The organism is Flavobacterium frigoris (assembly GCF_900111075.1).
Classification (GTDB): domain Bacteria; phylum Bacteroidota; class Bacteroidia; order Flavobacteriales; family Flavobacteriaceae; genus Flavobacterium; species Flavobacterium frigoris.
Window position 1 is genome coordinate 230,686 of sequence record NZ_FOFZ01000004.1, and the last position, 57,671, is coordinate 288,356.

47 protein-coding genes (2 of these 47 only partly in view) are annotated in these 57,671 nt (G+C 34.0%); 23 read left to right on the forward strand and 24 right to left on the reverse strand.

What is annotated here, in order from left to right; genetic code table 11:
* The 11 genes from BMW63_RS08175 to BMW63_RS08225 all read right to left on the reverse strand — a co-directional run.
* Positions 1–409, reverse strand: partial view of a GNAT family N-acetyltransferase gene (locus BMW63_RS08175; RefSeq protein WP_074722969.1) — the 5' portion only. 200 nt of this gene lie to the left of the window's left edge; the window shows 409 of its 609 coding nt (coding positions 1–409); the start codon lies at positions 407–409; the stop codon falls past the left edge of the window.
* Between the two features lie 77 nt (positions 410–486).
* Positions 487–849, reverse strand: a complete 363-nt coding sequence (locus BMW63_RS08180; RefSeq protein WP_074722970.1) for a hypothetical protein — start codon at positions 847–849, stop codon at positions 487–489.
* Between the two features lie 106 nt (positions 850–955).
* Positions 956–2,134 carry an AIR synthase related protein gene (locus BMW63_RS08185; protein ID WP_074722971.1) on the reverse strand — a complete coding sequence of 393 codons (1,179 nt, stop codon included), beginning with the start codon at positions 2,132–2,134 and terminating at the stop codon, positions 956–958.
* A 189-nt stretch (positions 2,135–2,323) separates the two neighbouring features.
* Positions 2,324–3,808, reverse strand: coding sequence for a carboxypeptidase regulatory-like domain-containing protein (locus BMW63_RS08190; protein WP_074722972.1), 1,485 nt, complete (start codon positions 3,806–3,808; stop codon positions 2,324–2,326).
* A gap of 95 nt (positions 3,809–3,903) precedes the next feature.
* Positions 3,904–5,280, reverse strand: a complete 1,377-nt coding sequence (locus BMW63_RS08195) for a CsgG/HfaB family protein (protein WP_074722973.1) — start codon at positions 5,278–5,280, stop codon at positions 3,904–3,906.
* Positions 5,281–5,406: 126 nt separating this feature from the next.
* Entirely contained in the window at positions 5,407–5,811 is a 405-nt protein-coding gene (locus BMW63_RS08200; protein WP_074722974.1) for a curli assembly protein CsgF, read from the reverse strand.
* Positions 5,812–5,898: 87 nt separating this feature from the next.
* A complete protein-coding gene (locus tag BMW63_RS08205; RefSeq protein WP_139174217.1) occupies positions 5,899–6,237 on the reverse strand; it encodes a CsgE family curli-type amyloid fiber assembly protein in 339 nt (112 codons plus the stop codon).
* The gene (locus BMW63_RS08210) at positions 6,234–6,644 is read right to left on the reverse strand and encodes a hypothetical protein (protein ID WP_074722976.1); all 411 of its coding nucleotides are present in this window, start codon (positions 6,642–6,644) and stop codon (positions 6,234–6,236) included. Before BMW63_RS08210 ends, BMW63_RS08205 begins: the two co-directional genes overlap by 4 nt.
* A gap of 3 nt (positions 6,645–6,647) precedes the next feature.
* Positions 6,648–7,166 carry a hypothetical protein gene (locus BMW63_RS08215; RefSeq protein ID WP_074722977.1) on the reverse strand — a complete coding sequence of 173 codons (519 nt, stop codon included), beginning with the start codon at positions 7,164–7,166 and terminating at the stop codon, positions 6,648–6,650.
* Positions 7,167–7,361: 195 nt separating this feature from the next.
* Complete coding sequence (locus BMW63_RS08220) at positions 7,362–8,207, reverse strand: hypothetical protein (protein WP_074722978.1); 846 nt, start codon at positions 8,205–8,207, stop codon at positions 7,362–7,364.
* 662 nt (positions 8,208–8,869) lie between these two features.
* On the reverse strand, positions 8,870–11,059 hold the full coding sequence (locus BMW63_RS08225) for a glutamine synthetase III family protein (protein ID WP_074722979.1): 2,190 nt from the start codon (positions 11,057–11,059) through the stop codon (positions 8,870–8,872).
* 292 nt (positions 11,060–11,351) lie between these two features.
* Between BMW63_RS08225 and BMW63_RS08230 the strand changes: the two genes are divergently transcribed.
* A complete protein-coding gene (locus tag BMW63_RS08230; protein ID WP_074722980.1) occupies positions 11,352–12,311 on the forward strand; it encodes a TerC family protein in 960 nt (319 codons plus the stop codon).
* A 96-nt stretch (positions 12,312–12,407) separates the two neighbouring features.
* Here BMW63_RS08230 and BMW63_RS08235 read toward each other — a convergent pair whose 3' ends face one another.
* Together BMW63_RS08235 and BMW63_RS08240 are read right to left on the reverse strand one after the other, a co-directional pair.
* Complete coding sequence (locus tag BMW63_RS08235; protein ID WP_074722981.1) at positions 12,408–12,947, reverse strand: hypothetical protein; 540 nt, start codon at positions 12,945–12,947, stop codon at positions 12,408–12,410.
* 210 nt (positions 12,948–13,157) lie between these two features.
* A complete protein-coding gene (locus BMW63_RS08240) occupies positions 13,158–13,664 on the reverse strand; it encodes a hypothetical protein (RefSeq protein WP_074722982.1) in 507 nt (168 codons plus the stop codon).
* 86 nt (positions 13,665–13,750) lie between these two features.
* On the opposite strand from BMW63_RS08240, the gene BMW63_RS08245 reads away from it, so the two are divergent.
* Both BMW63_RS08245 and BMW63_RS08250 read left to right on the forward strand, forming a co-directional pair.
* Complete coding sequence (locus BMW63_RS08245; RefSeq protein ID WP_074722983.1) at positions 13,751–14,323, forward strand: DUF1543 domain-containing protein; 573 nt, start codon at positions 13,751–13,753, stop codon at positions 14,321–14,323.
* A gap of 133 nt (positions 14,324–14,456) precedes the next feature.
* Positions 14,457–15,002: a type 1 glutamine amidotransferase domain-containing protein gene (locus BMW63_RS08250; protein WP_074722984.1), complete on the forward strand. Its 546-nt coding sequence runs from the start codon at positions 14,457–14,459 to the stop codon at positions 15,000–15,002.
* Between the two features lie 213 nt (positions 15,003–15,215).
* Here BMW63_RS08250 and BMW63_RS08255 read toward each other — a convergent pair whose 3' ends face one another.
* On the reverse strand, positions 15,216–18,656 hold the full coding sequence (locus BMW63_RS08255; protein WP_074722985.1) for a methylmalonyl-CoA mutase family protein: 3,441 nt from the start codon (positions 18,654–18,656) through the stop codon (positions 15,216–15,218).
* Between the two features lie 300 nt (positions 18,657–18,956).
* Here BMW63_RS08255 and BMW63_RS08260 point away from each other — a divergent pair, with 300 nt between their 5' ends.
* The 4 genes from BMW63_RS08260 to BMW63_RS08275 all read left to right on the forward strand — a co-directional run bounded on the left by BMW63_RS08260 (position 18,957) and on the right by BMW63_RS08275 (position 23,059).
* Positions 18,957–20,213: a hypothetical protein gene (locus BMW63_RS08260; protein ID WP_074722986.1), complete on the forward strand. Its 1,257-nt coding sequence runs from the start codon at positions 18,957–18,959 to the stop codon at positions 20,211–20,213.
* A gap of 268 nt (positions 20,214–20,481) precedes the next feature.
* Complete coding sequence (locus BMW63_RS08265; RefSeq protein ID WP_074723034.1) at positions 20,482–21,192, forward strand: DUF4197 domain-containing protein; 711 nt, start codon at positions 20,482–20,484, stop codon at positions 21,190–21,192.
* A gap of 206 nt (positions 21,193–21,398) precedes the next feature.
* Entirely contained in the window at positions 21,399–22,253 is an 855-nt protein-coding gene (purU, locus tag BMW63_RS08270) for a formyltetrahydrofolate deformylase (RefSeq protein WP_074723035.1), read from the forward strand.
* 83 nt (positions 22,254–22,336) lie between these two features.
* Positions 22,337–23,059 (forward strand): DUF4197 domain-containing protein, encoded by a 723-nt coding sequence (locus tag BMW63_RS08275; RefSeq protein WP_074722987.1) that lies wholly within the window; start codon positions 22,337–22,339, stop codon positions 23,057–23,059.
* A 374-nt stretch (positions 23,060–23,433) separates the two neighbouring features.
* On the opposite strand, the gene BMW63_RS08280 is transcribed toward BMW63_RS08275, so the two are convergent.
* Complete coding sequence (locus tag BMW63_RS08280; protein WP_074722988.1) at positions 23,434–24,219, reverse strand: alpha/beta fold hydrolase; 786 nt, start codon at positions 24,217–24,219, stop codon at positions 23,434–23,436.
* 105 nt (positions 24,220–24,324) lie between these two features.
* Between BMW63_RS08280 and BMW63_RS18115 the strand changes: the two genes are divergently transcribed.
* A complete protein-coding gene (locus BMW63_RS18115) occupies positions 24,325–24,477 on the forward strand; it encodes a hypothetical protein (protein WP_175460271.1) in 153 nt (50 codons plus the stop codon).
* A 94-nt stretch (positions 24,478–24,571) separates the two neighbouring features.
* On the opposite strand, the gene BMW63_RS08285 is transcribed toward BMW63_RS18115, so the two are convergent.
* Positions 24,572–25,972, reverse strand: a complete 1,401-nt coding sequence (locus BMW63_RS08285; protein ID WP_074722989.1) for a di-heme oxidoreductase family protein — start codon at positions 25,970–25,972, stop codon at positions 24,572–24,574.
* A gap of 65 nt (positions 25,973–26,037) precedes the next feature.
* The gene (locus BMW63_RS08290; RefSeq protein WP_074722990.1) at positions 26,038–27,207 is read right to left on the reverse strand and encodes an imelysin family protein; all 1,170 of its coding nucleotides are present in this window, start codon (positions 27,205–27,207) and stop codon (positions 26,038–26,040) included.
* A 322-nt stretch (positions 27,208–27,529) separates the two neighbouring features.
* On the opposite strand from BMW63_RS08290, the gene BMW63_RS08295 reads away from it, so the two are divergent.
* The 4 genes from BMW63_RS08295 (at position 27,530) to BMW63_RS08310 (ending at position 33,758) form a co-directional block, all read left to right on the forward strand.
* A complete protein-coding gene (locus tag BMW63_RS08295; protein ID WP_074722991.1) occupies positions 27,530–28,735 on the forward strand; it encodes a DUF4856 domain-containing protein in 1,206 nt (401 codons plus the stop codon).
* Between the two features lie 59 nt (positions 28,736–28,794).
* Positions 28,795–29,913 (forward strand): imelysin family protein, encoded by a 1,119-nt coding sequence (locus BMW63_RS08300; RefSeq protein WP_074722992.1) that lies wholly within the window; start codon positions 28,795–28,797, stop codon positions 29,911–29,913.
* An 82-nt stretch (positions 29,914–29,995) separates the two neighbouring features.
* Complete coding sequence (locus BMW63_RS08305) at positions 29,996–31,354, forward strand: HTTM domain-containing protein (protein ID WP_074722993.1); 1,359 nt, start codon at positions 29,996–29,998, stop codon at positions 31,352–31,354.
* Complete coding sequence (locus tag BMW63_RS08310; protein WP_245744921.1) at positions 31,293–33,758, forward strand: TonB-dependent receptor domain-containing protein; 2,466 nt, start codon at positions 31,293–31,295, stop codon at positions 33,756–33,758. The genes BMW63_RS08305 and BMW63_RS08310 overlap by 62 nt, the downstream gene beginning before the upstream one ends.
* A 117-nt stretch (positions 33,759–33,875) precedes the next feature.
* On the opposite strand, the gene BMW63_RS08315 is transcribed toward BMW63_RS08310, so the two are convergent.
* From BMW63_RS08315 to prfA, 3 genes are all read right to left on the reverse strand, one after another.
* Positions 33,876–34,676, reverse strand: a complete 801-nt coding sequence (locus BMW63_RS08315; protein ID WP_074722994.1) for an ABC transporter substrate-binding protein — start codon at positions 34,674–34,676, stop codon at positions 33,876–33,878.
* A gap of 618 nt (positions 34,677–35,294) precedes the next feature.
* On the reverse strand, positions 35,295–36,119 hold the full coding sequence (gene pyrF, locus BMW63_RS08320; RefSeq protein ID WP_074722995.1) for an orotidine-5'-phosphate decarboxylase: 825 nt from the start codon (positions 36,117–36,119) through the stop codon (positions 35,295–35,297).
* A 197-nt stretch (positions 36,120–36,316) separates the two neighbouring features.
* A complete protein-coding gene (gene prfA / locus BMW63_RS08325; protein WP_074722996.1) occupies positions 36,317–37,393 on the reverse strand; it encodes a peptide chain release factor 1 in 1,077 nt (358 codons plus the stop codon).
* Positions 37,394–37,622: 229 nt separating this feature from the next.
* Here prfA and BMW63_RS08330 point away from each other — a divergent pair, with 229 nt between their 5' ends.
* From BMW63_RS08330 to cysK, 5 genes are all read left to right on the forward strand, one after another.
* Positions 37,623–38,117 (forward strand): DUF6265 family protein, encoded by a 495-nt coding sequence (locus BMW63_RS08330; RefSeq protein ID WP_074722997.1) that lies wholly within the window; start codon positions 37,623–37,625, stop codon positions 38,115–38,117.
* 256 nt (positions 38,118–38,373) lie between these two features.
* Complete coding sequence (locus BMW63_RS08335) at positions 38,374–39,447, forward strand: serine hydrolase domain-containing protein (RefSeq protein WP_074722998.1); 1,074 nt, start codon at positions 38,374–38,376, stop codon at positions 39,445–39,447.
* 334 nt (positions 39,448–39,781) lie between these two features.
* Entirely contained in the window at positions 39,782–40,735 is a 954-nt protein-coding gene (locus tag BMW63_RS08340) for a hypothetical protein (RefSeq protein ID WP_139174218.1), read from the forward strand.
* Positions 40,736–40,845: 110 nt separating this feature from the next.
* Positions 40,846–41,298: a DUF1569 domain-containing protein gene (locus tag BMW63_RS08345; protein WP_074723000.1), complete on the forward strand. Its 453-nt coding sequence runs from the start codon at positions 40,846–40,848 to the stop codon at positions 41,296–41,298.
* A 616-nt stretch (positions 41,299–41,914) separates the two neighbouring features.
* Positions 41,915–42,829 carry a cysteine synthase A gene (cysK, locus tag BMW63_RS08350; protein ID WP_074723001.1) on the forward strand — a complete coding sequence of 305 codons (915 nt, stop codon included), beginning with the start codon at positions 41,915–41,917 and terminating at the stop codon, positions 42,827–42,829.
* Positions 42,830–43,127: 298 nt separating this feature from the next.
* Here cysK and BMW63_RS08355 read toward each other — a convergent pair whose 3' ends face one another.
* Positions 43,128–43,766 carry a MarR family winged helix-turn-helix transcriptional regulator gene (locus BMW63_RS08355; RefSeq protein WP_083380399.1) on the reverse strand — a complete coding sequence of 213 codons (639 nt, stop codon included), beginning with the start codon at positions 43,764–43,766 and terminating at the stop codon, positions 43,128–43,130.
* A gap of 105 nt (positions 43,767–43,871) precedes the next feature.
* Here BMW63_RS08355 and BMW63_RS08360 point away from each other — a divergent pair, with 105 nt between their 5' ends.
* The 5 genes from BMW63_RS08360 (at position 43,872) to BMW63_RS08380 (ending at position 52,628) form a co-directional block, all read left to right on the forward strand.
* Complete coding sequence (locus tag BMW63_RS08360; RefSeq protein ID WP_074723003.1) at positions 43,872–46,355, forward strand: TonB-dependent receptor; 2,484 nt, start codon at positions 43,872–43,874, stop codon at positions 46,353–46,355.
* A gap of 68 nt (positions 46,356–46,423) precedes the next feature.
* Positions 46,424–46,633: a hypothetical protein gene (locus BMW63_RS08365; protein WP_074723004.1), complete on the forward strand. Its 210-nt coding sequence runs from the start codon at positions 46,424–46,426 to the stop codon at positions 46,631–46,633.
* A gap of 243 nt (positions 46,634–46,876) precedes the next feature.
* Positions 46,877–49,204, forward strand: coding sequence for a type IA DNA topoisomerase (locus BMW63_RS08370; RefSeq protein WP_074723005.1), 2,328 nt, complete (start codon positions 46,877–46,879; stop codon positions 49,202–49,204).
* Positions 49,205–49,627: 423 nt separating this feature from the next.
* Positions 49,628–52,030: a TonB-dependent siderophore receptor gene (locus tag BMW63_RS08375; protein ID WP_074723006.1), complete on the forward strand. Its 2,403-nt coding sequence runs from the start codon at positions 49,628–49,630 to the stop codon at positions 52,028–52,030.
* 49 nt (positions 52,031–52,079) lie between these two features.
* Entirely contained in the window at positions 52,080–52,628 is a 549-nt protein-coding gene (locus BMW63_RS08380; protein ID WP_074723007.1) for a PepSY-associated TM helix domain-containing protein, read from the forward strand.
* An 83-nt stretch (positions 52,629–52,711) separates the two neighbouring features.
* On the opposite strand, the gene BMW63_RS08385 is transcribed toward BMW63_RS08380, so the two are convergent.
* A complete protein-coding gene (locus tag BMW63_RS08385; RefSeq protein ID WP_139174219.1) occupies positions 52,712–53,098 on the reverse strand; it encodes a hypothetical protein in 387 nt (128 codons plus the stop codon).
* A gap of 218 nt (positions 53,099–53,316) precedes the next feature.
* Positions 53,317–55,950, reverse strand: coding sequence for a valine--tRNA ligase (locus tag BMW63_RS08390; protein WP_074723009.1), 2,634 nt, complete (start codon positions 55,948–55,950; stop codon positions 53,317–53,319).
* Between the two features lie 160 nt (positions 55,951–56,110).
* Between BMW63_RS08390 and BMW63_RS08395 the strand changes: the two genes are divergently transcribed.
* Positions 56,111–56,500 carry a DUF1573 domain-containing protein gene (locus BMW63_RS08395; protein WP_074723010.1) on the forward strand — a complete coding sequence of 130 codons (390 nt, stop codon included), beginning with the start codon at positions 56,111–56,113 and terminating at the stop codon, positions 56,498–56,500.
* Between the two features lie 65 nt (positions 56,501–56,565).
* On the opposite strand, the gene BMW63_RS08400 is transcribed toward BMW63_RS08395, so the two are convergent.
* A protein-coding gene (locus tag BMW63_RS08400; RefSeq protein ID WP_074723011.1) for a PDZ domain-containing protein crosses the window boundary here: on the reverse strand, positions 56,566–57,671 show its 3' portion. Its footprint extends 223 nt past the window's final position; 1,106 of the gene's 1,329 nt are visible here — the last part of the coding sequence; the start codon falls outside the window, past its right edge; it ends in the stop codon at positions 56,566–56,568.

A 57,671-nucleotide genomic window follows, 5' to 3' on the forward strand; every position in this document is an offset into this window, starting at 1 on the left:
ACTCGACACGTTCCATTCCAAGTGTTTCAAAAGCAAATTGTAATAATAAAAGTTTACAGTGCTTGTTTAATCCTGTTCCTCGAAAAGCTGCACCGTACCAAGTATACCCTAATTGCAGTGTTTTATGAGCAAAATTAATATCATAAAAACGAGTGCTACCAGCATACTTACCAGATTTTTTATCGAAAACAATAAACGGAAACTCTGTTTTTCTTTCTTTTGCAGCTAATGCTATCTGAATGTACTTCTCTAAATTCTCTTTTCCGTTTGCACGTACTAAAGAATAACACCAAGTATCAGGCTCGTTAATTGAAAAATCTAATAAATTATTAAAATCACTTTCTAGAAGTGGACGAAGTAAAACCGCTTCATTTTCAAGAATTAAGTCAGGGAAAGGATCCAAATTCATTTGCTAAGTATCAGAAATTAGTATTTTGGTAGTTTTTACTTCAATTCTATATTATGCGTTGTATTTATAAAATAGAACTACTCTGGCGCATACATTTCATCGTAGCGCATAGGAACTTGTGGGTCATACAATGGACATTTATATTCTTCCATAATATTCACTAATTGATCCATTGTTTTCCCTTCGGTACCATAGCAATCAATCTGTATACTTTGTGGCGTTGTTAGTACTTGAAAAGCTCCTGGTCCACTATTGTTTTTCCAACTATTCTCATCTACCTTTTCCCATTTTGAAAATACAGAAGCAATTCTATTCAAAATTACCTGAACAGGAAGTTCTTCTAGGCCTTCAATTGCAGTTTCTTCATCGAGTGCTTCATACACTTCTTGATGGTTTAAGTAAACCTCCTCTAAATATTTCCAAAAAATTAATTCGTACATATCATTGTGTTTTTTAGCCCCGATGGAAACGGCATCCTGTTGTGGTCTCGTCTATTTACGAGACCACAACAGATATAGTGAACAGCGGGATTAGCTCCTAATTATATTAATATTCGAAAGTTCCGTATTCGCTGCTGATTGTCAATTTTTTAGTATCTGCTGCTTCTACCCTTCCTACGATTTGTGCATCGACATTGAATGATTTTGAAATAGCGATAATATCCTGGGCAACTGCTTCAGGAACATATATTTCCATACGGTGGCCACAGTTAAAAACTTGGTACATTTCTTTCCAATCTGTTTTAGACTGTTCTTGTATCAATTTAAATAAAGGAGGAACCGGGAATAAATTATCTTTAATGATGTGCAGGTTATCTACGAAATGGAGAATTTTTGTCTGCGCTCCTCCACTGCAATGTACCATACCATGAATGGCAGCAGCGTCGTATTTATCTAAAATATTCTTGATAATAGGTGCATAAGTTCGCGTTGGTGAAAGTACTAACTGTCCTGCATCGATAGGAGAATTCTCCACGGAATCAGTCAATTTCACTTGTCCTGAATAAATTAAGTCTTCGGGTACCGCCGCATCAAAACTTTCTGGGTATTTGGTAGCCAAATATTTCCCAAATACATCATGACGAGCAGAAGTTAATCCATTACTTCCCATTCCGCCATTATAGCTTTTTTCGTAAGATGCCTGACCAAAAGAAGCCAAACCTACAATCACATCCCCTGCTTTGATATTAGCATTGTCTATGACTTTAGAACGTTTCATTCTTGCCGTGACAGTAGAATCCACGATTATAGTGCGAACGATATCTCCCACATCAGCAGTTTCTCCACCGGTGGAATGAATGGTTACTCCAAAAGAATCCAACTCTTTAATTAATTCTTCTGTTCCATTGATAATAGCAGAAATTACATCAGCAGTGATAAGGTTTTTGTTTCTACCAATAGTAGAAGACAACAAAATATTATCAGTCGCTCCCACACACAATAAATCATCAATATTCATGATTAAAGCATCTTGAGCAATCCCTTTCCAAACGGAAATATCCCCTGTTTCTTTCCAATACATATACGCTAGAGACGATTTAGTTCCTGCTCCATCTGCATGCATTATCAAACAATATTCGTCGTCTTGAGTAAGGTAATCCGGCACAATTTTACAAAATGCTTGAGGAAACAAACCTTTATCAATGTTTTTTATGGCGTTATGCACATCTTCTTTGGATGCCGAAACACCGCGAAGTGCATATCGTTTACTAGTATCTGAGCTCATGTAGTGTAGTTGTGTAAGCTGCTTTGAAGCAACTCGGTTGTGCGGCAAAGATAATTATTTTTTTTGGGTTTTGACTATTGGCTGGAAGTAAGTATTTAATGTAAATCTTGCGATTCTATTAGAATAATGGATAAAAAAATGCCTGCCCAAAATGGACAGGCATCATCTGAATTAACAATTTAACATCTATTATTTCCAATCTGGCATTGACCCCACAGGAATCACAACACTGCGTGTTAATGAATTATTGACGCTTATTTTTTGAATACTTTTTACAGATATCCCATCATTAGAAGTACTTGTAAAAATAACTTCAGCTTCATTTGGCGAAAACCTCGCATCCAAGTCATTATAGCCATTTACCTTTTGATTGTTCAGTTGTGTAGAAGTATTTGTCAAATGATTGTAGAGAATTATTTGGGAATCAAGTCTTCTATAATTTGCGTCTTGGTACCCTGAGACATCTCTCGTATACACAATTTTTTGATTATCCGTTGAAAAATCCAATCCACTAACAGCTCCATTTAACCCAGAAAGAACTGAATATAGCACTGTTCCCGATGTATCAATTACATATATCTCTACATTATATCCTGCTAAATCATTCACTTTAAGTGCTATTTGAGTGCCATCCTGACTCCAGTCACATTCAGAAATAAATTTGCCGTTAGGAGTCTGAAACAGCTGTACTACCCCTCCTCCATTAGCATTAATGCGATATAATTTATCAAAATTCGGATAGATTAATTGGCTTCCATTTGCACTCCAACTATAACTGACGTTCTCCATATTGAATCCGGCAATTGGAACTGAATTAGTCACTTTAAATACGTTTGAACCATCAGGATCCATCGTATAAATTTGATTTTGAGAACCATCAGAGCTGATATAGGCAATTTTATTGATTTGAAGATTTTTTCTCGGTCGGTAACTATTCACTTCGGATGGAGAAAGTTGCAATTCATTCCCTACATCATCAGCGGTAAAAATTACATTATTATTATTAACTTTTTTGACAAACAAGTATCTAGGATTAGGAAAAGCTAAAGTCGTAAATGAATTTGTCACGCTATTAACAGGTAAATTAATCCCATCTGAAGCAGACACTTGCCAATAATATTTAGTACTATAACTTAATCCTGATATATCTAAAGTTGGTGTTTTAATATCAGTATAGGTAATTACTGCATCGGTAGTTCCATTCCTAAGTGTTACCGAATAGGTCAAAGGATCTACCTCATTATCTGTTGCCGTCCAAGTCAAATTTAATGCTAATGCTTGATTTTTTACATTATCAATTGGTGAGGTTAAAACAGGAATTCCCGGTGGTTTGTTATTAGCAGTAGCAATCTCTAATTCAAATACTATCTGAGTTGTGTTACCTATTGTAACGACAACTGGTTCAAATTTATCCGTATATCCATCTTTTTTTGCCTGAAAAGAATACTTTCCAACTGCAACTTTATCATAAGTAAAATAACCATCTTTATCTGAAAAGAAAGTGCTTGAAGTTGGAGTTGTTGAAATCCTAGCATTTTCTATTGGCTCAAATGTCCCCGCTTTTACGACTCTCCCTTTTACGACTCCAAACCCTCCGTCAAGACTTATTGGTTCTTCAGTACAAGAAGCTAAAAGAACAAAACACATTAAAATTTGTATGGCTGTTTTTTTCATTTGAAGTTGTTTTATTTTTATTAAACATCAGATTTATTTACTATTACTGAATACTATAATTATTTGCTTGAGTAGTGTTTTTCAAAAAGAGTCATCTATCTAATCTTCTTCTTGATTTTTTGATGGAAATAGTATGTCAATCCCACTCCAAAACGCCAAAAATAATCGTCTCTTTTGCCATGGACTACAAAATCAACATTGTCAGAAAAAGTTACATTATGTTCCCCATAAAATTTAAAACCAAAATGATCATTAATCAAATATTCCATACCTGCTCCATATTGAATTTTAGAAAAATTATTCTCAAATTTTTTGTCAAAACCTGTACCCGCTCCTAGAAAAACATAAGGTGTAAAAACGTCATAGGGCAAAATAAAATACTCTAAATTTAGATCTAATGAAGCATATCCTTTATCAAAGGAATTTTTATTTCCAAGCCAGAAAGCATTAGCTGACGCACTTAAGTCAAAATGAGGAGTGAAAAAGTATTTTACCGCACCACGAACCATCGGTTTTGCTACTGGACTTGGATAGTCTCCTTGCATATAAGTTGCCCCACCCACTAATTCAATTCCAACCTTAGATCGCTTTTCTTCCTTGTGCCTTCCGTAAAGCAATGCTACATCATCTTCTTCTTTCTCTTTTTTATAAGATTCTAAAAAAGCCGCTACTTCAGGCGTTGTAGCATCAACCGACCAAATATTATCTTTAATACCATCAACAATTAGTCCTTCAACAGCTTTTTCAATTGCCTCAGTAACTGCAAGCTGTATAGGTTCATTTCTGGTAAAGCCAGTTTCTACCTCAAGAAGTCTTTTAAGATTTACATATTTAAACAAATTAGCATCTACGCTTTGTGACAAGATTGTTTTTGAAACGTATACGGTATTCAATATTTTTCCATTTGATGTAGAGACTAATCTAAGGTAGATAGAGACTCTATCTTGTCTATATCTTGTGGATGCTCCAGTGCCAAAGTATCTAGCGCCAAAACCTCCTGTGATAATATTACTGTCGTAGGATATGATACCTCCTTCAAGTAATACGCCCGCAAACAATAGAGGACTTAGCTGAATATCTTTTGGATCTGCTGTCTTTTCTACATATTCCTGTCTGGTGGCTCTTATGATATTCCTCTCATTTAGAAGATTTCCTAAATTTTCTCTTTCAATAGGGACAAACCACTTAGAATCGCCCAAAGCTTTAATTAGGATAGAAGTTGCTCCTTGAGTCACAGCGGTACTGAATGTACTTCCTGCTTCAGAAGCTTTGTATTGTCCTGTTTGATCTTTGAATTTGTAGACACCTACAACAATTTGTTCTTTTGGTTTAGGAAGAAGAGCTAGTGAAGAAGTCGCTGGCGTATTTTCACCATAAACTGCTTTTTGAATTCCAAGTGGTTGATTAAAATAGGCCCCACAGCCGGATAATAGAAAAGAGCATAGCAGAGTAATCGACATGTATTTATTCATAATTGACTATTTATAGATTTGGAAGCAACTGAAGCTTAAAGTATTTTGTGGTGAATTTAAAATCTACCAAACAAAAATTTTAGTACTACTATTTTCAAAATTATAATTCAAATGTCTAAATCGGTATTAATTGCCTGGGATAAACACCTGAGTTTTCTCACCAGTATCAGTATCTAATATATCAACTACCAGTCCTAGATTTGACGGATAGATATTTACAGCCAAACTACCAAAAGTGTAGGATCCAGGCACTATTCCTTGATCGCCAAATTGACTTTGAAATAACGAGCTAGACACTTGACTTAGTAATTGACTATTGAGACTGCTTTTAAATTGCTCGAGCGCTGATAATGTTGGTGAAGGATCAACCGGCTCTCTAAATTTATTTTGTGACTCTGCAGAATTTAACAGCCAGGTGTAATTAAATGTATCGCCGCCGAAAGCGGGATTTATTGGTTTATAAACCAAATCTTGAGCATTGGAGTTAATTCCAAAACAAAAGATGCACAGTATTGTAATGTATACTTTCATAGGATATAATTTAAATAACATTTAAAAATTTAGATAAGTAACAATTGAATAAGCTATAATTTTATAGAAGTAAAATCTTTACGAATATTAATATTGAAAAATACTTTTACTTTGACTTTCCAATTTTTTAAAATACTTAAAAACTTCTGAAGCAGAGTATTCTGCAGCCTCTTGTAAATATTCTTCATCTGGTTTAGTTATAAATTCAGCTATAACTTCTCCTTCCACAATTACCATAATTTTTGTTGTCCTTCCAAATGTTAACTCCTCCTGAATCACAACGATTTTACCAGCACCTATCTTTAACTTGGTGAATTCTTTATAAAAGAGATCATAAAAATCATTTCCTAATTTTGTTTTGGTATCATTTGAAATAATCCCCATCATCTCAAGTCCATTATTAAGTTTCAAACTCCCGTCTTTCAAATAATCTTTTTTTTTTCATTTTCGACAACAATTCTGTCTTTTCCGATGAGAATGTCTTTTTCATTATAAATAAATAATGAAATAATGATTTGATCCTCTTTACTTACGTTGATTTTGGTACTTGAAAGCGATATTTTTTTTAAAGGTTCTAAAGTAAAGCGACCACTTTGCTTATTAATGGCTGAATTAGTATTTGAAGTGTTTTTCTTTTGAACTGCGAGTTCAAAAGATATGTTTTTATATTCTGATTTTAAATTCTCAACCATTCCTGTTATAGACAAAGCATCTTCTACTTTTTCAACTTCGATCTTGGCCGTAACTTCCTTATATTCCTCCTGTGAGAATGCAGCTTGAATATTAAAAATTAAAAAAATGCCGATACAGCTGCTTGATAATAAATATTTCATAGTCTAATAATTAAATATAAATACACTTCCAGAATTTCCTTGTTGCGTAATTTTTAAATCTTTGGATATTGAATTTGTTCCACTATTGACAAATTTTAAATTATTCCCCTCTTGGTTTATAACCATATCAATAGATTTACCATAGTAAGCTGAAACATCACTGATAAAATTATTTTTACCAGACTGCACTATAGTTTGATTTAATTGTTTTGCATCTTTATAAACTTCTAAACTATTATTAGATCCATCTTGAAATATTACTAACTTGGACTTAGAACTACGAATATGTAAATCTACTTCATTAGCATTTCCCATTTGAGAAATTTGAACGATATTGCGGTTTAATAGATAACTCGTATTAGATTTAACGTTATCTAACCCAATATTCCCTAGCGTAATAGTTTCTTTATTCAACAACTTAGTAATTGCAGTAGCATTATTGGATTCCATTTCTTGAGCATTTACAAGGAATGAGCATAAAAGTACTAACACAAATAGATAGATATTTTTTATTGCTTCCATGACTTCTAGATTAATAATTATTTAAAAGAATTAGAATTTATTAAAGATTATAGTTGTTATATTACTGCTTTAGTCAAACAAAAAATTTAATTTTTATTTAAGGTTTAAACGTAAATTAATAATCAAAACTAACCTCTTTATAAAAAATTATAGGTGGGATTATTTAATTAACCCCACCTATAATAAAAGTTTATGTTAGTTTCTTTGTTTTACATAAGCCATGTTATCTTGTCCACATTGTGCAATAGTACTAGTTTGATCCCAACCTCTTTGAACAGTATGTGCGTCATTATTTCTACCATATTGTTCAATTGTAGAATCAAGTCTACAACCATCTTGCTCAATATTTGCATAAAGACCTCTACCACTTTGATTGATCTCAGCTTTGTTATAATCTCCGTCTTGATCAATCATAGCAGTGTTATCTTTACCACATTGGTCTATTTTAGCTTTGTTATGTTCACCATCTTGTACAATTGAAGCATCGTTACCTTTACCAGATTGATCAATACGAGCTTTGTTATGATCACCATCTTGATCAATCGAAGCATCATTATGACCACTACCATTACCGTATCCAGATCCTCCTCTAGTAGTGGAGGCTACTCTGTCATCACCACCTTGATGTTCTCCATCGTCACCATACTCGCCGCCACAGTCACCGGATTGGCATGGATTCACTATGTTACAAGTTGGACAATCATCACCACTATCACCATTTTGATTAATTACTACTGTATTGTCCTTACTATCACATTCTTGGGTAATACTTGCGGTATCATTGTTACCTGTTTGATTGATTGTAGCACTATTGTCTCTTCCAAATTGCCATATGGTCGCATCATTGTTGTTACCATCCTGATCAACCTTCGCAAAATTATTGCGACCGCCTTGTGTTACATCAGACATATTTTTCTTTCCGTCTTGAAGAACTTTGATTTCATTGTGTCTTCCTTGTTGCTCGATGTCACTTTGATTGTTTTGAGAAAATCCAACCGCTGACAATAGCATCGCTGAGATGCATAAAACTACTTTTTTCATAATACATATATTTAATTGGTTATTAATACAAGTTATTATGTAGGTTCTAAAAAGTGATATGGGTTATCCTTTTTTTACGTAATAAATAACAAGGATTTTAGTATAAATAACTACCCTTATTTGATTACTACATATCAAAGATAGAAAATGTATTTAGAAATTTAATAATATAAACACCTGTTTTTAAGACAATTAACCTATTTTTCGATGAAACGCAACCCTATATCGATAAAATACAAGTTTTTTAAAAATGATTGTAAGAAAAATTCTATTCCATCACCAATTCGAAGACAAACACAATATTATATACATATTTAACATGAGTCACATTATAATATTAGCAAGTAAAAACTTAAAAATTTTGCCTTTAAACTACTGTTCCCTAAAACGGCTCTGTCATAAAATCATTATTTACACAAACAAAAAGGCTCTGAATAAATGAACTAGGACTACTTATTAGTATTAATGTTTTACCTATTTAATAACGATAAATATTGATCTTAAAATAAGAGTCTCGAAAAAGTAAGACTTCACTAAACCCTGTCTTCAAGCAAAATATTTATTTCAAGAAAAGGAATAATCATTTATTTACTAATTTGACTCCATAAAAAAATGCCTATCCAAAACGGATAGGCATTTCTAATATTAAGATTGTTTGTCTACTATTTCGTAAACAACAACTCTCTGTATTTAGTTAAAGTCCATAGTTCATTGTCAACTAAAAGCTCTAGTTTATCACAATGCTCACGAATCACTTCAAAGTATGGTTTTACTTCATCACAGTATGCTTCAGCCATTTCTTGACCATCAGTCAATACATTCGCTTTCTTTCTTTCGTTAGTCATCTCTACTACCTTAGAATTTATTCCTTCGATATGTCTAGAAATCTCTTTGATTAAAATAATTTGTTCTTTAGCTACTTTTTCAAAATCAGCTCCAAAGATATTTTTCAACCCACTCACATTTTCAATCAAAGTGTTTTGGTAACGAATAGCAGTTGGAATTACGTGGTTTGTTGCAATGTCTCCTAAAACTCTACCTTCAATTTGAATTTTCTTAGTATACTCTTCTAATTCAATTTCGTAACGCGCTTCAACTTCAATATGATTCATGATTCCAAGATCAGAAAACAAATCTAATGCTTGTTTAGATGCTCTTGCTTTCAAAGCTAGCGGAGTCGTTTTGAAGTTACTCAATCCTCTTTTCCCGGCTTCTATTTCCCATGCTTCGCTATATCCATCTCCTTCAAAAAGGATTTTTTTAGAATGTTTGATATACTCCCTCAAAACATTGAAAATCGCATCGTCTTTCTTCATGTCTTTAGACTCAATCAAAGCGTCAACCTCTTTCTTGAAATCTCTTAATTGTTTTGCAACAATCGCATTCAAGGTAGTCATTGAATTAGAACAGTTTGAATTAGAACCTACCGCTCTAAACTCAAATTTATTTCCCGTAAAAGCAAATGGTGAAGTTCTATTTCTGTCTGTATTATCTAAAAGAACATCAGGAATTTTACCTACTACATTTAATTTTAAATCTGTTTTTTCTTCTGGAGATAATTTACCCGCTGTTACACCTTCTAATTCAGCTAATACTTTAGTCAATTGTTCTCCAATAAATACAGAGATAATTGCTGGAGGCGCTTCATTTGCTCCTAATCTATGATCATTACCCGCAGTTGCAATAGCTCCTCTTAACAAAGCTTCATTGTCATTTACTGCTTTTATAGTATTGATAAAGAAAGTCAAAAACTGCAAATTGCTCATTGGCGTTTTACTTGGACTCAACAAGTTTACACCTGTATCTGTTGCCAATGACCAGTTATTATGTTTCCCTGAACCGTTCACTCCTTTAAATGGTTTTTCATGAAATAAAACTTTCAAATCATGACGCTCTGCTACTTTTTCCATTACGTCCATCAACAAACAGTTGTGATCAACAGCAAGGTTTGTTTCTTCAAAAATAGGTGCCAACTCAAATTGATTTGGTGCTACTTCATTGTGACGTGTTTTTACTGGTATTCCAAGCAACATGCATTCTTGCTCAAGATCTCTCATATAAGTAAGGGCACGAGTAGGAATTGAACCAAAATAATGGTCGTCTAATTGTTGTCCTTTAGCTGATGTATGTCCTAATAAAGTTCTACCCGTCATCATAAGGTCTGGACGAGAAAGTGCTAACGCTCTGTCAATCAAGAAATATTCTTGTTCCCATCCTAGAGTTGCAGTAACTTTTTTTACATTTTTATCAAAATATTTACATACCTCAGTAGCTGCTTCATCCATAACCTGCAAAGCGCGCAATAAAGGTGTTTTATAATCTAAAGCTTCTCCTGTGTAAGAGATAAAAACCGTTGGAATACATAATGTAGTTCCAAAAATGAATGCTGGAGATGTAGGATCCCAAGCTGTATATCCTCTTGCTTCAAAAGTATTTCTAATTCCTCCATTAGGGAAACTAGAGGCATCTGGTTCTTGCTGCACTAATTGTGCTCCTCCAAATTTTTCTACTGGATCACTACCATCATATGAAGTTTCAAAGAAAGCATCATGTTTCTCAGCAGTAGCCCCTGTCAATGGTTGAAACCAGTGTGTGTAATGAGTTACTCCTTTAGACAAGGCCCATTCTTTCATACCCATTGCAATATAGTCTGCTAATTTTCTGTCTATTTTAGTTCCATGCTGCACCGCACCTTGAACTCCCTTAAAAGCATCTGAAGTTAAATACTGCTTCATCGCTTTATCATTAAACACATTTGAACCGAAAAGAATTGATTTTCTTCCAGTTTCTTCAAATTTAATTGGTTTTCTAGTTGAAGCTTCTCTCAAAGCTTGGAATCGTATTGTTGACATAAAAATTATATTTAAAAAATTAAACCCCTATTATTGAGGTGCAAATATAATTCAAATAATGTTTTTATAAAATTTTACCTCTAATTTTTTAGGGTAAAACCACTTAAATTGCTGTTTTCTTAAAAATACCCTGTTTTAATGACAACCTCTTAATTTTAGGCTCATATATTTTCAAATTGATATTTCAACAAAACTAGAAGGCTCTATTTACACTAAAATTCAAGTTTCTATGAATAAATCTCAAAGTTCGCAATCAAAAAGTATCTTTGTAAAACTATAAATAACTTAATTTATGATGGTCTGGATTTCTTTCTTTGTTATCGTTTTTATAATTCTCGCACTGGATTTAGGCGTTTTTAATAAAACCCCTCACATTATTAGTACAAAAGAGGCTACCAAATGGACAATAATTTGGGTGACACTTTCTTTTCTCTTTTCTGGGGTTATTTACTGGATATATGCTAATGATTACATTTCTAACCCAGACGAACTGAAACCTCTTGCCGCATCGATAAAATTCATTACTGGATATTTAATCGAACTGTCTTTAAGTGTAGATAACATATTTGTAATTGCTATTATATTTTCGGCATTTAAGATTCCGCAAAAATACCAACATAGAGTTTTATTCTGGGGCATATTGGGCGCCATCGTTTTTAGAGGATTGATGATATTTTTTGGTGTTTTATTGATTCATAAATTCTTTTGGGCCACCTATCTTTTTGGCTTCTTCCTAATTTTCACCGCAATGAAAATGCTATTTACAAATGGCGAAGAAAAATTTGAACCTAAAAAATCATTTGTATATAAAAGCCTAAAAAAGTTAATTCCCATTTCAAATCATATCGATAAAGAACATTTTTTTGTAAAAAGACGGCACATCACTGCTGCCACTCCTTTATTTGTGGCATTAGTTGTTATTGAAGTCATGGATGTTGTATTCGCCATTGATAGCGTTCCTGCAATTCTCGCCATTACAAGCGATCCATTTTTAGTTTTTAGTTCTAATATTTTTGCCATTTTAGGATTGCGTTCTATGTATTTCTTTTTGGCCAATATGCTTGAAAAATTCAGCTATTTAGAATATAGTCTAATTGCCATATTAAGTTTTGTAGGCCTTAAAATGTTACTCCATGAACTTATTGATATTCCAGAGTGGGGTTCTTTAGTTTTTATAGCCGTTGCTCTTTTAAGTGGAATAATAGTGTCATTGAGAATGAATAAAGGAGAAGATTCTGAACGTAATATCTAATCCAAAGAATGACTACCTCCTTCTAATAAGTGGAGATTAAGCAAAAAAAAAGGAAATCTTGCGATTTCCTTTTTTTTTATGAATTCAATATACTTTTTAATTTCTTTTTTTAACATTACTATCATCAATATTATATCTTTTAATAACAGCGTTGTAGTCTGAATAATCTGGTTTAATTACTGATTTATTTGTATTTACCCCATCATCCCCAGGAATAATAACAACTCTGAATGTTTTACCCAATCTAAAACTAGTTGGTAATTGAGCTCGATCAAAGTTTGCATCAATCAAAATGGTAAATTGGTCAAAGGAGAAATTATAATTATATTGTGCCGTACCTCCTGCAAAATAATAAATTTGTGGTAATAATGCCCAAGTATCGATTCCTCCATTAGTATTAATTAATTCATAAATCAAAAGATTACCTCCTGAATAAATCTTTGGATTTAATGCATATGTAACTTTATAACCATTTGCTAAGGTAAAGTCAGGCCCCACTTCAAAAACTTCTGCAATCAATCCGTCCTGGCCATTTTGTCCATCAAGCCCGTCATATCCTGGAGGCCCTTCTGGTCCTGTACAACTCGAAAATAGTATCGCTCCAAAAATGCCTAAAAGTGTAATTATTTTTTTCATGGGTATATTTATTAAAAATAGTTTGTTCTATTAATATTTTCTAATCATTAATCGTACCAAAGTCACATTTTGAATCATTATATTTAGATTCCAAAGTATTTATAACTGGTCTTAAACACCAATTAGATTTTAAAACAGTAGCAGCATTAGCGCTTCGCTTTTTATTTTGATGTAAAATAAGGACACCTCTCAGTTTCCCTATTTTCTTTTTTAAAGATCAATTTTCTGAATTTGGTTGTCCTTTATGTTTAAGGCCGTAATCACATCTGAATAACTATTTTTGTTTATTGAATTAGCAAAACTTGCGGGAACAACAACAATTCTAATTACCTGATTTATCCTAAAATTAGTAGACACAGATTGTAAATCGTTACCAATCATATAAATATTTACATCGCGATTGGTATAATCAAATCTAAAACCAAAATCCAATGCTCCATTATTAAAATAGTAGGTTTCTGGTAATAATTCCCACAAATCTCCCTGTGAGTTAACGCCAGATAATCGATAGGTCAAAACCACATCTGAAGAATAAATTGGAGGATTAAAGGTCACCAATCTACTGTAATTATTAGTCGAACTGAATGAAGTAGTTACTTCAAAAACTTCAGTGGTCGCAATAGGTGTAATAGGTGCAACTTCAAAACTACCTGTTGTTGTACAACTTTGCAAAGTAAAAATTCCTGCAATGGCTAAAAGTGTAATTATCTTTTTCATTTTTTTAAATTTAAGGGGTTTCTTATTTCCGTATATTCATTAACTATGCCAAAATTTATATTGTAAAAAAAACACAGCATTGAAACATGGAAAAAAAACTAAAATTACACATGGTTATGCTAGGCTGCACGCCGGCTGGACGACTTACGGAACAACATGATATTTTCTTTGGAATTGGAGCTTCCCTAAAAGATTTGATCCCAGAAATGAAAGCTTTTTGGCCCGAGGCCAAAGGAAAAATCCATATCGATGCTTGGCGCGAAGTTTCAGTCGCGGACAATTTTTCGATTGAAATTATAACTAAAGAATCCGCTGAAAATACCAATTTAGACCATTTGTTTTTTATCAACTTAGGCGGTTATAAGGAAAACGAGTTTGAAGAGTACCATTACAAAATGCTAACCGTTGCTACATCTTTAGGGCTCGCCTCCAAGAAGTCCAGAAAAACCACATTTTACAAGCATTGTGGTTTTAAGGGTGCCGGCGTCTCACATATCGACGAAAAATACGGAATCGATATTGACGACATTTATAAGGTAACTGACATCTTGGATAGTCAACTCAAAGAAAAATATTCCATAAAAATAACCAAATCAGAAACAGAACTGCACGAAGACGTTTTGCATATTGGGTATTTAAAAATATCCGGGATAAAGTAAATTATTCCATTAAAGGACATGTTTTGTCAAAACAGCTTGAACAAAATTATGTTTATTTTAATACCTCTTTATGACTTGTCCCTGCATATAAGTTGTAATTTTAAAGTAATAATAAAAATTACAATTACAAATTATGGAAAAGAGAATAGCTATTTTAGCCACAAACGGATTTGAAGAAGTTGAATTAAGTTCCCCTAAAGAATATCTAGAAAAACAAGGTTGGAAAGCCGAAATTGTGAGTCCAGAAAACGGAAGCATAAAATCATGGGCTTCTACTGACTGGGGAAAAGATTATAAAGTTGATCAAGAATTAAAAAATGTTAAAGCTGCTGATTATGACGCTTTAGTTTTACCCGGTGGAGTTATTAATCCAGATATACTGCGTACAAATGATAGCGCCTTGCATTTTATAAAAGAATTTTTTAAAGCGGGAAAACCAGTAGCCGCAATCTGTCACGGTCCACAAATTTTAATTAGTGCCGGACTAGTGAAAGGACGAAAAATGACCTCCTATCCTTCTATAAAAGTAGATTTAATAAATGCCGGCGCAGAATGGCATAATTTAGAAGTAGTTGTAGACAATGGTCTTGTTACGAGCCGAAACCCTGATGACTTAGATGCTTTCAATAAAAAAATTGTTGAAGAGATTAAAGAAGGAAAGCACCAACAAATACTCTAAATAAATAAGACAAAAAAAATGCGGAAAATATCTTCCGCATTTTTTTTCTTCTTGTAAGTATTGACAACCTTTTCTAAACTCTTTTTTTTTACGAGATCCCGATAGTCCGCGGAATAAACGATTTACACACTTTTTTCGCTAGAAAAGATCCCGATTGAACATCGGGATAAGCGATTCACACCCTTTTTTGCTCTGCAAAAAGTGGTTTTCTGCTTACATATTTCTTCTATATTGTCCACCTACTTCAAATAATGCAGCAGTGATTTGTCCCAAAGAACAAACCTTAGTCGCTTCCATTAAATGATCGAATAAGTTTTCGTTATTAATAGCTGCTTCTTGAATCGTATTCAAAATCTCATCTACTTTGTCATGATTTGCTTTGTGCAAATTATCCAACATCGTGATTTGGTATTGCTTCTCTTCTTCAGTAGCCCGAATCACCTCAGCAGGAATCACCGTTGGAGACCCTTTAGAACTCAAGAACGTATTCACTCCAATGATTGGAAATTCCCCTGTATGTTTCAACGTTTCATAATACAAACTCTCTTCTTGAATTTTAGAACGTTGGTACATGGTTTCCATAGCACCTAGAACACCACCACGCTCAGTGATTCTATCGAATTCTAATAATACGGCAGCTTCAACCAAATCCGTTAATTCTTCGATGATAAAAGCACCTTGAATTGGATTTTCATTTTTGGCTAGACCTAATTCTTTATTGATAATCAACTGAATTGCCATCGCACGACGCACTGATTCTTCCGTTGGCGTAGTAATCGCTTCATCATAAGCATTCGTATGCAATGAATTACAGTTATCATAAATCGCGTACAAGGCTTGTAAAGTCGTACGAATATCATTGAAATCAATTTCTTGTGCGTGTAAAGAACGACCTGATGTTTGAATATGGTATTTCAACATTTGAGCGCGTTCGTTAGCACCATATTTATTTTTCATGGCTTTCGCCCAAATTTTACGTGCTACACGACCAATAACTGCATATTCAGGATCTACTCCATTCGAAAAGAAGAAAGATAAGTTAGGTCCGAAATCGTTGATACTCATTCCGCGACTCAAATAGTATTCTACATACGTAAATCCATTTGAAAGAGTGAATGCTAATTGTGTAATTGGATTTGCACCTGCTTCGGCAATGTGATATCCTGAAATTGAAACCGAATAAAAGTTCCTTACGTTTTTAGTTATGAAATATTCCTGAACATCACCCATTAAACGCAACGCAAATTCAGTAGAGAAAATACAAGTGTTTTGTGCCTGATCTTCTTTTAAAATATCTGCTTGAACCGTTCCACGAACTTGTGACAAGGTTCTCGCTTTTATTTCATTATAAACATCCATAGGTAAAACCTGATCTCCAGTCACACCCAAAAGCATCAATCCTAAACCGCTATTTCCAGCCGGTAAATCACCTTGATAATGTGGTCTTTCGACCCCTTTTCCTTTATATATAGCATTGATTTTTACGGCAACTTCTTTTTCTAAACCGTTTTCCTTAATATAATATTCGCATTGTTGATCGATGGCGGCATTCATGAAAAAACCTAACAACATAGGTGCTGGCCCATTGATAGTCATACTTACTGATGTCATGGCATGAACCAAATCAAAACCAGAATACAATTTTTTAGCATCATCCAAACAACAGATAGAAACTCCAGCATTCCCGATTTTTCCGTAAATATCAGGACGGATGTGAGGATCATTCCCATATAATGTCACACTGTCAAAAGCGGTGGACAATCGTTTTGCCGGCAATCCTGCACTTACGTAATGAAAACGTTTGTTTGTCCTTTCTGGCCCACCTTCACCTGCAAACATACGAGAAGGATCTTCTCCTTCACGTTTAAAAGGATATAAACCTGCGGTAAAAGGAAATTCTCCCGGGACATTTTCCTGTAAACACCAACGTAGAATATCTCCCCAAGCTTGGTACTTTGGTAAGGCAATTTTCGGGATTTGAGAATGAGAAAGGGACTCAGTATGTGTCGCCATTTTTATTTCTCTATCACGCACTTTAAAAGTATAAATAGGATTTTTATATTTATTTACTTTTTCATTCCAAGTCAATATAATTTCCCAATTGTACGGATCTAAATCCATTTTTACTTTATCAAACTGATTCAGTAAAAGGTTCAGAAAAATTCTGTGTTCATCATGTTGCTCTGTAGCGCTTGGCAATACGGATGAATCGTCAATTCCAGCTTTTGTAATAACAGGTACTTTTCCTGAAACTGTTTCCAAAGTTTTGAAAATACCGTATAATTTTTGAGCTACTTGTTCCTGAGTCACTGCAGTTTCATCATAATGACGATTACTTTCGGCGATTTCAGATAGGTAACGGGTTCTATGTGGAGGAATAACGTAAATCTTCTCGCTCATTTCACGAGTGATTTCGAATGTTGATTTCAAATCGGAATTTGTTTTCTCAACAACCTTATCCATAATCGCTTTGTACAACGTATTCATTCCTGGGTCATTGAACTGTGAAGCAATAGTCCCGAAAACAGGCATTTCATCAGGATTCACATCCCATAGATTATGGTTGCGTTGGTATTGTTTTTTCACGTCTCGGATCGCATCTAAAGCTCCGCGTTTGTCAAACTTATTTAATGCTACTAAATCAGCAAAATCAAGCATGTCGATTTTCTCCAATTGAGTTGCAGCACCAAACTCAGGTGTCATAACATATAATGACACATCAGAATGGTCCATGATTTCCGTATCCGATTGACCAATACCAGAAGTCTCTAAAATGATAATATCATACTTAGCAGCCTTGATCACTTGGATTGCCTCTGCTACATATTTTGACAATGCCAAATTAGATTGACGCGTTGCCAAAGATCGCATAAAAACTCTAGGACTATTAATTGCATTCATTCGGATTCTGTCTCCTAGAAGTGCTCCTCCCGTTTTTCGTTTTGATGGATCTACAGAAATCAAACCAATCGTTTTTTCTGGAAAATCGATTAGAAAACGACGAACCAACTCATCCACCAAAGATGATTTTCCTGAGCCTCCTGTTCCCGTAATTCCAAGAACTGGTGTAGTGCAGGTTTCATTCATTTTATGAATAGCATCCAAAGCGGGTTTTGCTATTTCTGGAAAATTCTCAGCTGCAGAAATAATTCTGGCGATAGCTGTTGGATTTTTTGATGCTAATTGTTCTAATTCATTGGTCAACTTATCTCCTGTTGGAAAATCGGAACGCTCGACCAAATCATTTATCATTCCTTGTAACCCCATAGAACGACCATCATCTGGCGCGTAAATACGGGTAATCCCATAGGCTTGCAATTCAGCAATTTCAGAAGGCAGAATCACTCCACCACCGCCGCCAAATATCTTAATGTGCGCTGCTCCTTTTTCTACAAGCAAATCATACATGTATTTAAAATACTCCATATGACCTCCTTGATAGGACGTCAAAGCAATCGCATTTGCATCTTCTTGAATAGCGGTATTGACCACTTCTTCGACACTGCGATCATGACCAAGATGAATTACCTCAACACCTGTAGATTGGATAATTCGTCTCATGATGTTTATGGCTGCATCGTGACCGTCAAAAAGAGAGGCTGCAGTAACAATTCTTACTTTATTCTTAGGGATATAGGGTGTTTGTGGATTCATTTTGAGAATATGATAATTTTAGTGCTGCAATTTACAATTTTTTTTACTGATTGTTTCCCCTTCGTTATTTTATGTTAACAAAATAATTAGATACAACTTTGATAATTATAAAAGCTTAATTATAACTTCTAGATACCAATTGCTAGATTAAAAGAGTATTAATTTAAAGTTTAATGATAAAACCTATTTTCTCAGGCTTAATCAAATATAAACTAAAATTAAATTTATTGCTTTTTACTATAAATAATACTAAAAATTTGACAATCATTGATTAGAATTATACTTTTGAAACAAAAAAACATGAAAAAAATCACCTTATTCTTATTATTAACTGTAATTACTAGTGCTTCCTATGCTCAAAAAGCAGATACAGAGAAGAAAAAAATTAAAATTAACATTCCGAAATCTGAATTATTCAAAGACATTAAGACTTACAACATTATCATTCAAGGCGATGATACTTGGAACGCTGATTTTGCTAACAAGAAAAAAAATACCTATGAAAATAATCTAACAAAAAACACTATCGAAGATTATTCTAAAAAAGACACCATTAATCCAGATGTTAGAGTTTTAATGGGATACAAAGGCGCTACTTATAAAAAAGCGAGTAATGGTCAATATTTATTAGATGGAGATTTCAAATATTTAGTTTTAGGAAAAAATAACGAAATACTATATGAGAAAGGATCTAATGCTATGTTATATTCTCCTACTTATAATGGAAAACCATACATAAGTTTAGCAAATGATCTAAATAATATCGGGTATAAATATTTAACTGATAATAACATCATCATTAGCGAAAAAGAGATTGATTTTAACTATGGTTTTTTTGATAAAGCAGAAGAATTCACTGAACTTGCCGCATTTAACACTAAAACAGATGAGTTTTTAAAAAAGATGGAAACTAATTCAACAGATCGAACATACTTAAATGAAATGGAAAAATTTTATTTGACTTATGTAGGTAAAGAATATAAAAAAATAAAACCAAAAGATTACAACAAGGTTATCTACCTTAATCTATCAATTACTCAACTACTTCTAAACGACTTCGACAAGTCTTTAGACTATTTAGAAACAGCTAAACAAGGTGCCGGAATGTTCAGTATGTGGCCAACAGAGGCGAAAGCTACTATCGATAGCTTTATTACCGTTAATTCAAAAAACTCTGGTGTAAAAGTTGATAACCTAACCTATGATTCAGCTTATTATATTTACATCAACGGTAGTGTAATGCAAAATGGAAAAACACAAACTGGAAAATTAAAAGTAGATCGCTTTACAAATGCTTCAGAAGGAAGTATCTTGAGTTCTAACGATCCTACAAAACCAAAAGTATGGATTTATAAAGATAATGGTGAAGTTGATTTTATTTTTATTGACGATAAAACGACTATAACGACAAACAATGGGATTGAGTTAATTTACATTCCTTACCACAGCAACTTCATATTAGTCGAAAAAACTGCAGATTCATGTTATAAAAAATTCGAATCTAATTCTAATTTAATCTACTGCAATCAAGGCGGAAAATTTGAATTAAAAAAATAGTACTTCATCTTAATTTCAATAAGAAAGGGATTTAGCATCGGTTAAATCCCTTTCTTCATTTAAGTCGATTAAATATTCCTCTAGATAAGTCAGTTTTTTTGATATAAATCACCTAAAAAGTAACATTATAGTTGACATAAACAGCTTCTTAAATAAAACCTAAACTTTATGCTCCAAAAACAATTAATGGCTTCGTATTTGAATAAGTAGTATTTTTGGCTGAAACCAAATGGCAACAAAGCTGAAGTAAACAAATAAAATGATGAATATGAAAAAATTTTTGCTTTTAACAATGGTATTTTCTCTTTTTGGTTGCGCTGAGATGCAACAGGTCATGAATCAGTTCCCACAGACGGACGGCACGGGTTTTCTTGATATTTCAGGAGGGTTGAAAGAAGCCCTGAATAACGGTATTTCTAAACAAGTAACTAAGTTGACTGCCACTGATGGTTTTTACAAAAATGAAGCGGTGAAGATTCTTTTGCCGGAAGAATTGAGAAAAGTAGATGCTGGATTAAGAAGCATTGGTCTTAGCTCTTTGGCTGATGAAGGTCTTAAAGTATTGAATCGTGCGGCAGAAGATGCGGTAAAAGAAGCGACTCCTATATTTATAAACGCAGTAACCAGCATGTCATTTGCAGATGCTAGAGGAATCTTGATGGGGAACGAAAGTTCAGCTACTAATTATTTACAAAACAGTACTTCTACTGCTTTATACGGGAAGTTTAATCCTGTAATAAAAAATTCATTCACTAAAGTGGGTGCTGATAAAGTGTGGACGAACATCATCACTAAATACAATAGCATTCCACTGGTAAATAAGGTAAACCCTGATTTGACAGATTATGTAACGAATCAAGCAATGAATGGAGTTTTTAAAATGGTAGCTGTCGAAGAAAAAAACATCAGAACAAATCTTAGCTCTAGAACCTCTGTTTTATTACAAAGAGTTTTTGCGTTGCAGGACAAAAAGATATAATTCTTTGGCTTACACCAATGCTATTTAAAATTCACACAAAAAAACAGAGGTAACCAGAGATTTAAAACATCTTTTATCTCTTTATTTTAAGCAAAATGGTTTAGTTTTGATTTTCATTTCATATGCTATTATGAAACATGGAAATCAGAACCAAACTTTTTTTGTTACCAAAAAAAGAATTTAAAACACCCAAAGAACCATCTATAATGCAAAAAATCACCCTACTTATTCATTGCAAAGATCAAAAAGGAATTATTGCAACCGTAACTAATTTTATACTGAAAGTAGAAGGAAATATCACTTATTTAGACCAGCATGTTGATGTGGAGCAAAATGTGTTTTTTATGCGACTTGAAAGTGAACTCACAAATCCATCTAGCAGCGTAGAAGCTATAATAGCCGATTTTCAGCAAACCATTGCGACTGATTTCGATATGTCTTGGGATCTCTACAACAAGGAAGTAAAACCTAAAATGGCTTTGTTTGTTTCCAAATACAATCATTGTTTGTATGATATTTTAGGTCGCTACAGTGCCGGAGAATTGAATGTGGAAATTCCTTTTATTATATCCAATCATATGGACTTAAAACCCATCGCTGATCAATTCAACATTCCGTTTTATCATGTTCCTTTTACTAAAGACAACAAGGCAGAAGGTGAAAAACAACAGATTGAATTACTCCAGAAACACGAAATCAATTTTATTGTACTAGCGCGTTACATGCAGATCATAACACCTGATTTGATTTCGCTGTACGAAAATAAAATCATCAATATTCATCATTCGTTTTTACCTGCTTTTCCTGGGGCTAAACCCTATCATTCGGCTTTTAAAAGAGGAGTAAAAATCATTGGTGCCACCAGTCATTACGTTACCGAAGAACTAGATGAAGGCCCCATTATTGAGCAGGACATCACTAGGGTTTCACATATCAATTCTGTAGATGATTTTATTATGAAAGGAAAAGATTTGGAGCGCACTGTTTTGGCAAGAGCCATAAAACTACATGCCGAAAGAAAAGTGATGGTTTACTCCAATAAAACGGTAGTTTTTTATTAACTAGGTTCTAATAAAATCACAAAAGTTAAAACTATTTTAGAACAAAGTCGAATTGATTAAATTTGGCAATAAATTATAAAAAAATGAAAAAATTAGTATTACTGTTATTGTTGGTTCCTTTAATTGGTTCCGCGCAATTTAAAGATTTGTTAAAAAAAGCTACCGATAAAGCTGCTACTATTAGCAGTTCAAATTCAGGTTTAAATATTGCTGCTGGACTAAAAGAAGCGCTAAACAAAGGAGTTACAGAGCAAGTTTCTAAATTAACAAAGGATGATGGATTTTATAAAAATGAAGCCGTAAAAATATTAATGCCTGAGGAATTAGCTAGAGTAGACAAAACTTTACGTAAAATGGGGATGAGCAGCTTAGCAGACGACGGAATAAAAGCACTGAATCGTGCTGCCGAAGATGCTGTAAAAGAAGCTACACCAATTTTTGTTTCTGCCATAAAAAACATGAGCATCGCTGATGCTAAAAGTATTTTGTTAGGCGCTGACAATTCCGCGACCAATTATCTACAAACTAGTACAACAACCGCATTATACATGAAGTTCAGTCCTGTGGTACAAACCTCTATTGGAAAAGTTGGTGCTGATGTAGTTTGGGCAAACATTATTACAAAATACAATACGCTTCCACTCGTATCTAAAATAAATCCAGATATTACAGATTACGTTACCAATAAAGCACTTGATGGTGTTTTTAAAATGATTACGGTCGAAGAAAAAAATATAAGAAGTAATTTAAACGCCAGAACTTCTGACACTCTTAAAAAAGTTTTTGCTTTACAAGATAAAAACTAAACCTCTATGGACTTAAAGTCCATAGATTTGGTTGTCAGACTTAAAGTCTGTATGTTGTATTGCTAATATTTACCGCAGATTCTCAAATTATTTTATATAAATTATTTTAAAATTTGCTAATTGCGGTGTTAACATTTTTTAGAAGCTAAAGCTAGATGCACTGAAAGTACATAGTTTTAAACTCTATTTGAGACCAATAAAATTTACCGAAAAAGTAAGTGCAAATCTTAACTTTTGTGCAACAAACTAATAACAAAAACTTAACAATGAACAACCCGCAATTGTGCCATCTTTGCATAGTAATAAACTGGTTATTTATTATTTGGTTTTGGTTAGTTAAAGAACTGCCGGTATTCATAGAGTACCGGCATTTTTTATTTAGTTCCGCCCAAAAAAGAAAGAACCGCATCGTTAAAAACATTAGGTTGCTCCACGTTGACCACATGACCACAGTTCACCACAACAAATAATTTTGAGGACCTATAATGACTCTCGACTACTTTTCTCACTGATGGTAAAAACATATAATCTTCTTCACCCATAACATAGAGCGTAGGGATATTTAATTCGACCTGACGAAACCACTTAAGAATAGGGTTAATTTCAGCTGTAAGTTTGAACCATTTTAGAAATTCTTTATGGTATAATTTCTTTGCCTCATTTATAAAAAGAATACGCGATTGTTTGTGGTTTTTTTTTGGCATAATCACAAAGGCAAAGAATCGGTATAAAACCAAGTAAGGCAAAACATACTTGAACGTATTACCCAAACGCATTAATATCTGGGAACGAAAATTCATTTTTAAAATTGCTCCACCAAGTATCATGCTTTGTACCCTTTGCGGATGCATTTCTGCTAATTGTCTGATTAGAATTGTACCTAAAGAAATTCCAACAAAATGTGATTTTTCAATTTTTAGAAAATCTAAAACCTCCAGAATATCATTGGCAAGAGCCGAAAAAGTATATTTTTGTTTAAAAGCGGTTTTTAGCGAGGATTTAGAATTTCCATGACCGCGCAAATCCAATAACAACACATTATACTGTTTTTGAAAATCTCTGATTTGTTTGAACCAAATCGATGAACTTCCACCTGCACCATGCACAAAAGTTACCCATTGGGTACTGACTGGATTTTTGTAAATGGTATAGTTAAGCACGTTTTTTTTGGTAAAAATAGTACTTTAATTTTAAATCCCAATCTTAACAATTTTTATTGCTTATTTTCTAATCGTATAACGTAAATTTGCCGAAAAAATACCACCATGATTGGATTACTGCAAGAGAAAAGTGAAATTGAAAAACTCCAAAGAGAATACAAAATGCTTTCTGAATTAAATTTTAATATCGATACTGATCTACTTTTAAAAGTAACAATTCCTGAAGAAGAATTGGTTCTAGAAGAATCTGAGTATTAAATAAATTAGAAGTTTAAAATTATTCAAACCTATTTCAAAACAAAAAAGGGATTCTGATAACTATCAGAATCCCTTTTTTCAGTTTATAAAACTACTAGAGTGAATTTATAAATTCAAATAGCTTGTTTCTCTCGGTTGCAGCTAGTTTTTTAAAGCTATCCTTTGCTTTCTGAGCTTCGCCACCATGCCATAGAATCGCTTCGGTAACATTTCTAGCTCTACCATCATGCAATAAATTAGTATGCTTGTTTACGGTATTGATCAAACCAATTCCCCACAAAGGCTGCGTTCTCCATTCGCTACCAGAAGCCTCAAAATCGGGAGCATTATCAGCTAAACCTTCGCCCATATCATGCAACAATAAATCCGTATAAGGTCTAATGGTTTGATTGCGCAAGGCTATAATCGCATGTGTATTTCCGGTTTGTACTTTAGCGATATGGCAACTCGTACAATTAATTGTTTCGAATATTTTCTTTCCCTCTAAAACATTTTGTTCTGTGTAATTTCTTCTACCAGGAACCGCAAGCGTACTCGAATATAAGGCTACTTTATTTAGATTAGAGTCTGTGATTTCAGGTGTTCCTCCGTTAGCTATTGCATCACAATCTACGCCAGGCGGACAGTTCTCTTTAGGAAATAAACTAGACGTAATTCCGATATCACCCGAAAAAGCAGCTGCTACTTGCTGACGAACATTGGGTTGATTTGCTTTCCAGCCAAAGCGCCCTATTTTTTTTGAATTTGAAGCAATGTCGTAAACATAGTTTAGTTTTCCTGATATTCCGTCCTTATTATTGTCGTTGGGATCTGCCCATTTAAGTAATGTGCTTTCATCAATTGCTTCTAATAAGCCTAAACCGATCATTTGATTGGCTACTCTAGGAGATACTTTTATACCTGAAGCAAATGCACCGTAACCTAAACTATTAATTTGATAAGTAGGTTTTTTAAGTACAACCGTCGTACCATCATCAAAAGCCTCCGTTATGTCCTGATAAACAATGTTAAATTTTCCTTTTACAGTTTGTCCTAAAATGGCATTATCTTGCATTTGTCCGCCATAGACAGGGTCTGAGAAAGAACTACCATTAGCATTAACACCATCAATACTTAAACGAAGTAATAAACCATGTGCTGTTTCACCATCTACTAAAGGTGGCCTTCCTCGACCATCTTTAAAATGGCATCCAGAACAGGAAACTGCATTAAAAAAAGGCCCTAAACCATCTCTAGCGGTTGTAGAGGCCGGCGCTGTAACCCAGCTTTGACGAAAAAAGGAATTCCCTATCCCAAAATCACCTTGTTCGTCAAAAGTCAAATTAGGTGCCGAAAAACCAAAAGCCTCTTCAGTAGCATTAAAAAAGGTAGTTTCACCTCCTGAGTATTGTTCCCCTTCTTCAGCAGTAAGCGGAATGTATTTATCATCACTATTAGTACAGCTATAGAATTGAAAACCAATTAACAAAAACAAAATCTTTACACTATTCTTCATTATTTTAAAACAGAAAAAAGTGTCCTTAAAACAAGAACACTTTAGATTATACAAATATTCTTAAATTACCCATTAACAATAATTCCTATCTTTACAGCTCCAGCCAATAAATTCGCGCCTAAGTTTTTAAGTGCTAGTACAGCCATGTTAACCTTAGCACCTTCAACAGAGTCGATTCCACCAGAAATGGCTAAATCAAATGGGGTTATAATCGCTGCTACTTTATTTAAGGAAGCAGTTACAGCCACATTAGTATCATTGTAAACAGCTACATTAGCTTGCATCACTAAATCTTCTAACGAAGGACCGTCAATAATGCCATATTTTCCTTGGTAAACATTAATAACACCTTGTAAATTCAAAGCAATATCTCTGTGTGTATTATCACTAAAACAAGAATGTTCATCTTCTTGATCTGCATTTCCTAAAGCAACATACATACGCTCAACAGGCAATTCAGCCGAAACAAGCGTTGTTATTCCCAAGTAAATATTCTTGATTGCTTGATCATCAGGTAATGCTAAAAACGTTTTTCTATATGGTCCGTCTACCTTCCATTGGTTTACCATATAATCTAAATTATCCGTCAATAAATCAGCACAAACTTCTAAATAAGCTGCTCTACGTAATGGATTAGAGGCAGTTCCACCTACAACATAATCGCTATAAGGTCGTAAACCTGCTTTTTTCTCAGAAGGAGCAGTTAAATCCTGTCCCCAAAGTAAAAACTCAATAGCATGATAACCGACGCTAATATTTTTTTCTCCACCATTTTCATTTTCAGCTTCTAAAAATGCTTTATCAATGATGGGAAACAAAATAGGGTTATTAATAATCCCCGAAGCAGTAGCTCCTTCTACATAATCAATATAATTTTCATCCAAAGGCCAAGCATTCATTAAACTTTCTGGTCCATTTGCATCATCAATGGGGCCATTTGCAAAACGAAAAGCTTCCGTTGTTCCGTAACTCTCTCTTGATTGTTTCCATTTTGATTTAGCTGTATCAAAATTAGCTTGAGTTGGAGCATTCGTAAAAGTATTTATCGCTGTTTCTAAAACAACAGCATCATCATAAGCTTGTTTATAATTGGCGTAAGCAATAGCAGCATAGTTTGCTACAACCTGTTTTTTAGTGACATTAGAATCGGTTGAATTATCGTCATCATTATTACATGAGAATGTTAAACCACCGATTAGTAAAAATAATGATGTTCTCAAAAGCGCTTTATTCATAGTATTGTTATTTAGATTAATTAAACTTAAGCGAAAGTATATGCTTTTATTTAAACGACAAAATCTTATTTAGATTAATTTTAAATAAAATTAAGAAACATTTACAACAATCTTGTTAACTGAATCTTAGAGTATACTAGGAAATAAATTTCTTTATATTCTAAAAACCTCCATCGTTAAGCAATAACAACACCTTGTACAACTGTTTAATCACAACCGATAAATATTATTTAGAAAAATTCTAAACAAAGTTTTGGAATTCTAAAATTGAGTTATATATTTGCACAAAACTATTCTTATTCAATCTAAATAAACAACTGTTATGAAACTTAATAAAGTTCTACTCTCAACGTTACTATTGACAGCGTTAACAATCACTTCATGTTCAAATGATGATACTACAGAACAAAAACCTAATTATAGCGTTCCAGCAACGTACACCTTTGAAAGAAGTAGTACTACAACCGTAGACTTTTCTGGACAAAGTAGTCGTTTACTTATGCTTGAGGAAATGGGAAATAGCATTAAAATTGCCGCTACAAATGGAACAGCTGTAAGTCAAACCCTTTTAAGCAATATGTATTCTAATACCAACAACGCTTTTGAAAATATCGCTTTAAATACTTCTGGAAAACAATTAAAAGATAAAACTGCAGCATCAAAAGACTACTTTCAATTATTTTTAGGTGGTGGAACAACTACTGAAAAAGTAAGTGTTCAATCTTTCTTTGAAACTCAATTAACTTTAGCAAATACAGCAAGTCTAGGTACAACAGCTTCAGCAGGTGTAGCAGGTTCCTATCTTGATGGAACTAGCAAAAGATTGTTTGCTGCCAATGGATTAGAACCACAACAAGTATTATTAAAAGGAATGATGGGAGCTTGTTTTATGGATCAAATCGTCAATAACTATTTAAGTAAAAACAAATTAGACGAAGGAGCAAATAGACTAAACAACACTAATAAAGTTCTAGAAGATAGTAAAACCTATACTACAATGGAACATACTTGGGATGAGGCTTACGGTTACATCTATGGTGTGGATGGTACAAAATTTTGGAGTAGCTACATCGATCAAGTAAATGCTGATACTGATTTTAATACTGTAAAAGCAGATATCAACCTAGCTTTTCGTACAGGTAGAGCAGCGATTGTAGCTAATGACTACGCTACACGTGATGCACAAATTGACATAATAAAAGCTAAACTAGCATTAGTTCCTGCAGTTAGAGCTGTTTTCTATCTTCAAGAAGGAAAAGGAAAATTAATTACTGATAAAGGTGCTAAAGCGTTTCACGCCCTTTCAGAAGCATACGGTTTTATAATTTCATTGCGATATACGAACAAACCAGGTACGGACAAACCTTATTTTACAAAAGCAGAAGTTGATGCAATGTTAGCTACTATGGTAAGCGGAACAAATGGATTTTGGGACATTGATACTCTTGGAACAAAATTAGACAGCATATCAGCGCAAATTGCAACTAAATTTGGATTCACAGTTACACAAGCTGCTACAGTAAATTAATTTAGAATTAATACAAATAAGTACAATTGGTTTTGTATTTTTGCACAAAATTTATTAAAATGAAAAAACTATTTATACTCCTTGGTGCTTTACTGACTATCGCAGCTTGTTCATCAAATGACAGCAGTGAAACTAGTACGGATGGTAATAATTACAACCGAACGCTACTTTTAACAAACTGGGCAGACAACATTATCATTCCTAGCTATGTTAATTACCAAGCTAAAATAGAAGTATTAGCCACTAATATCAATACCTTCAATACTGTTTCAACTGAAGCAAATCTTCTAGCGGTAAGAGCCTCATGGATAGAGGCCTATAAAGCGTATCAATATGTTGCTATATACAGTTTTGGTAAATCAGAAGAAATCAACTTAAAAGAAAGCGCAAACAGCTACCCTACTAATGCCACAGCTATTGAGGCTAATGTTACTGCCGGTACATACAATCTGGCATTATTATCTCAGTTCGACAAGCAAGGTTTCCCTGCTTTAGATTATTTAATAAATGGATTAAATACTACTGACGCATTAATAGTGACGCACTACACTACTAATGTAAATGCAGCAAAATATAAAAAGTACTTAACAGATGTTGTTACGCGCTTAAAATCAAGTGCAGACCTTGTAGTTGCCGACTGGAATACAGGCTATAGAGCTACTTATATTGCTAATAGCGGAACTTCGGTAACCAGCTCAGTAAGCATTACTACAAATAAATTTGTAAAAAACTTTGAGAAGAATGTACGTGCAGGAAAAATTGGAATTCCTGCAGGTCTTTTCTCTGGGGGTGTAAAATACCCTGAGAAAGTAGAGGCTTTTTACAAAAACGATCTTTCAAAAGAGTTGTTAAACACAGCAGTCAAAGCTTCACAAGATTTCTTTAACGGAAAACACTTTAATAAATCGACTACTGGTGAAGGTTTAGCATCTTATTTGGATTACCTTAAATCTGTTCGTAACGGACAAAATCTGAGCGTGATTATCAACAATCAGTTTGCCACTATATTTACCGTAAACGCAACGCTAAACAATAGTTTTTCAAACCAGATCAATACTGATAATGCTAAAATGATTTTAGCTTATGATGCTTTACAGCAAAATGTGATCTACACTAAACTAGACATGATGCAGGCTTTGAACATTACTATTGACTATGTTGACGGAGATGGTGATTGATTCTTCCCAAAGCAAAGGGAATCCAAATTAAAAAAATTAGTTGATCTGATTTATTAAATCAAGTGATTTTAAATAAAAGTTTATGTACCAAAAGTATCTTAATAAATATTCACATGCCTCGACGCTAGCTTTTTTTAGGCTAGCGTTTGGTTTGATGATGCTATTGAGTTTAATTCGCTTTGCGAGTTATGGATGGATCAAAAAGTTCTATATTGATCCACAATTTCATTTTACGTATTATGGTTTTCAATGGGTAAAACCTTTTGGCAACTACACCTATTTACTTTTTATCATTGCTGGACTCGCGGCATTATTCGTAGCCATAGGTTATAAATACAAGTGGGCTATCGCTACTTTTTTCCTGAGTTTTACCTACATCGAACTACTGGACAAAACGACGTACTTAAATCATTACTATTATATCACTATAATTAGCCTTGTCTTACTCTTTTTGCCTGCAAACTGTTATTTTTCAGTAGACGCTTTAAAGAATGAAAAGTTACGATTCGAGAAAATCCCGCGTTGGAATATCGATATTCTAAAATTATTATTGGCTATTGTTTACTTCTATGCTGGTTTAGCAAAACTAAACTCTGACTGGCTTTTAGAAGCTATGCCTCTTAAAATATGGTTACCTAATAACTCTAACCTCCCTTTAATAGGTTCATTACTAAATGAAAACTGGGTGCATTATGTGTTTAGCTGGACTGGAGCGATCTATGATCTCGGAATTGTATTTTTATTACTTTACAAAAGAACCCGACTATTCGGTTTTATTTTAGTTGTTGTATTTCATATTCTAACTAAAATATTATTCCCAATTGGCGTTTTCCCTTATGTAATGATCATTAGTACCTTAATTTTCTTTGACGCCAATTTCCATAGAAAAGTATTGTCGTTTTTAGGAAAAATGATTTATATTCCTACTCACTTATTCGAAAACGGAAAAGAAAAAACACCTGCACATAACTCTGTTTATAAAATAAAAATAGCCTTTATAAGTTGCTTTATTGCGTTTCAGTTACTATTTCCGTTTCGTTATTTATGCTATCCCAATGAGTTATTCTGGACAGAAGAAGGCTTCCGATTCTCTTGGCGGGTTATGCTAATGGAAAAAGCAGGATATGCGACATTTAAAGTGAAAGATGCCGTTTCTAAAAAGGAAATCACCATCAACAACAGTGATTTTTTGACCACATTTCAAGAAAAACAAATGGCGTTCCAACCTGATTTTATTTTAGAATACGCTCATTATTTACACGATTACTACCAACAGCAAGGCGTTAATAATCCAGAAGTTTACGTTGAAAGCTACGTAGCGCTAAACGGAAGATTAAGCCAAAAATATATTGATCCAAAAATAAATCTAGCAAACGAAAATGAAAATTTCAAACACAAAACTTGGATACTCCCTTTTAATGATACGATTAAGGGATTTTAGCATTCTCCTTCTTTTACTATTTTCTATAGGTAGTTTTGCCCAAAATAAAATTGCGGGTGTAGTTACTGATGGAAACGGAAAAAAATTAACAGCTGTAGAAATATACAATAAAACATCCAACACAAAAGTGTTTACTGATGCTATTGGCGCTTTTGAAATTGATTTGAAAAAATCAGGAAGCTTTGATTTTGTTTTCTTTAAAGAAGGTTACACCATTGTTGAACAAAACAGTATTACCACCGGAAGTACGGTAACGATTGTACTTACTAAAATTAACAACCTTTCTGAAGTTATCATTCGAAAACAAAATGACAAACTACAAGCGATTCATAAGTTGAATGACATTGAAGAAACTGCTATCTATGCTGGTAAAAAAACAGAAGTTATCAATATAAGTAAATTGACCGCAAATAAGGCAACCAATAATGCGAGACAAATATTTGCTCAAGTAGTAGGGCTAACGATCAACGAAAGCTCTGATGGCGGCTTGCAGTTAAGCATTGGTGGTCGTGGACTAAACCCCAACCGAACTGCGAATTTCAATACACGCCAAAATGGCTATGACATTAGCGCAGATGTTTTGGGTTACCCCGAAAGTTACTACGCTACTCCCACCGAAGCTTTAGAAGAAATCCAAGTCATTCGCGGTGCTGCTTCTTTACAATACGGAACACAATTTGGCGGTTTAATTAATTTTAAAGTAAAAACACCTACAACAAAACCATTTGAATTTACCACTAGAAACACTGTTGGTTCGTACGGGTTGTTTACTAATTTCACTTCAATAAGTGGAACAAATGGCAAGTTTAGCTATTACACTTTTTTAAACTACAAAAAAGGAAACGGCTACAGACCCAACTCCGATTTTGAAAGCAAAAACTATTTTGCTAATTTGAATTATAAGTTTAACTATAAGACTTCTCTCCATTTTGATTACACTTATTATAATTACCTAGCACAACAGCCAGGAGGATTAACCGATGAACAATTTTATGAAAACCCGAGACAAAGCAATAGAACCCGAAACTGGTTTGCAGTAGATTGGAATCTATTTGCATTGCGCTTGAAACACAAGTTTAATGAAGATTCAGATTTTTCATTACAACTTTTTGGTTTAAACGCCAGCAGAAAAGCCTTAGGTTTTAGAGACAATAGAATTACGACTCCGGATCCTATGACCGATCGCGATTTAATCATTGGTGATTTTGTAAACTGGGGTGCCGAAGCACGATATTTAAAAAGATATTTTATTGGCCAGCAAAAGAGTGCTTTTTTAATTGGAGCCAAATATTATCAATCAAAAAACTCACAACAGCAAGGCCCAGGAAGTTCGGGTAGTGATGCCAATTTTAATATCGCAATTGATGAATTTCCCTTTTACCAAAACCAATCCAATTTTACTTTCCCTAATTTGAACCTAGCCGTTTTTGGTGAAAATATTTTTAAACTCAATACTAATTTTACCATCACTCCTGGCTTTAGAATAGAAAAAATTAGAACGCAGGCCAATGGTTCTTATCGTGTAATCAATCGCGATTTAGCCGGAAACGTAATTCTTGATAAAACACAATATGAAAACACGGTTAAAGATCGAAATCTACTTTTATTAGGAGTGGGCTTGAGTTACAAACCTAAAAACGGTATAGAATTCTACGGAAATCTTTCTCAAAATTACAGATCGGTTACTTTTAGCGACATCCGTACAGTAAATCCTAGCCAAAAAATAGACGAAAATATTAAGGATGAAAAAGGATATACCTCTGACATTGGATTAAGAGGCCGCATTGGTAACAAACTATCATTTGACACTAGTGTTTTCGGACTCTACTACAATGACAAAATAGGTGATTACGATAGTACTAACTCTTCTAATCAAATTGTAAAAATTAGAGCCAATACAGGTACCGCGCTAACCTACGGTTTTGAAACGCTATTAGACTGGAATATTGCTAAAACATATTTTGAAGAAAAGGAAAACTTTAGTTGGAATTTATTTACGAATTCAGCTATTACAGGATCTAACTATTTAAAATCTGACATTCCAACAATTAAAAAAGGGGATAAAGTAGAGTTTGTGCCGTTATACAATATTAAAAGTGGAACTACTGTAGGTTATAAAAACTTTATTTCAAGTGTTCAATTTACTTATGTATCATCGCAACTTTCAAGCGCAAGTAGTAATAATTCAAACAATGTTTTTACTGGAATTTCAGGAACTATTCCTGCTTACTATGTTGCCGACTTTTCTGCATCTTACAAATGGAAAAAATGGAAACTAGAAGCTGGAGTAACTAATTTCACAAACAACAGTTATTTTACAAGAAGAGCTACAGGATATCCTGGGCCGGGAATCATTCCATCAGATGCTAGAACTTTTTATACTACTCTGGAGTTTGTATTTTAAAACATCGAAGAAGTATTAAAATTTAAAACCATTTATAAATTAAGGATCAAGTCTTAATTTATAAATGGTTTTTTAATAATGGCAAAAGGAGAATTGTCACTTCAGGAAAAATAAAAACTATTTTTCTAAATTTTTATGCAGCATTTTGAAATAATCAAAGGCTTTTAAAAGTCGGCTGCCGTACCAAGAGAACATTTCGCCATCTACTAGAATTGTTTGCACTTTGTTCGTGTATTGTCCTATTTCGTATCCATCCTCTTTCTTAAACGGAAAAGGCTCAGAAGAAAGAAAAACAATTTCTGGATCACCTTCTGTCTTCATTTTCTCCAGTTCGACTTCGGGGTAACGTCCTTTGTCATCGTATATGTTTTTAAAGTGATTCAGCTTCAACAATTCATTGATGAAATTGTCTGAACCCGCAACCATATAAGGATTCTTCCAAATAAAATAAGCTACTTTCCTGATTGGAATGTCTTTGATGAAGTTTCTAAAATCGCTCAAGGCAAAAGCCAATTTATCATTCCATTTCTGTGCTTCGGTTCTACAATTTAAAAGTTGGCCAAAATCAGTTATCATCTGAAAATTATCTTCTATGGTAATGATATTGGTCACCCAAACCGGGCATATTTCACTTAGTCTTTCAACAATTTCCTGGGTGTTCTCTTCCTTATTGCAAATGATAAGATCCGGATTTAATAAACGGATTTTTTCGAAATGCACTTTTTTGGTACCTCCAACAAGTTTTTTGGTTGATTTAAAATGATACGGATGCACACAGAATTTAGTAATCCCGATGATTTTTGCTTCCTGACCCAAATCATAAAGTAATTCCGTTTGAGAAGGAACTAACGAAATGATACGCTGAGGCGAAGTTTCAAAAGTATGTGTCGTTCCGAGTTGGTCTGTTAGGGTTTTCATATTGTTTTATTTAAACAAAAAGGTTTTTTTAACCGCAAAGTTCGCAAAGGTTTCGCAAGGCTTACAAAGTTTTTAAACCATTTAGGTATTTAGAAAAATTAGGGCTTTATAAATTTAAACACAAAGATTTTCTTAACCGCAAAGTACGCAAAGGTTTCGCAAGGCTTACAAAGTTTTTAAACCATTTAGGTATTTAGAAAAATTAGGGCTTTATAAATTTAAACACAAAGATTTTCTTAACCGCAAAGTACGCAAAGGTTTCGCAAGCGGCACAAAGTTTTTAAACCATTTAGGTATTTAGAAAAATTAAGGCTTTATAAATTTAAACACAAAGGTTTTCTTAACCGCAAAGTTCACTAAGGTTTCGCAAGCGGCACAAAGTTTTTAAACCAATTAGGTATTTAGAAAAAATAAGGCTTTATAAATTTAAACACAAAGAGCACGAGGCCTTTTCTATGTTTCTGTTTTTCTGTGTTTTAATATTTTTTAATCGCAAATAGCAATAGCTTATGCTAAACAATCCACTAAATGAAACTTAATATCTTAATGGTTCAAAAAACATTTCAATTTTAAATTGAGCACAAGCTTAAAAAATTAACGATCCTTTTTTATAGACAATCACATGAACTTTAAACTAATTATTCCTTCCATTTCCTGCTGCATTTTCAAAGCTTCTGCTCTTGCTTTTTCGGCAAAATCAGTTCCATTTGAAGCATATATAATTCCTCTCGAAGAATTAATCAGCAATCCTACATTGGCATTCATTCCGTATTTGCATACTTCAGATAAACTTCCTCCCTGTGCTCCTACTCCGGGAACAAGTAAGAAACTGTCTGGAACAATCTTACGGATTTCGGTAAAATATTCAGCTTTGGTTGCGCCTACAACATACATTAAATTTTCAGCATTCTTCCAGGTTTTAGAAGTTTCCAGCACTTGCTTGTACAACTCTTTTCCGTCCACTTTCAAGGTTTGAAAGTCAAATGCACCTTCATTTGAAGTTAAGGCAAGTATTATAGTGTGTTTGTTTTTAAAGGCAAGGAACGGCTCTACTGAATCCTTTCCCATATAGGGAGCAACGGTAACCGAATCGAAGTTTAGATCTTCAAAAAAAGCTTTGGCATACATCGAGGAAGTATTTCCTATATCACCACGTTTAGCATCGGCAATGGTAAAAATATCTGGATAGGTATCGTTGATATAATTGATCGTTTTTTGTAACGACATCCATCCTTTAATTCCATACGCTTCATAGAAAGCGGTGTTAGGTTTATAGGAAACACATAAATCATGAGTCGCATCAATTATCGATTTGTTGAATTCGAAAATGGGATCTTCGAGTTCTAAAAGATGTTGCGGAATTTTATCTAAATCAACATCTAATCCTACGGCTAGAAATGATTTTTTAATTTTGATTTGATCTATAAGTTGTTGTGTAGTCATAAAAAAGTTTAAAGTTTAAAAATTTAAAGTTTCAGGTTTTCCCATAAGACCTTAATTGCACTTTCTTGAATTATATTCTATTCTCTAGCCCCGATAGCAGTGGAAATCCTTTTCTTTTTTATTTAAAAAAGAAAAGATTGTAACGAATAGCGGGAAATTGCTCCAAAAAAAAAGCCTCAATAAATGAGGCTATTATATTAAAAAACTTCGCTAGCTTCTTTTAATTTTTCCATGTTGTTAACTAACGCTAGTTCGTCAACAATTTTCTGAATGTCACCATTCATGATATTTCCTAGATCATATAAAGTCAATCCTACTCGGTGATCCGTTACACGACCTTGTGCGTAGTTATACGTACGAATCTTTGCCGAACGGTCACCAGAACTCACTTGAGAAGTACGTTTAGTAGCATCTTCGGCTTGTTTTTTAGCTAATTCCTGCTCGTATAAACGGGAACGCAAAACGCCAAATGCCTTGTCTTTATTTTTATGTTGTGATTTTTGATCCTGACATTGCGCTACTAATCCTGTTGGAATATGCGTTAAACGAACCGCTGATTTAGTTGTATTTACCGATTGTCCACCTGGTCCTGAAGAACAGAAAAAATCTACACGAACATCATTCATATCGATTTGCACATCAAATTCCTCTGCTTCTGGTAAAACCATAACAGTCGCTGCTGATGTATGCACACGTCCTTGAGTTTCTGTTTGTGGCACACGTTGTACACGGTGCACACCAGCTTCAAACTTCAAAGTTCCATAAACATCTTCACCAGTAACTTCAAAAATCACCTCTTTAAATCCACCAGATGTACCTTCATTCATATCGACAACTGAGGTTCTCCAACCGCGGTTCTCACAGTATTTAGTGTACATACGGAACAAATCACCTGCAAAAATACTCGCTTCATCCCCACCGGTACCGGCACGAATCTCCACCATTACATTCTTAGCATCTTCAGGATCTTTAGGGATCAACATGAATTTAATTTCTTCCTCTAATTCCGGTAATCTTTCTTTTGCCTCCTCGAGTTGCATTTTGGCCATTTCGGTCATATCTGCATCACTATTGTCGGCTATGATTTCGTTTGCTTCTTCGATATTAGCTATTAAAAGCACGTATTCATCGCGTTTTTCAGCCAAAGCTTTCAAAGTCTTATATTCTTGATTCAATTGCACATAACGCTTCTGATCAGAAATAACATCCGGCTGAATGATTAAATCCGAAATCTCATCGAAACGTTGTTTTACTATTTGAAGTCTATCTAACATATTATTAGTCCTTATATTTGGAGTGCAAAATTACGAAAAATAGTTTATAGTTAACTCTAGTTTCCTGACAGTTTTTTTTGGAGCCTTTTCCAGCTATCCGCTATATCTTTTTAGGGTTTAATTCCTCCGTCATTCAACCCTAAAAAGGATGCCGCTTTTATCTGGGCTATTTACGATCTTTTTCATAATTTCGCAGCGTCATTGTAGTACAACTCAATCTCAAAACGCTATGTATAAAAAAATCACTTTACTGCTGCTTATAACAATCGCTATTTCCTGCAAAAAATCAGAGGACACTGGAACTGATGACAACGAAAAAGATAAAATCAAAACGGTACGTTGGCTATTAGGGAAATGGGAAACCAAGTCTGCTGACGGAACACTGACTGAAACTTGGAAAAAAGCAAACGACAGTACTTATGACGGACACTCTTTTTTTCTAAAAGGAAAAGATACCATTCATTACGAAACAATCGTATTGCAGCAAATAGAAGAGCAATTAAATTATAACGCTAACGTAATAGGCCAAAACGACGATAAACCAGTCGCCTTCGTTCTTACAGAAACGAAAGAAAACCAACTTATTTTTGAAAACCCAACGCACGATTATCCGCAAAAAATCAGTTATACCCAAGTTTCTAAAGACAGCCTAGTTGCTGAAATATCAGGCATTCAATCAGGGAAACCCAGTTCTGAAAAATATATTATGCTAAGGACTAAATAAAAAAACTAGTACACTTCATAGAAACGGCCTTGCTTTAATAAAGTAAGGTTTTTTTTTGTTTATAAAATGGCACGCGCCAGCACACTCTCTTTCAAAACCAAACATAATACCACATGGTAAACCAAAAATTATCTTAATATTTGTAATAAAATAGCATATATTTGACTAAGGGTATTGACGTTATATAGTTGCGTATATCTACAAGTTCGCATTAATTCTACCAAAAAAATCGAAAAAACCAACCGAAAAAGAAAATATGAAAAAAACAATGCTCTTACTTAGCTTCTTTACTGTCAGTACTCTTACTTATGCACAAGTGGACAAAGTGGATATCGCAATCAAAGATCTGATGCAAAAAAACAAAATTATTGGTTTACAATTAGCGGTAGTCAAAGACAATAAGATTGTTAAAACAAGTACTTATGGTTTAGCCAGTATTCAAGATTCAATTGCGGTTGACAGCGAAACTGTTTTTAGCATAAATTCTATGGTAAAAGCGTTTACAGGAGTTGCCATAATGCAATTAGTGGAAAACGGCAAATTAAATCTCGAAGACCCTATTTCGAAATATGTAGATCGTCTACCAAATACTTGGCGAAACATTACAATAAAGCAAATAGCAACCCACACATCTGGAATTCCTGATATTTGGGAATCTGAAAATAATATGTTAGCAGAGGACAGCGAGACTTTATTCAAAAAAATAAAAGAATTACCTATTGTTTTTAAACCCGGAGAAGATTTAAGATATTGCCAAACAAATTACCTGCTGCTTGGTATGATCATTGAAAAAATAAGTGGGAAATCTTTCGAAAATTTCATTAAAGAAAACCAATTCGAAAAAATTGGAATGAACAACTCCATAAAAGCAGGGTTAGGAGATTATTACAACATAATTAACCACTCAGCAAGACCGTATTCGTACTATAGAAATGGCAGCCTAACGAATGTTTATGAAGTGATTCCAGCAAATTTATTTCCCGCTGCAGGAATATATTCTACTGCAACAGAAATAGCACAATGGGTTATTGGCTTACAAAACAATACGTTCATTAATGCAGAAAACCTTAAAACACTATGGACTCCAATACTATTGAATAACGGGAAAAAACCAAGATCTGAAAATCCTGATGAAGGAACTGCAATTGGTTTTGACACCAATTTAAGAAGTAAAAACCCAGTAATCAATCAGTTAGGTGGTGCGAGGAACGCTTTGTTTATCTATCCGAAAGATAATGTTTCAGTAGTTATTTTGACTAATTTACAAGGTGCACATCCACAACATTTTATAGAAGAAATAGCGAATTTATATATAACGGAAAAAAAATAACAGTTAACTACCATTTCAATCCATTTGCGATTTTCGTACTTATATACAAACAATAATTTTCATAACTCCATTTTCCCCTCTCCGAAGTGTATCTTATTAAAAGTCACAATCGCTGTGCGAAGTCTCCAGACTTCGTATCCATTCCAATTATCACTTCCTTTGATTACAATTACTCCATTTAATTACTTTACGGAAGTGCAGCACTTGAGATTCCCCTGCTATACCTAGTGTTCCTTCTTAAAAATTGCGATTGCCGTGCATCGTAATAATACTATTTTTGCCTTCGAGAAGACCTTATAAAACTTGGCTTTATCCCTTAAATACAACCTCAAAAATGAAATACCGTTTATCATTACTAACGCTTTTGACTATTACACTGTCATATAGTCAAGAGATGAAAAAGATCATCCTAAAAGATCGTGATACAAATGACCTATATATTAATGACGGAGATTCAACAACTTTATATTATTTAAAATCAGTCCCAACAACTGAAATTAAAGGCGTCCTTGTGATTCTACCATCAGGAGGTGAGACCACTGAAAATCTATTAAAACAAATAACATTACACCACCTCGCGGTTGAAAAAGGTTTAATAGTACTTATTCCTTCCATTAACTTTGGAACAGAAAATAGAGATACAGAATTTCAAATCTTGGACAAAATTTTTAGTGAAATAGTAAAGGAATATAGTGTTTCTAAAGATAATTTTATTTTAGGAGGCTTATCAAATGGAGGTATGATTTCCTTGAGTTATGCCGAAAAAGCAGTTAAATATCCGGGTACCACTTTTCTAGTGCCTAAAGGGATTTTTGCTTTAGACAGTCCGTTAGACAAAGCGCATCTGTATCAATACTGTGAAAGGGAAATTGAAAGAAATTATAATGAAGCAGGAGTTGATGAAGGAAAATGGATAATAGAGCGATATAAAAAATTATACGGCACACCTTATAAACATCCTGAAAAATACATAGAAGCGTCGATTTATTCCTATGGCGCAAAAGAAGGCGGAAATGCAAAATACTTGAAACAGATTCCATTGCGAATGTATACAGATTTTGATGTTGAATGGTTAATGAAGGAACGTCATCGTGATTTGTATGATTGGAATGGAACTGATATTATAGCAATGGTTAATCTGTTAAAAGTTATGGGGAATGCTGATGCAAATGTAATCATCAGCTATGGAAAAGGGTTTAAATTAGATGGAAGGAAACACCCACATTCCTGGTCAATAATGGATTCTCAAGATTGCCTTAATTGGATTAGTAACTTACTTGAAAGGTAAAAAAAACTAGCCATTTCTAGCCATTTCTGCTTCTCAAACTTCATGCAAATAAAAATTTTCATACCTTAGTTTCGTTCCTAACAAATTAGTATACTTATAAAATAATGACAATGAAAAATCTTTTTGATATAGTCGAAGCAACAGAAATCATAAATCGCATAAACCAACTAACTCCAACGACGAAAAATTTATGGGGAAAAATGAATGTATCACAAATGCTTGCCCATTGCACGGTAACCTATGAAATGGTTTATACGGACAAATACCCCAAACCAAATTCCTTTAAAATATTTTTATTAAAAACATTTGTAAAAAAAGCCGTTGTAAGTGATAAGCCATATCCTAAAAATGGTAGAACAGCACCTCAATTTTTAATTACAAATACAATAGAATTTGAAGAGTCGAAAAAGAAATTAGTTGAATATATTAAAAAAACGCAAACTTTAGGAGAAAGCCATTTTGACAATAAAGAATCTCACTCTTTTGGAAAATTGACTACGCAGGAATGGAACAACTTGTTTTACAAACATCTTAACCATCATCTAACACAATTTGGAGTATAAAAACTCGGGAAATAGCCTGTTACTAAAAACCACTCTTTTGTTGTACTTAAAGAAGTTCCAATGAAACCTTTGATCAACAGAGCTGGTACTACGAAGTATTCCTTTTTAAAATTTAAGATTGCTGCTCATTAATTCTATTTTTACTTTCGATAAACCTCCGGGTGCCAGGATATTATTTTTAGTTTACCAACATAAAAACAAAACGTAAAAAACTTTGCGCCGTACCACCTTCACGACCAAAAGATTCCCTTCATAACTCCTGGAAATTTCTCTTTATTACCAACTTCTAAATTCCTAATTTACAAATTCAAAACTCGCTGTGCGAAGTCTCCTGACTTCGTACCGAATCCAATAAGCTAGCAACAAGAAGCAACTTTTTATTAAAAGTAAAAACATCCGCTCTCCGAAGTATTCCTACTTTATTTTAAACATCGCTATGCTATTTATCTTCGCTTATGAAAATTATTTTTACAGAAATTTATTACTATCCGCTTCCTAACTGAACAGAAGTCTTTAATTCCAAGATTTGCATTTTTTATGAATTATTTACAATTGTTATTTTTGTAGAGTCTCTATAGTACGCTATATTTACTTTAATAAATAAAAACTTTCAAAAATGAAATACGATACTATATTAGAAACCATTGGACATACTCCCCACGTAAAAATAAATAGATTGTTTGGACCCAACCATAATATTTGGATTAAATTAGAAAAAACAAACCCCGGAGCCAGCATAAAAGACCGAATCGCTTTGTCTATGATTGAAGATGCAGAGCAAAAAGGATTACTGAAAAAAGACAGTGTTATTATCGAAGCGACCTCAGGAAATACTGGTATAGGTTTAGCCATGGTTGCCGCGGTAAAAGGCTATCGTTTAATATTGGTAATGCCCGAATCCATGTCGGTAGAAAGAAGACGTTTAATGAGCATTTACGGTGCTGAATTCGTGTTAACACCCCGCGAACTAGGAATGAACGGAGCCATAGCGAAAGCAAAGGAACTATCTGAAGAGATCTCTAATGCTTGGTTACCGCTTCAATTTGACAATCCAGCTAACATTGAAATTCACAAAACAACAACTGCACAAGAGATCTTGAAAGATTTTCCTGATGGTTTAGATTATATGATCACAGGCGTAGGGACAGGTGGTCACATCACCGGTTGTGCTGAAATCCTGAAAAAACATTATCCAAATCTTAAGGTTTTTGCCGTAGAGCCAGAAGCATCACCAGTTATTAGCGGTGGCGCTCCCGGTCCTCATCCTCTTCAAGGTATTGGCGCAGGATTTATCCCCACTAATTTACATACAAATCTCTTGGATGGAGCCATTCAAGTGAGTAAAGACGAGGCCTATGACTACACTCGAAGAGCTGCCAAAGAAGAAGGAATCTTAATAGGTATTTCCTCTGGAGCTTCCTTAGCGGCAGTAGCCAAAAAACTTTCTGAAATTCCTGAAAATGCTAAAGTACTTACTTTTTGCTATGATACTGGGGAACACTATCTGAGTGTGGAAGGTCTTTTTGAATAATAACATTATTGAGAAAGCAACTATAACAAGAAACCGATTTGTGAAAGCAAGTCGGTTTTTTTATGTCCTTTTTCTGGGCATGTCCCTGCTTCCACTAGCGTTGCAGCAGCGTCAGGCTGTACGCTACAATCTTTGTTACACTAAGTTTCACAAAGGATTTCCACTACCATCCTTCATGCAAAACAACTACTTTAATTATTACAAAAAAAGACTAATTCTTTTGAAATAAACTAATTGCAACAAATAACAAACTTGATCAAACCCTCTTTGAAAAATACCGAAAATTTCATCTAAGATTTCAGTCTACATTGACAATCCCTAACTTTTCATTTATTAATTTTTCATCATTGGCGTCAAATAGTGGTCTATGAAAATCATTTAGTTTAGAAAGCATATTTATTAAAATGATTTTTTCCTGCTCAGTCAGATCGCCTGAAACAAGTTCACCCATTTTTTCTAATTGACCTCTAACTGCCTGTATTTCTTGCAAACCAGCAGCAGTAATTGATAGAAGCTTGCTTCTTTTGTCATTTGGATTATCCGTTTCCTTAATTAATTTCTGACGTAGTAATCTTTTTAAAATTTCGTTTCCAGAGGATTTTTCAGTTGCATTTTTCCGAATTACATCCCCTTTCATTAATTGTTTGTCTGGCAATAAACTTGCCATAAAACTAAGGTCATCAATGGAATAAATTACTGAATTTTTAAATATTTTTCGAGAATAAAATGTCGCATATTTATAAATAAAATAAATGTACATCGTGAGAGCTGGTTTTGCTTTTTTAGATAAAACGACTTCGCTTTCTTTATTGACTTTTACTTCTAGCGACAACCATTTGGCAAAATGCTCGTCATCCCATTGTTCGCCCTCAGCGAGTTGATTTTCGTATTTTTCTGTCCAATCAATTAGCTTTTTTATATTAGAATACATATTCATTTTAGTATTTTATAAAGCAAAATTAAATAAATAAAGTTTGGTATAATAATAAATTACACTATTTTTGCGTAAAAATAGTATTTCATCAAACTAAATTAGAGGCTAATGTATAAAAGTAAAGTAGAATTTACCGTTCCTTTTTTCAAAAAAATCACTGTTTTACTCGTTATATTTCTGCTTGCTGGATCTGCTTATTCTCAAAATATGGGAAGTATCAGCGGAACAATACTTCAGAAAAATAATCAGCAGTCTTTGGTTGGTGTAAATATTAACGTTACAGGTACCAATCTATCCACAGTAACTGATTCTATTGGAAGATTTAGAATTTTAAATATCCCTGTTAAAACATACAACCTGAGCATAAGTACAGTAGGTTTTAAAACAGTGACTCTTTATAATATTGTGGTGAATAGCGGTAATGAAAAAGTCTTCACGATAGAACTTGAGCAAGAATATTCAGTTTTGGACGAAGTTATCATAAACTCTAATAAACGCAGTGTTCGTGCCGCCACACTCGAAACGCCGCTTAGTGTTCAAAAATTAACCGCAGAAGAAATTAGAAGCAATCCAGGAGGAAGTTTTGATATTAGTAAAGTCATTCAAACTTTGCCAGGCGTTGGCGGAGGACAAGGCGGAGGAACATTTCGGAACGACATTATTATTCGTGGTGGCGCTCCGAACGAAAATGTATTTTATTTAGATGGAATTGAAATCCCTGTTATCAATCACTTTCAAACGCAAGGCGGAAGTGGCGGGCCACAAGGAATTTTAAACGTATTTTTTATTGAGGATGTCAAATTAAGCTCCTCAGCTTTTGATGCTAAGTATGACAATGTTTTGAGTAGTGTATTTCAATTTAAACAAAAAGTAGGTAATGCAAATAAATTTCAGGGGAATATTCGAGCTAGTATTCTAGAATCGGCGATTACATTAGAAGGTCCTTTATCGGCAAACAAAAAAACAACTTTTTTACTATCTGCCCGAAAATCCTATTTTCAACTTCTAGTAAAAGCAATTGACGCTCCGTTTCTTCCTGATTTTTCTGACTTTCAAACCAAAATAACCCATAAGATTAATGATAAAATGACTTTCAATTTTATCGGAATTGGTGCAATTGATAATTTCAAATTTCTTACTCCTAAGGAGGCCACTCCAGAAAAAATATATCAAGCGAATTCTAATGCAAGCATTCAGCAATGGAATTATACAATTGGTGCATCATTAAGAAGAAGCGTAACCGATGGCTTTTGGAATTTAGCTTTGAGCAGAACACGCTTCAACAACAACCTTCAAAAATTTGAAGACAATCAAAACCCAACACCACAAACACAAACGCTGGATTTTGTTAGTAATGAAACCGAAACCAAACTGCGTTTTGATATTAATAAGAGCAAAAATAGTTGGAAAATAGCTTATGGCGCATCAGCACAATTGGCAGAATATGACAACAATACATTTGCAGTACTACAAAAAGAAGTTCGAGACAGCAATAACAACATTGTTCAAAATCAAGTAAATCAAAATTTTACAAGTCCGTTGAAACCTTTTGCAAGATTAGGTTCTTTTGTGCAAGTTGGAAAAAGAGCGTTTGATAATAGACTAGGAATTAGTGGTGGCGTTCGTACTGACATGAATACTTTCACCACAACAGGAATGAACGGACTTAAAACTTTATCGCCGCGACTTTCTTTGAGTTATGTTTTGGCCGATAAATGGACAGTGAATGCTTCTAGTGGAATTTATTACAAATTGCCAGTATACACGATTTTAGGCTATGCAAATAATAATGATGAATTAGTCAACAAAGAGGCAAAATACACCCGTTCAACGCACTACACGACTGGTTTTGAATTTTTACCAAATAACGGATTGCGATTTACAGTAGAAGGTTTTTTTAAACAGTATAGCAATGTTGCGATTTCGTTCAGAGACGGAATTTCTTTAGCAAATCTTGGAACAGATTTTACAGCTTTAGGTAACGAGGCGGTCAATACAAATGGAAAAGGGCAGTCATATGGTTTAGAATTTTTCGCACAGAAAAAATTAACAGATAAGTTTTTTGGAATACTTTCTTATACTTATTACCGCAGTTTGTATAGTGGTGCCGATGGACGATTGATTGCTAGTAGCTGGGATAATAAACATTTATTGTCTGTAACCTGGGGTTATAAATTTGAACATAACTGGGAATTAGGTTTGAAATTCCGCTATCAAGGCGGTGCACCATTTACGCCATTTGATGAAAATGCTTCAAGACTCAATTTTCTATCTCAAGGACGAGGAACATTAGATTACACAAGATTAAACTCCCAGCGTTTAGGCGGCTTCAACAGTAGTGATGTTAGAATTGACAAAAAGTTCAATTTCAAAAAATTAACTATCGATTTATTTTTGGATGTAACCAATTGGTATGTAGCAAAAAATCCGGTAATACCAGAATATACTTGGGAAAGAACAGCCGACAATAGTACCTTTAAAACTACTGACGGATTTGCGATAAAGGCAGATGGAAGTAATGCAATACCAACACGAGTAAAAAATGATGACCCACAAGTAATACCTAATCTTGGTGTAATTGTTGAATTTTAATAGAAATAACGCATCATTTTGAATTCAGCCAAAATTAATTTGTAATCGATTATTTATTATAGTGAATTATGGTAGAGGTATTTAAGACAAATGTCCACGGCATTGAAGAGGCAAAAACACTACTTCAGCTATTACTCAAACACTTTTCTACGCTACAAATAAACTTTGATTTAGATGACTGTGATAAAATACTACGAGTAGAAGGCGAAATTATTCCAATAGTGGCTATTATTGAACTGCTTATTAACGAAAATTATAAATGTGAAGTTTTGGAATAAAACAGATCGGACCAATTCAAAATTATAAAGCTCTTAATAGATATCCTTGCTGAACATTCTAGTTATACTATTTTTATTTTCGAACTAACTTCTGGTTTTTACCATAGTTCAATTAATTTACTCGAATATGATTGAAAATTTGTGCCTTAGCGGCAAAATCATCTCGTTCATAACTCCTGAACATTTCTTTTCCATACCAATTTCTAAATTCTTAATTTGCCACTTCAAAATCAATAAGAAATAATGAAGGTCTGTATTGCCGAAAAACCAAGTGTAGCACGCGAAATCGCATCCGTTTTAGGTGCCAATACCAAACATGATGGTTATTATGAAGGTAATGGCTATGCTGTCACCTACACCTTTGGGCATTTGTGTACCTTAAAAGAACCTAACGATTACAAATCCTATTGGAAAAGCTGGGATTTGAACAACCTACCCATGCTTCCCGAAAAATTTGAAACCAAAGTAGTGGAGAATTCAGGGATTCAAAAACAATTCAAAATCATAAAAAGCTTATTCGACAAAGCTAGTTTGGTCATCAACTGCGGGGATGCCGGACAAGAAGGAGAACTCATTCAGCGCTGGGTAATGAACGAAGCTAACTATAAAGGCGAAGTGCAACGACTATGGATTTCCTCCTTAACCACCGAGGCCATCAGAGAGGGTTTTGAAAACTTAAAACCATCTGCCAACTACGACAATTTATACTACGCTGGATTTTCCAGAGCCATTGGCGACTGGTTATTGGGTATGAATGCGACTCGCTTGTACACTGTAAAACATGGTGGATACAAACAAGTATTATCTATTGGACGCGTACAAACACCTACATTAGCCATGGTTGTAGATCGTTGGAAAGAAATTGAAAATTTCAAACCACAACCCTATTGGGAGCTACAAACATTATATCGAGAAACACTTTTTAGTTACGAAGAAGGTCGTTTTTTGAAAAAAGAAGACGGAGAACTTTTGGCCAATAAAGTCAAGGAAAGTGATTTTGAAATTGTCTCTATCGAAAAAAAGAAAGGAAATGAGTTTGCACCAAAGCTTTTTGATTTAACGGGCTTACAAGTCTATTGCAATACTAAGTTTGGCTTTTCAGCGGATGAAACCTTGAAAATTGTTCAAACCTTGTACGAACAAAAAGTAGTCACTTATCCCAGAGTCGATACTACGTTTTTACCCAACGATATCTATCCAAAAGTACACGGAATTCTACAAAACCTAACCAATTATGCTGCTTTAACAGAACCACTTTTAGGTAAAAAAATAAAAAAATCCGCTAGCGTTTTTAATGATAAAAAAGTAACGGATCACCACGCAATTATCCCCACGGGAATTCAGAGCAACTTGCAATACAATCAGCAACAGGTGTATGATATTATTACCAAACGTTTTATTGCCGTTTTTTATGATGATTGCTCGGTAGCGAATACCACGGTAATTGGTAAAGCGGCTGATGTATCTTTCAAAACCACTGGAAAAGTAATCTTAAAAAAAGGATGGCGCGTTGTTTTTGACAATTCGACTTCGCTCAGTACCAACGCTAAAGAAAAAGAAGCTGATTTGTTACCCGACTTTGTTGAAGGTGAAAAAGGGCCGCACCAACCTTCCTTTTTAGAAAAGGCAACTAAAGCACCCAATCAGTTTACGGAGGCGACCTTATTACGTGCGATGGAAACAGCAGGAAAACAGGTTGACGATGAGGATTTACGGGAACTGATGAAAGAAAACGGTATCGGACGTCCATCGACACGAGCTAATATTATTGAAACGCTTTTTAAACGGCAGTATATTATTCGAAATAAAAAACAAGTCTTGCCAACGCCTACAGGAATTCAATTGATTGACACCATTCAAAATGATTTGGTGAAATCGGCAGAATTGACGGGATCTTGGGAAAAGCAGTTGAAAGATATTGAAAAAGGAACGTTTACTGCTGCTGCATTTATCAACAATATGAAACGCATGGTAGAAGCTTTGGTATATGAAGTGCGCAGTGAAACCAAGCGTGCCAATATTTCGCATGCGGGAAGTATTCAAAAACAAGAGGCTACCGTAGAGAAGAAGAAAGCAGCAGGAATTGGAGCAGAAGTTTGTCCGAAATGCAAAAAAGCGACACTTCTAAAAGGAAAATCAGCTTATGGTTGCTCCGGATATAAAGCGGGTTGCGATTTTGTATTGCCTTATACTTTTGCCGATAAAAAAATATCAGAAAATCAATACTTGCGCTTACTTCAAAAAGGGTCTACGGTCAATTTAAAAGACTTTAAAATAGATGCTAGAACGGTAGAAGGGTTACTTCGTTTTGATGAAAACTTCAAACTCAAGTTAGAACCTAAAAAAATAGCTACTCCCACTCCACCAAAAGAAAACAAAACGCCATCTGATGCTTTGCCTTGTCCGAAATGTCAAAAAGGAACGGTCATCAAAGGAAATACCGCTTACGGTTGCAGCGACTATAAATCCGGATGTGCTTTTAAAGTCACTTTTGATGTAGTTAGAGAAAAATTGAAAGACCAGAAACCAACTAAAGAATTGGTTTATAAAATATTGGGGGAAAACAACTAGGCACTTTTGCCGTCGTATTTAAATTTACAACCTAAATTTTGAGCTTTACAAAGAACTTTCATCAAGCCTTAAAACAACAGGACAGTTAGTTCATCAACCCCCCAAGAACAAACGCCTTTATAAGCTTCTAAAAGCATTTTTGATTCCCCAAATTTCTTAAAAATAGAAAAGACCTCTTTTAAATCACTTTGAAAGAGGTCTTTATTGTTTTAAAAATCCTAATTCTTATAAAAAAGCATTTCTGACTCCCCTAAAAATACTTGAAGGAAATCACACCTTTATTTCGATACATAAAAACTTTATTTTCAATTTACTAAAAAAAAGTTAAATTTATTATTAGTATTTAATCTAAATAAGCTTTGTAATTTCAAAAGGAGATTATATATTTGCATCGTTATTTTTACTTATTCCAAATAAACAATTATGAGCACTCAAATTAGAATACTTTTTATATTATTATTTACTTCATTATTTATAAATGCACAAGAACACGGAATCATCGAAGGCAAAATACTTTCTGCAGATGGATTTCCGCTTCCAGGAATAGCTATCAAATTAGGCAAGGAAGCAAAAACAACTGAAACGAATGCCAATGGCGACTTTAAATTTGCCAATTTCCCTACAGGAAGCCATACAATAACACTTGAGGGTGTTGGGATGAAAAAACAATCTAAAGAGATTAAAGTTTTGGCCAACCAAACAAATTTTGTGGAATTTAGATTAATTGAAGACATCACGACCTTGAAGGAATTAGTGATTAAAATCAAGCAAACTCCTAACGAGAAGAAAGAAACCGTTTTATCAGGTCTGGATATAAAGCCAATTGACCTACCACAAAGCATTCAAATTGTAGGACATCATATTATAGCACAACAGCAAGCGGTACGATTGAGCGATGTTATTCGAAATGTGAATGGTGTCTATGTTGGTTCGGCCCGTGGTGGTGCCCAAGAATCATTCTGGTCTCGAGGATACGATATGTCTTCTAATAATATGTTTAAAAACGGTTTCCGTTTTAGCAATGGTTCTCTCCCAGAAGTATCTTCTCTGGAAAGAATAGAAGTACTTAAAGGAAGTGCCGCGCTCTTATTTGGAAATGTCGCTCCAGGAGGTATCTTGAATATGGTTACAAAAAAACCTTCTTTCAAGAGCGGATGGGAAATTAGCATGCAGATGGGAAGCAACGCCTTCTACAAACCATCTATTGATATTTATGGTCCATTAAACAATGCCATCGCTTACCGATTTACAGGTTCATACGAAAACTCAGAAAGCTTTAGAGATGTTGTAAAAAAAGAACGTTATTATGTCAACCCATCGGTACTATTTAAAGTAAGTGACAAAACTGAAATCGTATTACAAGGAGATTATTTACACGATGATTGGACTCCTGATTTTGGAACCGGAATGACTGGGAAAGAAATCGCTGACGTACCTAGAAACACTTATTTAGGTGCCACATGGTCTAACGGTCAAACACGACAAGCCAGTGTTTCAGGGTTAGTAAAACATGAATTTAACGACGATTGGAAATTAAACTTCAACTCTTCTTTTCAAAACTATAACAGAACATCTAAAGGTACAGAACGTATCCAACCAACAGAGGATGGCTACTGGGAAAGACCATTAGGTCAAAATAAAAACCTAGAACAAATACTTGGACAGCAAATCAGCTTACAAGGAAATTTCAATACTGGAAATATAAAACACCAACTATATACAGGTGTTGACTTTGAGAATTCTTATGCTCAAGCATATACTTATACATTCTCACCTAACACTTATGGTAGCGGTAACATTTTTGATTTTGATAATTTTGATCAAGGTGCTGCCATTCCAGATGCAACAAACACAAAAATAGTAAAAACAGACACAAACCGTTTTGGAATTTATGCGCAAGATTTAATTTCGCTTACTGACAAATTCAAAGTGTTGGCAGGATTACGATGGTCATGGCAAGAAGCTCAAGCTGAAACTTATGATTTAACTAAAACGCCAACTACGGTTGCAACTGATGCGAAACGTATCGACCAAGCTTTTACTCCTAAGTTAGGTCTTGTATATCAACCTACAAAAGACATGGCCTTATTTGCTAGTTATTCTAATTCTTTTACGCCAAACTCAGGCACAACAGTAGATCTAAAAGTAATCAAACCCTCATTAATTGATCAATATGAACTAGGGGTTAAAAAGGATTTCTGGAACGGAATATTATCAACTAATGTTACATTATACCAAATTGAAAATAGCAACTTAGCCCAAACTGCTGAATTTAGAGCAGATGGAACATTAAACACTGATTCAAGCATAAAAGTTTTGAGCGGTGCAACAAAAAGTAAAGGGGTAGAACTGGATATCACTGCACGACCTATTGAAGGCTTACGTATAATGGCAGGTTACAGTTACAATGACATGCGATATACAAAAACTTCGGGAGGTAACGGAAGCTTTATTGTAGGAGATCGTCTGGCAAGAACACCAGCAAATACAGCTAATTTAAGCTTTTTCTACACCATACCATCAGGAATCTTAAAAGGATTTTCAATTGGATCATCAGCAAATTACATAGGAAAACGAGTAGCTGGATGGAACAACCAAATCTTGATTGACCCAGATACTCAAGTTGTGACTCTTAGAGATAGACAAGTACCAATAAATGATTACACTACTGTAGATATATCTGCCGGTTATGAATGGGGTAAATTCTCTGTCTTATGTAAATTATCGAATGTTGGAAACGTTTTAGACTATACCGTTCATGAGAACTACAGTGTAAACCCAATTGCGCCCAGTCAAGTGATGACTTCATTAAAATATAAGTTCTAATTAAACCTTTTTTACCTTTATGGTCTAAAAAAATAACTTCACAAAAACCATGAACAAAAAGACTTTCAGAAATTTACATCGAGATTTAGGCTATTTCTACATTGGACTTATCGTTTCCTTCGCTTTTTCAGGACTGATGATGAATCACCGTGAGATGTGGCATCCAGACAAATATACTACGGAAACAAAAAGTATTGAAGTAACACTACCGGAAGAAAGTGAAATCAATGAAGAATTTGCTAAGGACTTAGGTACGAAACTGGAAATAGACGACAAATTTCGTCGACACAACATCAAAAAGGGAAACCTAAAAATTTCATTTGAAAACACCGATGTCGAAATTGAAATGAAAACTGGAAAAGGAGAGATTATTTCTTTCATAAAAACACCAATCATCAGTCAGTCCATGAGTTTACATAAAAACACCTCTAATTTCTGGATTTATTATTCTGATATTTTTGCCTTAAGCCTAATCATTATTGCCATAAGCGGAACAATAATGGTAAAAGCCGGAAAATTTAGCTGGAGAAATCGAGGTTGGAAGCTGGCAGTTGCAGGAATTTTATTTCCACTTTTATTCTTGTTTTTATTTGGATAAAGTTCTGAAGATACAGCTAAAAAATCCGTAATAGTACATTAACTATTACGGATTTTATTTTTTTAAAGCTATTTCAAATACACCTATTGATGCGCTAAGTTCATTTCAATATTATTTGTATTAAGTAACGCTGCTAAATTTGAATATTGATCCGGATCATACTTTTCGACACCACTTTGATACCAATGTGAAATTATATTAATCTGGAAAGCAGTGTAGCCATCTGTTTCTATGTCAAAACCAAACATTCCTGCGATAAGAAAATCTTCTAAGATTTTTTCAGTTATAATACGTTGCGGTATTCCGCAACAAATTAAACCATTCCTATTCTCGTAATCTAACCGACCTGATTTAAATCCGGTAACAAATGCTTTGTTTTTTTTCCTCTCTAAAGATAAATGTGGATTTACGCCTATAGAATATCCATCAAAATAATCTTTCCTATAAGTGGAATTAAATAATTTTCTCATTTGGTATTGTGTGGTATTTAACAAATAAGCTATAAAAGTAAACAAAAATCGACTCCGAATTGTACATAAATCGTTTAAAGGGAAAAATATCCCTTGAAATACAACCGCCATGTCGTTCGTCGAGAAAACACCGAATTTTCCTTAAAAAAAGTACTGACAAACAAAAACCCCATCTCGTTTCTAACAAGATGGGGTTTACAACTATATAATTATTACTATTACTTCAATCCAGCTAAACTTTGCTCGATTGTTTCAATTTTAGCTAAAGCATCCGCTTCTTTTTGTCTTTCATTTGCCAAAACTTTCTCAGGAGCTCCGTTTACAAATTTCTCATTAGACAGTTTCCCTTGTACTGATTTCAAGAAGCCCTTTGTATAATTTAATTCCGTAGTTAATTTTGCAATTTCTTCTTCTACGTTGATGTTTCCTGTAATCGGAATAAAATATTCATTCGATTTTACTCTAAACGATAAAGCACCGTCCACTTTTTCAGTAACATATTCTAATGCTGTGATGTTTCCTAATTTGGTCACAACCGAATCAAAATAAGTAGAAGCCGAATCGTTATTAATCGCTTTTAATTCAATCGCATCTTTAAAAGGGATATTCTTGTCTTTACGAATGGTTCTAATTCCAGAAATTACTTCTGCGACATTTTCAAAATCGGCAATTAGAGCCGCATCGAAAGGCTTTAATTCTGGCCACGTTGAAACAATTAATGCTTCTTCCGGAGTTCTCTCTGCTAATATCTGCCAGATTTCCTCTGTCAAAAATGGCATAAAAGGATGCAATACTTTTAAATTATTTTCAAGCATTTCTATTGCTTTCGCAAAAGTAATACTATCAATAGGCTGTTGGTATGCCGGTTTAATCATTTCTAAGAACCAAGAACAGAAATCATCCCACACTAATTTGTAGGTTCCCATCAGAGCTTCTGATATTCTGTATTTTTCGAAATTATCTTCGATTTCTACAAGCGTTTGTTGCAATTTAGCTTCGTACCATTCGATAGCCACCTTAGAAGATTCTGGTTGCGGAATTGTATCAGATACTTCCCATCCTTTTATCAATTTGAAAGCATTCCAAATTTTATTAGTAAACCCTTTACCTTGATTGCATAATTCTTCATCAAACATTATGTCATTACCTGCAGAAGCGCTTAACAGCAATCCTACACGAACACCATCGGCACCGAATTTCTCTATTAAATCTAAAGGATCTGGTGAGTTCCCTAATGATTTAGACATTTTACGTCTTTGTTTATCACGGACCAATCCCGTTAAATAAACATTAGTAAATGGTTTTTTTCCCGTGTATTCATAACCTGCAATGATCATTCGCGCTACCCAGAAAAATAAAATGTCTGGTCCGGTAACTAAATCATTAGTTGGATAATAATATTTAAAATCTTCACTTTCTGGATCCATTATTCCGCCAAAAACAGACATTGGCCATAGCCAAGAAGAAAACCAAGTATCTAATGCATCTACATCTTGTTTTAAGTCCTCAGTCTTTAGTCCAGAGTTCTTAGTCTTTTCTTTGGCTAAAGCCAAAGCGTCTTCAATATTTTCGGCAACTACAAAATCCTCTTTTCCATCTCCGTAGAAATAAGCCGGAATTTGTTGTCCCCACCACAATTGACGAGAAATATTCCAATCACGAATATTATTCAACCAGTGAGCATAAGTATTCTCAAAACGCTTAGGATGCAATTTAATATCTCCGTCCACTAATACAGATTGTATCGCTGGTTTTACTAAATCTTCCATTTTTAAGAACCATTGATCTGACAATCTTGGTTCGATAACGGCTTTTGTTCTTTCAGAAGTTCCTACTTTATTTAAGTGCGTTTCTGTTTTTGCAAGTGCTCCTATTTTTTCTAATTCTACAGCAACTTCTTCACGTATTACAAAACGGTCTTTTCCTTGGTAATGCATACCAAAACTATTCATCGTAGCGTCTTCATTGAAAATATCAATGATTTCAAGATTATGCTTCTCTCCTAGCGTTTTATCATTCATATCGTGAGCAGGAGTCACTTTTAAACATCCTGTCCCAAATTCGATGTCTACATATTCATCTTCAATAATAGGAATCACACGACCACAAATAGGTACAATGGCTTTCTTACCTTTTAAATGAGTAAAACGTTCATCATTTGGATTGATACAAATCGCACTATCGCCAAAAATTGTTTCTGGACGCGTTGTAGCAATCGTTAAGAAATCTTCACTTCCTTCAATTTTATAATTAATGAAATATAATTTTCCTTGTCTTTCTTCAAAAATAACTTCTTCATCAGACAAAGTTGTTTTCGCTTCTGGATCCCAGTTTACCATTCGGTATCCGCGATAAATCAGTCCTTTGTTATATAAATCAACAAAAGAACGAATTACAGATGCTGACATATCAGGATCCATAGTAAACTTAGTACGTTCCCAGTCGCAGGAAGCACCTAATTTTTTAAGTTGTTCTAGGATAACACCTCCATATTTGTCAGTCCAATCGTAAGCGTGTTTCAAAAATTCCTCACGAGATAAATCAGATTTATTTATTCCTTCTGCTTTCAATTTAGCAACAACCTTAGCTTCTGTGGCGATAGAAGCATGATCGGTACCGGGAACCCAGCAAGCATTGAAGCCCTTTAGCCGCGCTCTTCTAATCAAGACATCTTGAATCGTATTGTTTAACATGTGTCCCATGTGTAAAACTCCAGTAACGTTAGGCGGAGGAATTACAATGGTATATGGCGTTCTATGGTCAGGCTCCGAATGAAAATAATTATTTTTCATCCAGTAGTCATACCATTTATCTTCAATATTCTTGGCGTCAAATTGTGCGGGAATTGTCATAAAAGCAACTGTTAAAACCAAAATTAAACTTTGGTCTGATATTTGTAATTCATATAGGGAACAAAAGTAAATAATTAAGTACACTATAAAAAGCGAAATAAAAATTTGTGCTTTAAATATAAAGAAACTAAATTTACTTTTTATCTATAAAAAAAATCTTATGAAAAAAATAGCAACAATAATAGCGGTTATATTCTTTACTAGTATCGGATTTGCCCAGAACGGAGCTAAAATTGAATTCAAAGCTGAAAATAATACTATCGATTACGGAACGATCACTAAAGAGAAGGACAATGGTATTAGAGTATTTGAATTTACCAATACTGGAACAGCTCCTTTAATTATCTATTCTGTTCAATCCACTTCGAGCACTACAATTCTATCAAAACAAAATGAAACTATTTTACCAGGGAAATCTAGTAAAATTGAAGTAAAATACAACATGGCCGTAGGACCAATTAGAAAAACGATTACAGTAGAATCTAATGCTGTTAATTATGACGAAGGGAGAGTTCCTTTAAAAATTAAGGGGGAGGTAATCGCTAATTAGTATTAGTCATACCTTAATAAAATTAAAACGTTCCTTGATAATTATTTCAAGGAACGTTTTTCGTTTTACAAAACATCGATAAGCTGAAAGCTGAATTTCAGTGCTTGCTTATTTCTTTCTATTTCAATGGTTATCCATTTCTCCTCTTCTGATCTTAAGAGTGAATTGATCTGTTGTAAAGAATATTTATAGGCCGGGTTTTTATTTATGGAAATAATCACATCCCCTTTTTGTAAACCACTATTTTCAGCTGGTGAATTTTTTCTAATGTTGGCTATTTCAAAAATAGGTTTTAATTGAAACTTGTATTTTAAACTAGTCGCATTTTTACCCCCATTGGTATCCAAATGGTCTACCGTTATTGGAAAAGCTTGCAGCTGAACTGTTTCCTTAACCCATTGCACACCAGAATGTCTGATTTCAATTCCACTTTTATTATAGACAAATGAAGCAAAATAATGCCTATTTTTCTTTAAATACAAAAACTCATTTTGATAGTCAAAAATAACTGAAAACCGCTTTAAAATTTCACCTCCAACAGACCCTACCCTATCAGAAACCATTGTTACATGCTTTATAGAACTATAATCTGGGAACGCTATTATAGGCTTTAAAAATTTAAAATCAACAATTGAAAATTCTGTAATTCGGGCTCTTTTCCCTTCCACATCACCACTAAATCCTTTACCCAAATAATCATCAAAATTATTTTTAGGAACTTTTATCTTATCAGAAATATTTTGAAAAAGCCAAATCGCATCGCTATTTCCAACATCTACAAGCAATTTCACTGGAATAATATCAGAATCAATAATAGCATTTGCCTTTACATATGGTTTAGATCCTTCAACCGTAATGGGAGTTTTTTTATATTTACTTTCTATCCTTTTTCTGTTTTTCCGACTGTCCTTATAAAAAACCACCCTTTTCTTTTCGTAATTAATTTCGATCAAATTATTTTTAAAAATAGAAGACCCGATTATTCCGTTTACTGGAATTCCGATATGGGAGGATAGATTAAAATCTTGGTCAACAATAATATATAAAAGATGATTAATGGATTCCATCCCTTTAACTTCCAGTACATTCCCCACAGATTTCAATCCTTCAATCGCATCTTCACTTCCTAACCCCCGCAAAGTAATTTTTTCAATGTTTTTAAGGCTAACTT

Excerpts from the sequence above, each read along its gene's own strand:
- BMW63_RS08275 (WP_074722987.1), top strand. The coding sequence starts at position 22,337 with ATGAAAAAATTAGTATTACTGTTATTGTTGGTTCCTTTAATTGGTTCC.
- BMW63_RS08310 (WP_245744921.1), top strand. The coding sequence starts at position 31,293 with ATGAAAATTTCAAACACAAAACTTGGATACTCCCTTTTAATGATACGA.
- BMW63_RS08190 (WP_074722972.1), bottom strand. The coding sequence starts at position 3,808 with ATGAAAAAAACAGCCATACAAATTTTAATGTGTTTTGTTCTTTTAGCT.
- BMW63_RS08230 (WP_074722980.1), top strand. The coding sequence starts at position 11,352 with ATGATGGTCTGGATTTCTTTCTTTGTTATCGTTTTTATAATTCTCGCA.
- BMW63_RS08295 (WP_074722991.1), top strand. The coding sequence starts at position 27,530 with ATGAAACTTAATAAAGTTCTACTCTCAACGTTACTATTGACAGCGTTA.
- BMW63_RS08265 (WP_074723034.1), top strand. The coding sequence starts at position 20,482 with ATGAAAAAATTTTTGCTTTTAACAATGGTATTTTCTCTTTTTGGTTGC.
- BMW63_RS08220 (WP_074722978.1), bottom strand. The coding sequence starts at position 8,207 with ATGAAAAAAGTAGTTTTATGCATCTCAGCGATGCTATTGTCAGCGGTT.
- pyrF (WP_074722995.1), bottom strand. The coding sequence starts at position 36,119 with ATGACTACACAACAACTTATAGATCAAATCAAAATTAAAAAATCATTT.
- BMW63_RS08180 (WP_074722970.1), bottom strand. The coding sequence starts at position 849 with ATGTACGAATTAATTTTTTGGAAATATTTAGAGGAGGTTTACTTAAAC.
- BMW63_RS08285 (WP_074722989.1), bottom strand. The coding sequence starts at position 25,972 with ATGAAGAATAGTGTAAAGATTTTGTTTTTGTTAATTGGTTTTCAATTC.
- BMW63_RS08245 (WP_074722983.1), top strand. The coding sequence starts at position 13,751 with ATGGAAAAAAAACTAAAATTACACATGGTTATGCTAGGCTGCACGCCG.
- BMW63_RS08185 (WP_074722971.1), bottom strand. The coding sequence starts at position 2,134 with ATGAGCTCAGATACTAGTAAACGATATGCACTTCGCGGTGTTTCGGCA.
- BMW63_RS08240 (WP_074722982.1), bottom strand. The coding sequence starts at position 13,664 with ATGAAAAAGATAATTACACTTTTAGCCATTGCAGGAATTTTTACTTTG.
- BMW63_RS08340 (WP_139174218.1), top strand. The coding sequence starts at position 39,782 with ATGAAATACCGTTTATCATTACTAACGCTTTTGACTATTACACTGTCA.
- BMW63_RS08390 (WP_074723009.1), bottom strand. The coding sequence starts at position 55,950 with ATGACAATTCCCGCACAATTTGACGCCAAGAATATTGAAGATAAATGG.
- cysK (WP_074723001.1), top strand. The coding sequence starts at position 41,915 with ATGAAATACGATACTATATTAGAAACCATTGGACATACTCCCCACGTA.
- prfA (WP_074722996.1), bottom strand. The coding sequence starts at position 37,393 with ATGTTAGATAGACTTCAAATAGTAAAACAACGTTTCGATGAGATTTCG.
- BMW63_RS08255 (WP_074722985.1), bottom strand. The coding sequence starts at position 18,656 with ATGAATCCACAAACACCCTATATCCCTAAGAATAAAGTAAGAATTGTT.
- BMW63_RS08235 (WP_074722981.1), bottom strand. The coding sequence starts at position 12,947 with ATGAAAAAAATAATTACACTTTTAGGCATTTTTGGAGCGATACTATTT.
- BMW63_RS08385 (WP_139174219.1), bottom strand. The coding sequence starts at position 53,098 with ATGAGAAAATTATTTAATTCCACTTATAGGAAAGATTATTTTGATGGA.
- BMW63_RS08225 (WP_074722979.1), bottom strand. The coding sequence starts at position 11,059 with ATGTCAACAATACGATTCCAAGCTTTGAGAGAAGCTTCAACTAGAAAA.
- BMW63_RS08375 (WP_074723006.1), top strand. The coding sequence starts at position 49,628 with ATGAGCACTCAAATTAGAATACTTTTTATATTATTATTTACTTCATTA.
- BMW63_RS08330 (WP_074722997.1), top strand. The coding sequence starts at position 37,623 with ATGTATAAAAAAATCACTTTACTGCTGCTTATAACAATCGCTATTTCC.
- BMW63_RS08315 (WP_074722994.1), bottom strand. The coding sequence starts at position 34,676 with ATGAAAACCCTAACAGACCAACTCGGAACGACACATACTTTTGAAACT.
- BMW63_RS08250 (WP_074722984.1), top strand. The coding sequence starts at position 14,457 with ATGGAAAAGAGAATAGCTATTTTAGCCACAAACGGATTTGAAGAAGTT.
- BMW63_RS08300 (WP_074722992.1), top strand. The coding sequence starts at position 28,795 with ATGAAAAAACTATTTATACTCCTTGGTGCTTTACTGACTATCGCAGCT.
- BMW63_RS08395 (WP_074723010.1), top strand. The coding sequence starts at position 56,111 with ATGAAAAAAATAGCAACAATAATAGCGGTTATATTCTTTACTAGTATC.
- BMW63_RS08215 (WP_074722977.1), bottom strand. The coding sequence starts at position 7,166 with ATGGAAGCAATAAAAAATATCTATCTATTTGTGTTAGTACTTTTATGC.
- BMW63_RS08200 (WP_074722974.1), bottom strand. The coding sequence starts at position 5,811 with ATGAAAGTATACATTACAATACTGTGCATCTTTTGTTTTGGAATTAAC.
- BMW63_RS08380 (WP_074723007.1), top strand. The coding sequence starts at position 52,080 with ATGAACAAAAAGACTTTCAGAAATTTACATCGAGATTTAGGCTATTTC.
- BMW63_RS08370 (WP_074723005.1), top strand. The coding sequence starts at position 46,877 with ATGAAGGTCTGTATTGCCGAAAAACCAAGTGTAGCACGCGAAATCGCA.
- BMW63_RS08305 (WP_074722993.1), top strand. The coding sequence starts at position 29,996 with ATGTACCAAAAGTATCTTAATAAATATTCACATGCCTCGACGCTAGCT.
- BMW63_RS08195 (WP_074722973.1), bottom strand. The coding sequence starts at position 5,280 with ATGAATAAATACATGTCGATTACTCTGCTATGCTCTTTTCTATTATCC.
- BMW63_RS08365 (WP_074723004.1), top strand. The coding sequence starts at position 46,424 with ATGGTAGAGGTATTTAAGACAAATGTCCACGGCATTGAAGAGGCAAAA.
- purU (WP_074723035.1), top strand. The coding sequence starts at position 21,399 with ATGCAAAAAATCACCCTACTTATTCATTGCAAAGATCAAAAAGGAATT.
- BMW63_RS18115 (WP_175460271.1), top strand. The coding sequence starts at position 24,325 with ATGATTGGATTACTGCAAGAGAAAAGTGAAATTGAAAAACTCCAAAGA.
- BMW63_RS08260 (WP_074722986.1), top strand. The coding sequence starts at position 18,957 with ATGAAAAAAATCACCTTATTCTTATTATTAACTGTAATTACTAGTGCT.
- BMW63_RS08355 (WP_083380399.1), bottom strand. The coding sequence starts at position 43,766 with ATGAATATGTATTCTAATATAAAAAAGCTAATTGATTGGACAGAAAAA.
- BMW63_RS08210 (WP_074722976.1), bottom strand. The coding sequence starts at position 6,644 with ATGAAATATTTATTATCAAGCAGCTGTATCGGCATTTTTTTAATTTTT.
- BMW63_RS08345 (WP_074723000.1), top strand. The coding sequence starts at position 40,846 with ATGAAAAATCTTTTTGATATAGTCGAAGCAACAGAAATCATAAATCGC.
- BMW63_RS08360 (WP_074723003.1), top strand. The coding sequence starts at position 43,872 with ATGTATAAAAGTAAAGTAGAATTTACCGTTCCTTTTTTCAAAAAAATC.
- BMW63_RS08335 (WP_074722998.1), top strand. The coding sequence starts at position 38,374 with ATGAAAAAAACAATGCTCTTACTTAGCTTCTTTACTGTCAGTACTCTT.
- BMW63_RS08290 (WP_074722990.1), bottom strand. The coding sequence starts at position 27,207 with ATGAATAAAGCGCTTTTGAGAACATCATTATTTTTACTAATCGGTGGT.